This is a genomic window from Rhizobium sp. LjRoot254, from assembly GCF_964254105.1.
In the GTDB taxonomy this organism is placed as follows: domain Bacteria; phylum Pseudomonadota; class Alphaproteobacteria; order Rhizobiales; family Rhizobiaceae; genus Rhizobium_E.
Genome location: NZ_CAXUSM020000001.1, coordinates 1,238,767 through 1,293,633, shown reverse-complemented (window position 1 = coordinate 1,293,633; position 54,867 = coordinate 1,238,767). Strand labels below are relative to the sequence as shown.

Annotated in this window: 60 protein-coding genes and 1 tRNA gene (2 of these 61 cut by a window edge); 26 read left to right on the top strand and 35 right to left on the bottom strand. The window is 60.8% G+C overall.

What is annotated here, in order from left to right; genetic code table 11:
• The 3 genes from ACSQ26_RS06395 to ACSQ26_RS06385 form a co-directional block, all read left to right on the top strand.
• Positions 1-1,591: the 3' portion of a SulP family inorganic anion transporter gene (locus tag ACSQ26_RS06395; RefSeq protein WP_436007368.1), read on the top strand. 98 nt of this gene lie to the left of the window's left edge; only the last 1,591 of its 1,689 coding nucleotides appear in the window; its start codon lies beyond the left edge, outside the window; its stop codon occupies positions 1,589-1,591.
• Positions 1,592-2,619: 1,028 nt separating this feature from the next.
• Positions 2,620-4,002 (top strand): DUF3300 domain-containing protein, encoded by a 1,383-nt coding sequence (locus tag ACSQ26_RS06390; RefSeq protein ID WP_436015127.1) that lies wholly within the window; start codon positions 2,620-2,622, stop codon positions 4,000-4,002.
• A gap of 26 nt (positions 4,003-4,028) precedes the next feature.
• Positions 4,029-4,988, top strand: coding sequence for a DUF2950 family protein (locus ACSQ26_RS06385; protein WP_436007366.1), 960 nt, complete (start codon positions 4,029-4,031; stop codon positions 4,986-4,988).
• Positions 4,989-5,078: 90 nt separating this feature from the next.
• Here the strand turns inward: ACSQ26_RS06385 and arsK are convergent, their stop codons facing one another.
• Genes arsK through ACSQ26_RS06360 form a run of 5 tightly spaced genes read right to left on the bottom strand, consistent with a single transcriptional unit; the run spans position 5,079 to position 7,923 of the window.
• Positions 5,079-6,314 carry an arsenite efflux MFS transporter ArsK gene (gene arsK, locus ACSQ26_RS06380; protein WP_436007364.1) on the bottom strand — a complete coding sequence of 412 codons (1,236 nt, stop codon included), beginning with the start codon at positions 6,312-6,314 and terminating at the stop codon, positions 5,079-5,081.
• The gene (gene arsC, locus ACSQ26_RS06375; protein ID WP_436007362.1) at positions 6,286-6,720 is read right to left on the bottom strand and encodes an arsenate reductase (glutaredoxin); all 435 of its coding nucleotides are present in this window, start codon (positions 6,718-6,720) and stop codon (positions 6,286-6,288) included. Before arsC ends, arsK begins: the two co-directional genes overlap by 29 nt.
• Entirely contained in the window at positions 6,717-7,406 is a 690-nt protein-coding gene (locus ACSQ26_RS06370; protein ID WP_436007360.1) for an aquaporin, read from the bottom strand. The genes arsC and ACSQ26_RS06370 overlap by 4 nt, the downstream gene beginning before the upstream one ends.
• Complete coding sequence (locus ACSQ26_RS06365) at positions 7,403-7,570, bottom strand: hypothetical protein (protein ID WP_436007358.1); 168 nt, start codon at positions 7,568-7,570, stop codon at positions 7,403-7,405. Before ACSQ26_RS06365 ends, ACSQ26_RS06370 begins: the two co-directional genes overlap by 4 nt.
• Complete coding sequence (locus ACSQ26_RS06360) at positions 7,567-7,923, bottom strand: ArsR/SmtB family transcription factor (protein ID WP_436007356.1); 357 nt, start codon at positions 7,921-7,923, stop codon at positions 7,567-7,569. Before ACSQ26_RS06360 ends, ACSQ26_RS06365 begins: the two co-directional genes overlap by 4 nt.
• A gap of 42 nt (positions 7,924-7,965) precedes the next feature.
• Here ACSQ26_RS06360 and ACSQ26_RS06355 point away from each other — a divergent pair, with 42 nt between their 5' ends.
• Together ACSQ26_RS06355 and ACSQ26_RS06350 are read left to right on the top strand one after the other, a co-directional pair.
• Positions 7,966-8,499 (top strand): DUF6428 family protein, encoded by a 534-nt coding sequence (locus tag ACSQ26_RS06355; RefSeq protein ID WP_436007354.1) that lies wholly within the window; start codon positions 7,966-7,968, stop codon positions 8,497-8,499.
• Positions 8,500-8,508: 9 nt separating this feature from the next.
• A complete protein-coding gene (locus ACSQ26_RS06350; RefSeq protein ID WP_436007352.1) occupies positions 8,509-9,060 on the top strand; it encodes an N-acetyltransferase family protein in 552 nt (183 codons plus the stop codon).
• A gap of 179 nt (positions 9,061-9,239) precedes the next feature.
• Here the strand turns inward: ACSQ26_RS06350 and ACSQ26_RS06345 are convergent.
• The 4 genes from ACSQ26_RS06345 to ACSQ26_RS06330 all read right to left on the bottom strand — a co-directional run bounded on the left by ACSQ26_RS06345 (position 9,240) and on the right by ACSQ26_RS06330 (position 12,187).
• Positions 9,240-9,315 (bottom strand) — tRNA-Lys (locus tag ACSQ26_RS06345).
• A gap of 126 nt (positions 9,316-9,441) precedes the next feature.
• The gene (locus ACSQ26_RS06340) at positions 9,442-10,341 is read right to left on the bottom strand and encodes a PhzF family phenazine biosynthesis protein (RefSeq protein ID WP_436007350.1); all 900 of its coding nucleotides are present in this window, start codon (positions 10,339-10,341) and stop codon (positions 9,442-9,444) included.
• Complete coding sequence (locus ACSQ26_RS06335; RefSeq protein WP_436007348.1) at positions 10,341-11,081, bottom strand: NUDIX hydrolase; 741 nt, start codon at positions 11,079-11,081, stop codon at positions 10,341-10,343. The genes ACSQ26_RS06340 and ACSQ26_RS06335 overlap by 1 nt, the downstream gene beginning before the upstream one ends.
• Positions 11,078-12,187, bottom strand: a complete 1,110-nt coding sequence (locus tag ACSQ26_RS06330; RefSeq protein ID WP_436007346.1) for an endonuclease/exonuclease/phosphatase family protein — start codon at positions 12,185-12,187, stop codon at positions 11,078-11,080. Before ACSQ26_RS06330 ends, ACSQ26_RS06335 begins: the two co-directional genes overlap by 4 nt.
• Positions 12,188-12,511: 324 nt before the next feature.
• On the opposite strand from ACSQ26_RS06330, the gene ACSQ26_RS06325 reads away from it, so the two are divergent.
• The 3 genes from ACSQ26_RS06325 (at position 12,512) to ACSQ26_RS06315 (ending at position 15,309) form a co-directional block, all read left to right on the top strand.
• Positions 12,512-12,898 carry a DUF4189 domain-containing protein gene (locus ACSQ26_RS06325; protein WP_436007344.1) on the top strand — a complete coding sequence of 129 codons (387 nt, stop codon included), beginning with the start codon at positions 12,512-12,514 and terminating at the stop codon, positions 12,896-12,898.
• Positions 12,899-13,154: 256 nt separating this feature from the next.
• Complete coding sequence (locus ACSQ26_RS06320; protein ID WP_436007342.1) at positions 13,155-14,180, top strand: NAD-dependent epimerase/dehydratase family protein; 1,026 nt, start codon at positions 13,155-13,157, stop codon at positions 14,178-14,180.
• 76 nt (positions 14,181-14,256) lie between these two features.
• Positions 14,257-15,309 carry an aldo/keto reductase gene (locus ACSQ26_RS06315; RefSeq protein WP_436007340.1) on the top strand — a complete coding sequence of 351 codons (1,053 nt, stop codon included), beginning with the start codon at positions 14,257-14,259 and terminating at the stop codon, positions 15,307-15,309.
• 55 nt (positions 15,310-15,364) lie between these two features.
• On the opposite strand, the gene ACSQ26_RS06310 is transcribed toward ACSQ26_RS06315, so the two are convergent.
• Both ACSQ26_RS06310 and betI read right to left on the bottom strand, forming a co-directional pair.
• On the bottom strand, positions 15,365-16,597 hold the full coding sequence (locus ACSQ26_RS06310; RefSeq protein ID WP_436015125.1) for a PLP-dependent aminotransferase family protein: 1,233 nt from the start codon (positions 16,595-16,597) through the stop codon (positions 15,365-15,367).
• A gap of 117 nt (positions 16,598-16,714) precedes the next feature.
• The gene (gene betI, locus ACSQ26_RS06305; RefSeq protein WP_436007338.1) at positions 16,715-17,407 is read right to left on the bottom strand and encodes a transcriptional regulator BetI; all 693 of its coding nucleotides are present in this window, start codon (positions 17,405-17,407) and stop codon (positions 16,715-16,717) included.
• A 53-nt stretch (positions 17,408-17,460) separates the two neighbouring features.
• Between betI and choX the strand changes: the two genes are divergently transcribed.
• Both choX and ACSQ26_RS06295 read left to right on the top strand, forming a co-directional pair.
• A complete protein-coding gene (gene choX / locus ACSQ26_RS06300) occupies positions 17,461-18,405 on the top strand; it encodes a choline ABC transporter substrate-binding protein (RefSeq protein ID WP_436007336.1) in 945 nt (314 codons plus the stop codon).
• Positions 18,402-19,436, top strand: coding sequence for an alcohol dehydrogenase catalytic domain-containing protein (locus tag ACSQ26_RS06295; protein ID WP_436007334.1), 1,035 nt, complete (start codon positions 18,402-18,404; stop codon positions 19,434-19,436). Before choX ends, ACSQ26_RS06295 begins: the two co-directional genes overlap by 4 nt.
• A 17-nt stretch (positions 19,437-19,453) precedes the next feature.
• On the opposite strand, the gene ACSQ26_RS06290 is transcribed toward ACSQ26_RS06295, so the two are convergent.
• Entirely contained in the window at positions 19,454-22,219 is a 2,766-nt protein-coding gene (locus tag ACSQ26_RS06290; RefSeq protein WP_436007332.1) for a hypothetical protein, read from the bottom strand.
• A gap of 342 nt (positions 22,220-22,561) precedes the next feature.
• Between ACSQ26_RS06290 and ACSQ26_RS06285 the strand changes: the two genes are divergently transcribed.
• Positions 22,562-24,445, top strand: coding sequence for a diguanylate cyclase (locus ACSQ26_RS06285; RefSeq protein ID WP_436007330.1), 1,884 nt, complete (start codon positions 22,562-22,564; stop codon positions 24,443-24,445).
• Between the two features lie 63 nt (positions 24,446-24,508).
• On the opposite strand, the gene ilvC is transcribed toward ACSQ26_RS06285, so the two are convergent.
• The 4 genes from ilvC to ACSQ26_RS06265 all read right to left on the bottom strand — a co-directional run bounded on the left by ilvC (position 24,509) and on the right by ACSQ26_RS06265 (position 27,893).
• Entirely contained in the window at positions 24,509-25,528 is a 1,020-nt protein-coding gene (gene ilvC / locus ACSQ26_RS06280) for a ketol-acid reductoisomerase (RefSeq protein ID WP_436007328.1), read from the bottom strand.
• 46 nt (positions 25,529-25,574) lie between these two features.
• On the bottom strand, positions 25,575-26,225 hold the full coding sequence (locus ACSQ26_RS06275) for a TetR/AcrR family transcriptional regulator (protein WP_258157391.1): 651 nt from the start codon (positions 26,223-26,225) through the stop codon (positions 25,575-25,577).
• 78 nt (positions 26,226-26,303) lie between these two features.
• On the bottom strand, positions 26,304-26,870 hold the full coding sequence (locus ACSQ26_RS06270) for a PH domain-containing protein (protein WP_436007326.1): 567 nt from the start codon (positions 26,868-26,870) through the stop codon (positions 26,304-26,306).
• Positions 26,871-27,002: 132 nt separating this feature from the next.
• Positions 27,003-27,893: a LysR substrate-binding domain-containing protein gene (locus tag ACSQ26_RS06265; protein ID WP_436007324.1), complete on the bottom strand. Its 891-nt coding sequence runs from the start codon at positions 27,891-27,893 to the stop codon at positions 27,003-27,005.
• A gap of 106 nt (positions 27,894-27,999) precedes the next feature.
• Here ACSQ26_RS06265 and ACSQ26_RS06260 point away from each other — a divergent pair, with 106 nt between their 5' ends.
• Positions 28,000-28,995 carry an aldo/keto reductase gene (locus ACSQ26_RS06260; protein WP_436007322.1) on the top strand — a complete coding sequence of 332 codons (996 nt, stop codon included), beginning with the start codon at positions 28,000-28,002 and terminating at the stop codon, positions 28,993-28,995.
• A gap of 12 nt (positions 28,996-29,007) precedes the next feature.
• On the opposite strand, the gene ACSQ26_RS06255 is transcribed toward ACSQ26_RS06260, so the two are convergent.
• Positions 29,008-29,472: an Lrp/AsnC family transcriptional regulator gene (locus tag ACSQ26_RS06255; protein WP_258157395.1), complete on the bottom strand. Its 465-nt coding sequence runs from the start codon at positions 29,470-29,472 to the stop codon at positions 29,008-29,010.
• Between the two features lie 151 nt (positions 29,473-29,623).
• Here ACSQ26_RS06255 and ACSQ26_RS06250 point away from each other — a divergent pair, with 151 nt between their 5' ends.
• Positions 29,624-30,349 (top strand): aspartate/glutamate racemase family protein, encoded by a 726-nt coding sequence (locus ACSQ26_RS06250; RefSeq protein ID WP_436007320.1) that lies wholly within the window; start codon positions 29,624-29,626, stop codon positions 30,347-30,349.
• A 23-nt stretch (positions 30,350-30,372) separates the two neighbouring features.
• Positions 30,373-30,732, top strand: coding sequence for a DUF4087 domain-containing protein (locus tag ACSQ26_RS06245; RefSeq protein WP_436007318.1), 360 nt, complete (start codon positions 30,373-30,375; stop codon positions 30,730-30,732).
• Here the strand turns inward: ACSQ26_RS06245 and ACSQ26_RS06240 are convergent.
• The 3 genes from ACSQ26_RS06240 to ACSQ26_RS06230 all read right to left on the bottom strand — a co-directional run bounded on the left by ACSQ26_RS06240 (position 30,678) and on the right by ACSQ26_RS06230 (position 33,404).
• Positions 30,678-31,259 (bottom strand): hypothetical protein, encoded by a 582-nt coding sequence (locus ACSQ26_RS06240; RefSeq protein WP_436007316.1) that lies wholly within the window; start codon positions 31,257-31,259, stop codon positions 30,678-30,680. The genes ACSQ26_RS06245 and ACSQ26_RS06240 overlap by 55 nt on opposite strands.
• A gap of 126 nt (positions 31,260-31,385) precedes the next feature.
• Complete coding sequence (locus tag ACSQ26_RS06235) at positions 31,386-32,609, bottom strand: FAD-dependent oxidoreductase (RefSeq protein WP_436007314.1); 1,224 nt, start codon at positions 32,607-32,609, stop codon at positions 31,386-31,388.
• 42 nt (positions 32,610-32,651) lie between these two features.
• Positions 32,652-33,404: a pyridoxine 5'-phosphate synthase gene (locus ACSQ26_RS06230; RefSeq protein ID WP_436007312.1), complete on the bottom strand. Its 753-nt coding sequence runs from the start codon at positions 33,402-33,404 to the stop codon at positions 32,652-32,654.
• 577 nt (positions 33,405-33,981) lie between these two features.
• Here ACSQ26_RS06230 and ACSQ26_RS06225 point away from each other — a divergent pair.
• Positions 33,982-34,548, top strand: coding sequence for a MerR family transcriptional regulator (locus tag ACSQ26_RS06225; RefSeq protein WP_436007310.1), 567 nt, complete (start codon positions 33,982-33,984; stop codon positions 34,546-34,548).
• A 23-nt stretch (positions 34,549-34,571) separates the two neighbouring features.
• On the opposite strand, the gene ACSQ26_RS06220 is transcribed toward ACSQ26_RS06225, so the two are convergent.
• The 3 genes from ACSQ26_RS06220 to ACSQ26_RS06210 all read right to left on the bottom strand — a co-directional run bounded on the left by ACSQ26_RS06220 (position 34,572) and on the right by ACSQ26_RS06210 (position 36,819).
• Positions 34,572-35,699 (bottom strand): ATP-dependent DNA helicase, encoded by a 1,128-nt coding sequence (locus ACSQ26_RS06220; protein ID WP_436007308.1) that lies wholly within the window; start codon positions 35,697-35,699, stop codon positions 34,572-34,574.
• 57 nt (positions 35,700-35,756) lie between these two features.
• Positions 35,757-36,158: a VOC family protein gene (locus ACSQ26_RS06215; RefSeq protein ID WP_436007306.1), complete on the bottom strand. Its 402-nt coding sequence runs from the start codon at positions 36,156-36,158 to the stop codon at positions 35,757-35,759.
• A gap of 67 nt (positions 36,159-36,225) precedes the next feature.
• Positions 36,226-36,819: a LysE family translocator gene (locus ACSQ26_RS06210; protein WP_436007304.1), complete on the bottom strand. Its 594-nt coding sequence runs from the start codon at positions 36,817-36,819 to the stop codon at positions 36,226-36,228.
• A 224-nt stretch (positions 36,820-37,043) separates the two neighbouring features.
• On the opposite strand from ACSQ26_RS06210, the gene ACSQ26_RS06205 reads away from it, so the two are divergent.
• The 4 genes from ACSQ26_RS06205 to ACSQ26_RS06190 all read left to right on the top strand — a co-directional run bounded on the left by ACSQ26_RS06205 (position 37,044) and on the right by ACSQ26_RS06190 (position 39,658).
• Positions 37,044-37,418 carry a COG4315 family predicted lipoprotein gene (locus ACSQ26_RS06205; protein WP_436007302.1) on the top strand — a complete coding sequence of 125 codons (375 nt, stop codon included), beginning with the start codon at positions 37,044-37,046 and terminating at the stop codon, positions 37,416-37,418.
• A complete protein-coding gene (locus tag ACSQ26_RS06200) occupies positions 37,402-37,956 on the top strand; it encodes an RNA polymerase sigma factor (RefSeq protein ID WP_436007300.1) in 555 nt (184 codons plus the stop codon). The genes ACSQ26_RS06205 and ACSQ26_RS06200 overlap by 17 nt, the downstream gene beginning before the upstream one ends.
• A complete protein-coding gene (locus ACSQ26_RS06195) occupies positions 37,953-38,741 on the top strand; it encodes an anti-sigma factor family protein (protein WP_436007298.1) in 789 nt (262 codons plus the stop codon). The genes ACSQ26_RS06200 and ACSQ26_RS06195 overlap by 4 nt, the downstream gene beginning before the upstream one ends.
• Positions 38,742-38,815: 74 nt before the next feature.
• Complete coding sequence (locus ACSQ26_RS06190; protein ID WP_436007296.1) at positions 38,816-39,658, top strand: aldo/keto reductase; 843 nt, start codon at positions 38,816-38,818, stop codon at positions 39,656-39,658.
• A 40-nt stretch (positions 39,659-39,698) separates the two neighbouring features.
• Here the strand turns inward: ACSQ26_RS06190 and ilvN are convergent, their stop codons facing one another.
• From ilvN to ACSQ26_RS06170, 4 genes are read right to left on the bottom strand one after another with little or no spacing between them, the layout of a single operon-like run.
• A complete protein-coding gene (ilvN, locus tag ACSQ26_RS06185; RefSeq protein ID WP_436007294.1) occupies positions 39,699-40,271 on the bottom strand; it encodes an acetolactate synthase small subunit in 573 nt (190 codons plus the stop codon).
• A gap of 22 nt (positions 40,272-40,293) precedes the next feature.
• Positions 40,294-40,695: a type II toxin-antitoxin system VapC family toxin gene (locus tag ACSQ26_RS06180; RefSeq protein WP_436007292.1), complete on the bottom strand. Its 402-nt coding sequence runs from the start codon at positions 40,693-40,695 to the stop codon at positions 40,294-40,296.
• On the bottom strand, positions 40,676-40,966 hold the full coding sequence (locus ACSQ26_RS06175; RefSeq protein WP_436007290.1) for a hypothetical protein: 291 nt from the start codon (positions 40,964-40,966) through the stop codon (positions 40,676-40,678). The genes ACSQ26_RS06180 and ACSQ26_RS06175 overlap by 20 nt, the downstream gene beginning before the upstream one ends.
• Before the next feature lie 58 nt (positions 40,967-41,024).
• Positions 41,025-42,806 carry an acetolactate synthase 3 large subunit gene (locus tag ACSQ26_RS06170; protein ID WP_436007288.1) on the bottom strand — a complete coding sequence of 594 codons (1,782 nt, stop codon included), beginning with the start codon at positions 42,804-42,806 and terminating at the stop codon, positions 41,025-41,027.
• 326 nt (positions 42,807-43,132) lie between these two features.
• Here ACSQ26_RS06170 and ACSQ26_RS06165 point away from each other — a divergent pair, with 326 nt between their 5' ends.
• The 3 genes from ACSQ26_RS06165 (at position 43,133) to ACSQ26_RS06155 (ending at position 45,395) form a co-directional block, all read left to right on the top strand.
• A complete protein-coding gene (locus ACSQ26_RS06165) occupies positions 43,133-44,230 on the top strand; it encodes a helix-turn-helix transcriptional regulator (protein WP_436007286.1) in 1,098 nt (365 codons plus the stop codon).
• A 60-nt stretch (positions 44,231-44,290) separates the two neighbouring features.
• Positions 44,291-44,710, top strand: coding sequence for a winged helix-turn-helix transcriptional regulator (locus ACSQ26_RS06160; RefSeq protein WP_436007284.1), 420 nt, complete (start codon positions 44,291-44,293; stop codon positions 44,708-44,710).
• Positions 44,711-44,795: 85 nt separating this feature from the next.
• A complete protein-coding gene (locus ACSQ26_RS06155; RefSeq protein WP_436007282.1) occupies positions 44,796-45,395 on the top strand; it encodes an NADPH-dependent FMN reductase in 600 nt (199 codons plus the stop codon).
• 56 nt (positions 45,396-45,451) lie between these two features.
• Here the strand turns inward: ACSQ26_RS06155 and ACSQ26_RS06150 are convergent, their stop codons facing one another.
• Positions 45,452-45,922, bottom strand: a complete 471-nt coding sequence (locus ACSQ26_RS06150; RefSeq protein WP_436007281.1) for a VOC family protein — start codon at positions 45,920-45,922, stop codon at positions 45,452-45,454.
• A 194-nt stretch (positions 45,923-46,116) separates the two neighbouring features.
• Here ACSQ26_RS06150 and ACSQ26_RS06145 point away from each other — a divergent pair, with 194 nt between their 5' ends.
• Positions 46,117-48,144 (top strand): ATP-binding protein, encoded by a 2,028-nt coding sequence (locus tag ACSQ26_RS06145; protein WP_436007279.1) that lies wholly within the window; start codon positions 46,117-46,119, stop codon positions 48,142-48,144.
• On the opposite strand, the gene ACSQ26_RS06140 is transcribed toward ACSQ26_RS06145, so the two are convergent.
• From ACSQ26_RS06140 to miaA, 4 genes are all read right to left on the bottom strand, one after another.
• Positions 48,134-48,691 carry a GNAT family N-acetyltransferase gene (locus ACSQ26_RS06140; protein WP_436007277.1) on the bottom strand — a complete coding sequence of 186 codons (558 nt, stop codon included), beginning with the start codon at positions 48,689-48,691 and terminating at the stop codon, positions 48,134-48,136. The genes ACSQ26_RS06145 and ACSQ26_RS06140 overlap by 11 nt on opposite strands.
• Before the next feature lie 7 nt (positions 48,692-48,698).
• Entirely contained in the window at positions 48,699-49,271 is a 573-nt protein-coding gene (locus tag ACSQ26_RS06135) for a helix-turn-helix domain-containing protein (protein WP_436007275.1), read from the bottom strand.
• Between the two features lie 58 nt (positions 49,272-49,329).
• Entirely contained in the window at positions 49,330-50,382 is a 1,053-nt protein-coding gene (locus ACSQ26_RS06130) for a heparin lyase I family protein (RefSeq protein WP_436007273.1), read from the bottom strand.
• 94 nt (positions 50,383-50,476) lie between these two features.
• Positions 50,477-51,376: a tRNA (adenosine(37)-N6)-dimethylallyltransferase MiaA gene (gene miaA / locus ACSQ26_RS06125; RefSeq protein WP_436007271.1), complete on the bottom strand. Its 900-nt coding sequence runs from the start codon at positions 51,374-51,376 to the stop codon at positions 50,477-50,479.
• Here miaA and serB point away from each other — a divergent pair.
• From serB to ACSQ26_RS06110, 3 genes are read left to right on the top strand one after another with little or no spacing between them, the layout of a single operon-like run.
• Entirely contained in the window at positions 51,375-52,262 is an 888-nt protein-coding gene (gene serB, locus ACSQ26_RS06120; protein ID WP_436007269.1) for a phosphoserine phosphatase SerB, read from the top strand. The genes miaA and serB overlap by 2 nt on opposite strands.
• A 47-nt stretch (positions 52,263-52,309) precedes the next feature.
• Positions 52,310-52,606, top strand: coding sequence for a BrnT family toxin (locus ACSQ26_RS06115; protein WP_436007267.1), 297 nt, complete (start codon positions 52,310-52,312; stop codon positions 52,604-52,606).
• Entirely contained in the window at positions 52,563-52,853 is a 291-nt protein-coding gene (locus ACSQ26_RS06110) for a BrnA antitoxin family protein (RefSeq protein ID WP_436015518.1), read from the top strand. Before ACSQ26_RS06115 ends, ACSQ26_RS06110 begins: the two co-directional genes overlap by 44 nt.
• Here ACSQ26_RS06110 and ACSQ26_RS06105 read toward each other — a convergent pair whose 3' ends face one another.
• The 3 genes in view from ACSQ26_RS06105 to hflC are tightly spaced (at most 17 nt apart) and all read right to left on the bottom strand, a layout consistent with a single transcriptional unit that may run on beyond the window.
• Entirely contained in the window at positions 52,854-54,416 is a 1,563-nt protein-coding gene (locus tag ACSQ26_RS06105) for a Do family serine endopeptidase (protein WP_436007265.1), read from the bottom strand.
• Between the two features lie 17 nt (positions 54,417-54,433).
• Entirely contained in the window at positions 54,434-54,622 is a 189-nt protein-coding gene (locus tag ACSQ26_RS06100; protein ID WP_436007263.1) for a DUF2065 domain-containing protein, read from the bottom strand.
• Positions 54,619-54,867, bottom strand: partial view of a protease modulator HflC gene (hflC, locus tag ACSQ26_RS06095; RefSeq protein ID WP_258157424.1) — the 3' portion only. The gene runs 669 nt beyond the window's last position; 249 of the gene's 918 nt are visible here — the last part of the coding sequence; its start codon lies beyond the right edge, outside the window; its stop codon occupies positions 54,619-54,621. Before hflC ends, ACSQ26_RS06100 begins: the two co-directional genes overlap by 4 nt.

Here is a 54,867-nt window from a genome sequence, read left to right as displayed (position 1 = left end):
CCCAAGTGCAATCGCCTATCCGGCCCTCGCCGGCCTGCCGCCGGAAATCGGCATATATGCCAGCATCATAGCGGTTCTCGGCTATGCCCTGCTCGGCTCGTCGCGGCAACTGGTCGTCGGTCCGGATGCGGGAACGATGACCGTGCTTGCTGCGGTTCTGGCTTCATACAGCCTCGCCTCGACGTCCGAAGCCGTCGTAGCCTCGGCGGCGATCGCTGTGATCGTCGGACTTCTATGCTTCCTGGCAAGCTTTCTCCGGCTCGGCTTCATCGCCAACCTCCTTTCCCGTCCGATCCTGACGGGCTTCATGACCGGCATTTCACTGTCGATCCTCATCGGCCAGATCGGCCGCTTCACCGGCGTCAAGATCGAGAGCGACGGCCTGTTCGCCCCGATCGCCGAAATCATTTCCAAGGTGGGCCAAATTCACTGGCCTTCGCTGATCCTCGGTCTCGCACTATTCCTCCTGCTCCGGCTGCTTGGCAGGTGGCGGCCGTCCATTCCGGGTCCTTTGGTCGCTGTGGTGCTGGCAACCGTTTTGTCGTACCTGCTTGATTTCAAGGCAATGGGAATCCGGGTCGTCGGCACCATTCCGTCCGAATTGCCATGGCCGTCGATACCGCTTCCGAATGGCGTGCCTATCACCGATCTCGTCGTTGGCGCAGTCGCCATCCTGATCGTCAGTTTTGGATCCGGCATTGTGACGGCGCGAAGCTTCGGCGCGAAGAACAAATACCTGGTGGATGCAAATCGCGAGCTTCTCGGATTTGGCGGTGCAAATCTCGCCTCGGGCCTGTTTGGCGGCTTTGCCGTGACCGCCTCGGACTCGCGTACGGCGGTCAACGACATGATGGGCGGCAAAACGCAGCTGGCTGCCGTGGCCTCGGCAATAGCGCTTATCCTCACCGTCCTGTTCCTGACCGAGGCACTGGCTATCCTGCCCACGCCGGCGCTGGGCGCCGTTCTCGCCTCCGCCGCGATAAGTCTGATGGATTTCAAGGCCCTGCGGGAACTCTGGAAAGTCAGCAGGACAGAGTTCCTGTTCGCCCTCATCAGCATTGCCGGCGCGGTGGGCTTCGGTGTGCTGAAGGGGGTAATCGTCGCGGTCTGTGCCACGCTGCTCTACATACTCATGAAAGGGATGCAGCCACGCGACGCGCAATTGGGCCGCATTTCGGGACGGGAAGGCTTCTACAAACTTCATCGTTACGAACAGGCCAAACCCGTTCCCGGCATGGTTATCTACCTGCTCCAGGGCAACTTGCTGTTCTTCAACGTCGAACATGTCAGGTCCAGCATCGAGAACATCTTTGCTACGCTGGCACCCGGCACCAGGACTTTCATCTTCGATGCCGGCGCCGTCTCCTATATCGACAGCACCGCATCGGTGATGCTCGATGACATCAGAACTCTCGCCGCCGAGCGCGGCATGGGATTTGCGATCGTGGAACTCCACAGCGAACCTCTCGAGATGCTGGAGCGCACCGGTGTCGTCGCAAGAGTCGGAGAAGCCATGATATTCGACGATCTTGAGGCAGCCGTGAAAGCGCTCTCGTCAGCTCCGCAGCCGCCGGCAAGTGTACCAGCTTGACATAGATTGGCTGAAACAAAGGGGCATCGGCACGCTACGTGCGACAAGCCGCAATTCAGGCATGACTTGATCAACCGAAAACAGGGCAGTGTGGCGCTATGCAGCTTAACATCGCAGATGGTTTCGACGGCCCGAAAAAGGGTAAGAACCACGGTCTCAGGCTGGCGAAGGATGCCCATGTGCTCCGGCCGATGCCCGATCTTCGCCCGCATCAGTGCCACTGGCCGGTCAACGAGGACTGGTCGCAGATCGGCAAGTTTCTGTTTGCTGCCGACCCATTGACGGCGCATCGCCCTATTGCGCCCATCACCACAGCATCGCCGTCAAGCACCCTATTCACGAGAGCCGGCGCCCGACGACTTCGCCATTCGCGTTGAGGCACCTCGCTCGCGCCCGAAGATGAGCTGCGATGCCAATCCCAGCCCAAAACCCCGCATTCCAGCATTTGCGAGGTTCCTTCAACCTGAACCCACCTGTCGGGGATAGAGTGTGAAGTCGAAGCGGCCAGTCACCTGCAGTGGATCTCAGCGACAATTCAATTTGCTGTCGCGTGACGATCGACCCAGAGCATTTTTACCATCTCGACCTTAGACGGTCTTTGCTGCTTCTCCCTTCCAATTTGAACCAGGGTGTAACAGGCATGATACGTCGATGTAACCGTAACGTACTTCCATCCCGCTACTGTTTGCGCAACGTGTGGGCCTTAATGCAGGACGCGATCTGGCGGCCAACCACACGATGCGACGCGAAGGTGGGTCACCCAATCGTCACTCCGTTATGGGTGTAGGCGTTCGCGTCTGCGGGCCGAAGTCTCAGCGATCGCACAGATTGTCCAGGAGCATCAGATGGTGATTGCCCATTGCAACAGCGCCCAGATGGGCCTGCTCACCCTGCAGGCGCGGCCTGATCGCAACCGGCATTGCGCATTCGTGGACGGAATGAACAGTCAATTCTTGGGAGATACCGAAATGTCTTCACGTTGGAACCTCAATCTCGACCCTTGGCGGATTATCGCCTTCATTTTCATGATGGCGCTCATCGTAGCGCCAACGTTTCCGGCCCGGGCGCAGACCGCGACTGACCAACAGGCCACAGCCGAGTCCGAGGCCCCCGTACTGCTCGAAGAGGACGAGCTCGAGGTTCTGGTGGCGCGCATCGCGCTCTATCCGGACGATCTCCTGGCGCTGGTCACTTCGGCATCGCTCTATCCCGTCGATATTATCGATGCCCAGCGATACCTGGAGAAAAAGAAGTCCAAGCCCTCACTGACACCGAAGACGAGCTGGGACGGTAGCGTGATCTCGCTGCTGAACTACCCCGACATCGTCAAGATGATGAGCGACGATCTCGACTGGACCCAGTCGCTCGGTCAGGCAATCGCCAACCAGCAGAAGGACGTGCTCGACGCCATCCAGCAGCTGCGCGACGAGGCGGTGGCGAAGAACATCATCAAGACCGACGACAAGATCAAGGTCGTATATGAAGAGAGCAACGTGGTGATCCAGCCGGCAAGCCCGGAAAAGATCTACGTGCCGCAATACGAACCGCAGATGCTCTACGAGCCGGACTATGTGGCCGCCCCCATCTCCTACTACCCGGAACCCTATCCCTATTACTATTACCCCGATGCCCCCTATTTCACGGGCTTCGTGACCGGTGCGATCTGGGGTGCAGCGGTGAACTGGGGCTACAATGGCGGCATCTGGGGCGGCAATTGGGATGGCAACAAGGTCAAGGTCGATTGCAACAAGTGCTTCAACAACATCAATGGCAAGGTCAACTGGAACGATGTCGACTGGAAGAACGTCGATCGTAACAATATCAAATTCGACCGAAACGAGTTCAACCGGAACAACCACCGGGACTTCAATGACCGTCGTCGCGACAACGCCCGCAACGATGTCGCCAACCGGGCCAATTCGATCCGCAACAATGGCAACCGGGTCAACAATCGTTCCAACCGCGTCTCGACCAACGACATCCGCGCATCGAAGAACAGGGTGAACGTCAACAACAATATCAACGTCAACAACAGCCGCAACGACAACAGGAAAGTCAACGCGAACAACAATAACAATCGTGTCAATGCGAACAACAACCGCAATAGGCAGGATAACATCCGGAACAATACGTCCAATAGAGGCAAGAACAACACCAACATCAATCGCACGAAGAAACAGAACACGGCAGCCAACCGCCAGAACGTCAATCGCAACAAGGCCAATACGAACCGCAACGTCAGCCGCCCGGGCCACTACAAGGACCAGCGTCGCAGGCCCTCGGCCTATGGCGACGTCCGCAGCGGCCGCAAGAGCAATTCGTACTCGAACCGCGGCCGGAATTCCATGAGTTCGCATAGAGGTGGTGGCCGACAGCAGATCCGGCGCGGCGGCGGCGGTCGCCGGCGCTAGGCACGTAGCAAGTTAGGAGAACGAACATGACCTCGAAAATCCTGAAAACAATCCTGCTCGCCACGGCCGTATATGCGTTCGGCGCTGGTGGAGCGATGATCCCACAGGCAATCGCCGCGGAAAAGGCACCGATGATGGAGATGGTTTCGGAGGAGGCACCGCCTTCTTTCGCCACACCGGAGGAAGCCGTTGCCGCGTTCAAGGCGGCGGTCACGGCGAAGGACAAGGACAAGCTGGCCAACCTGCTCGGGCTCGATCCCGCCAGGGCCAAGGCCTCCGACGATGCCGACGAAACGGTCGACCTCATCGCCGAGGGTGTCGCCAAGAGCCTCATTGTACGCGATGTCGACGGCGCCAAGATCCTCGTCATCGGCGAGAAGCTCTGGCCAATGCCATTCCCCCTGTCGAAAGAGGAAAACGGCAAATGGTCCTTCGACACGTTCGAGGGGCTGCACGAGATCGTCGCACGCCGGGTCGGCGAGAACGAACTCAATACCATCGCGACCATGCTCGAATATGTCGATGCGCAAAACACATACGAATCCGAGGATCGCGATGGCGACGCCGTGCGCGAATATGCCCAGAAGCTGATCTCGAGTGATGGCGCACACGATGGCCTCTACTGGGAAACCGAACAGGGCGATATCGATGAAGTCAGCCCCGGTGGCGCGGCCCTTGCCGATGCCGAATTTCAGAAGGCAAAGGCCGGCGACGGCTATTTCGGCTACAGGTTCCGGATTCTGACCGCGCAGGGTGCCAACATCGCCGGCGGCCAGTTCAACTACATCATCAACGGCAACATGATCGCCGGTTTCGGGCTTGTCGCCTGGCCGGTGAAGTATGGCGAGACCGGCATCCATACGTTCGTCGTCAACAAGGAAGGCATCGTCTACCAGGCGGACCTCGGCGCGGACACTGAGAAGCTGGCGAGCAATATCAAGACCTTCAATCCGGGGGATGCCTGGGAAATAGCCGAGGAGGAGTAGCGGCCGTCACCATCTGGCGTCCGATATTTCGAATCTGGCGACAGGCAAGCTGCCCACACCAGGCCATGAACGGCCAATACGTTGCGCCGTTCAAGAACCGCGTCGGCTTGCTGCGCGTTTGCTTACGAGAACAATGGCAAGAAATGCGAGGATTCCAAGTGCACCAAGTCCGGCGTTGATGGCGAGCGTTCCGCCCATCCCAATGCCGGACGCGAGGAACGAGAAGGTAAAGGGCGCCGCCGCGCCGGCGATCAGCCTGACCGCCGCCATCCGGCCCGTCAGCGCGCCATAGCCTTCCGAACCGAACAGCCAAAGCGGCAGAGATCCCAGCGCAATGCTGTTGATGCCCGACCCCAATCCCAGCATCAGCGCGAACGCCACGGCACCCGGGAACCAGGTTCCGGAGAGCTGTAATACAACGACCGCGCCGACGATCAGCACTGCCGACAGCATCGCCAACGCTGGCGGCATAAGGCCGCTGCCGAACAGCATGTTGATGAGGCGGCTGGCGACCTGCGCCGGGCCGAACAACGCCCCGACCATCACGGCGGTAGCTCCGAAGCCAATGGAGGTAAGCATGGGCACCATGTGCACCAGAACCGCCGACAGCGTGAAACCCTGCAGCGCGAAGGCGGCCGCAACGAGATAAAAGCCGCGCCGCCGCTGTGGGGGTGTAAGCGCACCGATAACCGGGGCCGGTGCAAGGGCCGGATCCATGTCCCGCGCGGTGCGGCGATGGCGTGTCATCCAGGCATGCAGCGGCAGGCAGAGGGCGAGGTTCAAGCCGGCATAGATGAGATAGATTTCCCTCCAGTTGAAATAAGCATGCAGGCCCGTGGTAATGGGCCAGAACAGAGTCGAGGCAAACCCCGCAAGCAGCGTCAGGTAGGTGATGCTGCGGGCGGCCGAGCGCGGGCGGATCTCCACCAGGGCCGCAAACGCGGCCTGATATTGCACCATACCCGAGGCGATCTCGAGCAGCACGAGGCCCAGGGTGAAGACGATCATGGACGGCGACCAGGCGCACAAGGCAAGCGTCAGCGCGGCGATCGCCGAGCCGATCGCCATCAGCGTGGCGGCGCCGAAACGGTCCATCCAGCGGCCGAGCCAGGGAGCGGCGATGCCACCCACCAGCAGCGATGCGGAGAATACCGCGAACACATGCTCGAGCGACCAGCCGAGATCGCGCGCGATGTCCGGTGCCAGGATGCTGAAACTGTAATAAAGGGTGCCGTAGCCTATGATCTGGGTCAGGCCCAGCGCCAGGACCACCGCGACCGGAACGCCATCGCGCTGTTCACGCAATACGCCGGCCCTGATCGTCAAGCACCCGCTCGCCGTCTTCCTTCACAAAGCCCCTGGTGAAGGCATCGGCCGGAACGATGTCCAGCACGAGTTCGGAGGGCCGCGCCAGGCGCGTGCCCATCGGTGTCACGACGAAGGGCCGGTTGATCAGGATGGGATGCTTGAGCATCGCATCGAGCAACTGCGCATCCGCCAGGTCCGGATTATCGAGGCCCAGTTCCGCGTAGGGCGTGCCCTTTTCGCGGATTGCCTCTCGCACGGTCAGGCCGGCAGCGGCAATCATCGTCGCCAGTTGCTCGCGGGTGGGCGGCGCCTGCAGGTATTCGATGACGACGGGCTCGAGGCCGGCATGGCGGATCAGCGCCAAGGTGTTGCGGGACGTGCCGCAGTCGGGATTGTGGTAGATGGTGACGGGGAAGTCTCTCATGGTGGGTGTTCCGAAGGTTGAGCCGAAGACGATTCCGCAAGCAGCCAACCGGCCAACACCATCGCCAATAACGCACCGGCGCTTTCGGCGACGATGAAGCCTGGTACGTCGATCGGCCGGATCCCGGCGAAGGTATCGGAAAGCGCGCGCGCAATGGCAACGGCGGGATTGGCGAAAGAGGTGGAGGCAGTGAACCAGTAGGCGGCCGTGATATAGAGCCCCACCAGCCAGGGAATGGCCTCCCCGCGCATCTTGAGACCGAGCAGGATGGTGAGCAGCAGGCCGAAGGTGGCGATCGCTTCCGCGAGCCATTGCCCCAAGCCGGTACGCACCGTCGTGGCGACCTGAAACAGCGGCAGATCGAACATCGCATGCGCGATGAGCGTTCCAGCGACGCCGCCCAGGACCTGCATGGCAATATATGCGCCGGCATCGGCGACGGTCAGCTGGCGCCGCAGCGCGAACACCAGAGACACGACGGGATTGAAATGGGCACCCGAAATCGGCCCAAGCAGCGTGATCAGCACCACGAGCATCGCGCCGGTGGGGATGGTGTTCCCGAGCAGGGAGACGGCTGTGTCGTCGGAGAGCCTGTCGGCCATGATGCCCGATCCCACCACAGTGGCGACAAGCATCGCGGTGCCAAGGCCTTCCGCGACCAGCCGGCGCGACCGATCGTAGGTCATGCAGACAGCTCCCGGTGCAGCAACGCGGCCGAGGCCGGGCGGAGGCAGGCGGCTTGGCGGGTTGCCAGGATCGCGCCATCGGTGGGCAGGCCTTCCTCCATCGGTGCAGCATGGAAATCCGGCCCGGCGCCGGTCATGGGTTCGAGCCAGAGCGTCGTCGTCATTGCATCTGTCCTTTTGCAGAGGGTGAGCAACAGGCGGCGACGTCGCGGGCCGGCGCGCAGATTTCGGGATTTCCGGCGCAGCAATCCTCCATCAGGAAGCGAACCAAGGCGCCCAAGGCTTCGTAGCTGGCGGTGTAGACAATCGAGCGGGATTCCCGCTGTTGGCTGATCAGGCCGGCCCGTTCCAGTTCCTTCAGATGAAAGGAGACATTGGAGGGCGACACCTCCATTTTCTCGGCGATCGCGCCGGCCGCCATGCCGTCCGGTCCCGCGACCACCAACGTGCGGATGATCCGCAGCCGGGTTTCCTGGGAAAGTGCGCCGAAAGACATGAGGGCTTGACGTTCGTCCATATTTCAATAATCCTTGAAGTGTTGAAGCAAGGAGTAGCGCAGATGAACGCGATAGACAATACCCAGTTTGCCGTCACCGACATCACGCTCGGCACCCTGCTGGACGCCCTTGCCGGCCAGGCCCAGCTGCCGCTCATCTTCCACCATGACGGCGAGCCGATACGCGGCGGCTATCACGTCACCGAAGTGAAAGCGGGCGCGTTTTCTGCCCTGGATTGCGGCGCCAACCCCGAGGCCTGGTCGGAAATCTTCATCCAGCTGTGGGACATCGACGAAGACGAACGCACCCACATGAAATCAGGCAAGTTCGCGGCGATCGTGCGCAAGGTCTCCGAGCACGTCGCCCTGGACGGCACCGCCAAACTCACCTTCGAGGTCAGTGACGGCGTCCGGCCGATGCAGCTTTATTGCGCCGGCACCCCTGCCCTCAGCGATGGCGCATTGCATGTCGATCTGACGCCCCGCCCCGCCAGCTGCAAGCCGCGCGACCGTTGGCTCGCCGGCCAGGTTGAAACAGTGCCGGCCGCGTGCTGCGCACCCTTCGCCGAGGGGTCGTCGGGCAAATGCTGCGGTTGACATGATTCCATGGTATCTGCCTTTGAAATCATCGACGGGCCGACCATGGACATAGAGATTTTCGACGCCGAGCGTGCTGCCCGGCATCTGGAGCACTTCGCCGACATCCTGCGGAACGCGGTCCATGGCGGCGCCCTGGTCGGCTACATCCTGCCATTCGAGCTTGATGCTGCCCGCGCCTATTGGCGCGGTGTCATCCAATCCGTTGCCGATGGCGAACGGGTCCTGATTTGCGCGCTGGTCGGCGGTGACCTCGCGGGCACGGTCCAGCTCTATCTGTCGCCCGAGCCGAATGCGCCGCACCGTGCCGAGATCTACAAGCTGCTGGTACATCCAGCGCACCAGCGCAAGGGCCTCGGCGAGGCGCTGATGCGCGCGGCCGAAAAGGAAGCCCTGCGCCACGCCCGCACGGTGCTGCTGCTCGATACCGCGCAGGACAGCGCCAGCGAGCGTATTTATCGCCGCTTGGGCTGGCAGGAGATCGGCGTCGTGCCCCGGCACTTCGTGGATCCACACGGCGAGCCGCGAAGCTCGGTCTACATGATGCGTTTCCTGGATTGAGAGCGCCCGCCAAACGCCGGCTCTGGAAAATCTCTTCAGCGAAGATGGGGCCTGCGATCGATATTTAGACGAGCAAGCGAGGGCGTTGCCAGCGTTAGCCTTCGAAGGGTCGATAACCCTTTGAATTTCCGCCAACTTACTGAGACATGAGAGAATCTGGGCCCGAAGGCCAGACTGTTTGGTGGGTGCTGTAGGGTTCGAACCTACGACCCGCTGATTAAGAGTCAGCTGCTCTACCAACTGAGCTAAGCACCCGCCGGACGGCGATATCTGCCGTCTGACGGGGCGTATAGCCGGGATGGATTGGCTTGGCAACCCCGCTCGTTCAAAAAAATCCGGAAAACACCAGCACCCGGAAAATTCGTGATTTAGGCAAGCAAATCAAAGGAAAAGGCTTCCCGAGGCGATCTTCACCGCGCGACCGCCTATTCGCGCGCGCTGGACCTGTTGGTTCTTGATTTCGAGATGCAGGTCGATATGCGAGGGCCTGCCCATTTCCACGCCTTGCTCGATGACGAGCGCGTGGTGGCCGTCGGCGAGCGCGTCGAAATGCAGGATGGCACCGCTCATGGCCGCCACGGCCCCGCCGGTCGCCGGATCCTCGGCAGTGCCCATGTCGGGTGCGAACATCCTGGCATGAAAGCTCGCCCGGTGGTCCACGCCGCCCCGGCAATAGACATAGGCCGCCGATGTCTTGCCGAGTGCCGCCGTCCAGCGGCCGGGATCGAATGCGATACTGCCGGCGGCGGCCATGTCCCTCACCGGCACCATGACGAAGGGCACGCCGGCGCTCCACACCGAAGAGCGGTGGTTTTCGAAGCCGAGATCCGAGACGCTGAGGCAGAGAGCATCGGCGACCTTCTGCGGATCGATCGTCGATGACAACTGCTCGGATCGTTTCGGCAGGTCGAACTCGGCGAAGCCCGCCTGACCCGACAGAAGCTTCACCGCACAACGCACGGGCCCGACATTTTCCTCGAGCACGCTGACCAGGTCCGCCTCGCCGCCGTTATGGTTCAGTTCCGCGAGCGCTACGGCGGTGCCGACGGTCGGATGGCCGGCGAAGGGCAGTTCGCGGCCGGGCGTAAAGATCCGCAGACGCGCGCTGTGGGCGGGGTTCTCGGGCGGCGTCACGAACACCGTCTCGGACAGGTTGAATTCCCGCGCGATCGCCTGCATCCGGCTGTCGGAAAGCCCCTTGCCGTCGAACACGACGGCGAGCGGATTGCCCACCAGCCTGTCCGATGTGAAGACGTCATAGATGGCATAGGGGCGGGACATCATCGGTTCCTCTCGGTAAACAGCCATTTCAGGATCGGCGGCATGAAGGGCGAATAGTTCTCGGCCGTAGGGTCGGCATTGCGGATTGCGATCGCCGCGGCAATCTCGGGCTCCGGGTCGGCGTCGATATGCGCCTGGATATCGTCAAGTAACTCCATTTCGTTGCGGGCATCGTGGAAAATGCGGAAAACCGCCACGCTGTTGAGGAGATGCACAGCCCAATATTCCGGTTCGGCTCTCATTGCCGCAAGGTCAAGGCCGGTTTCCTCGAGTGTCTCACGCCGCATATTGCCATCCAGATCGCAAAACCCGTCCGCAATATCGTGCTCGTCGATCGAGCCGGCCGGCGCGTAGACCCGACCCGGATTGGCAGTGGTTTCGGCCATGCGGATCGCGATCAGGGCGCCATCGCTCGAAAAGATCATCGGCATGCCGAAAAGATGATGGCCGCCGTCGCTCCGCCCCGCCGCACGCCAGTGCAAGAAAGCCGAATAAGGCACGATGTGGCCGCGGCCATCGACATGGCCGTCGGAGAAGCCGAGTTCGCGCTGAAACACCATTTTTCCATCGAAGAGATTGGGATTGGCGGCAACCTCCTGCTGCCAGTGCCGGGCAATCGCCGGCCCATTGGCGGAGAGCCAGGGATGCGCGCCTTCGAGGACCTCCAGCCTGAGCGACGACACTGGGAAGACAGAGAATTCCGGCGGAAAGCCCGCCGATGTCAAAACCGACGAACTCATGGAATTTCCAGCTCGATGACGACAGGGCAATGGTCGGAGGCCTTCGGCCGGTCCCAGCCGATACGCGGGAAACGTTCCACGTCCTGGCCTGGTGGAAATGGCGTGCGGTAGGGCTGGCCGTTGCGGATGATGTCGGGCACCGCTTTCGGATTGGCCGCCGCCAGACCGCGCGACAGCCAGATGTAATCGAGCTGGCAGAGATGGCGCTCGATCAGCCCGCGCGCATGAAAGAGTGTCCAGCGGTCGTTTTCCGGCCGGCGCGCCACCGCGTTCTCGGCAAATCCATCCGCCGAGAAGACATCGAGCGCCGATTGCTCCCCCCGCATCGGGGTAAAGGTAAAACCCTCGCGCTTCGAGCCGGAGATCACCAGCTTCTCCTGGTAGTCGTTCATGTCGCCGCAGATCACGAAGTTCTTGGCTGCGGCGTGCTCGCCGCCGAACCGCGCCTCGATAATGTGGCGCACCGCGCGCGCCTCCGCCGTCCTGAGCGGCATGGTCGCCACACGTCCGTCGAGACCGTCGCGCGGCGAATTCATCGATTTGAGATGCAGCGCATAGATGGTCAGCGGCCTTCCGCCGATCCGCACATCGATCTCGAGGCAATCGCGACGGAAGATCTTGTCATCCGGCTTTTCCGTGTCCGCGAGACTCGGGTCGAACAGTCCGAACTCCTGGAACGTGGTCGTGGCATGGGTGCGTATGCCGACGAACTCGATCGGCTCGCCGTCGCGAGTCGTCTCGCGCATCATCACGGCCACATCGATTCCGCGCGAATCATTACCTTCAATCAGGTATTTCTGGCGATAGCCCTCGCCCATCATCCGGTAAAGATAGCCGAATTCGAAGGCATTGAGCGCCTCCAGGCTCTCGACTTCCTGCAGGCAGATTATGTCGGCATCGGCTTCCGCGATGGCGAGAGCCGTCAACTGGCGCGTGTCGTCGGTCAGCGAAATCATCCGCGCCTCTTCCATGCGCTGATAGGCTGCCTCATTGCCGATTGCATAGAGCCTGAGCACGCGGTCGCCACGAAGCTGGTTGCGAAAACCGGTGAAATCGAAGCGTGTCAGCAGGTTTTCTATGTTGAACGTCCCGATCCTGACCGCCATGCTGTCTCCCGTATCTGCGATGCGCAGTCTCTATAGCACGACCGCGTGCCGAGGCCAGCGGCGCGGCACCCTGCCCGGCAATTTGACGTCTCGACTGGTGTTTGCACCCAGCGGGCGAGCCCAACAAGTATTGTTCCGCTCATGGGTTGAATAAACGTGCCGGAACGCATGGAATTCGTGACGCAACGCAATAGACAATCGACCGAAAGTCACTTTTCCGCCAGCAACGCCGCAAATTAAAAAAAAGTGCTGGACTCGCGAATATTCCCAAAACATATTCCGTTAGAGTTTGTGAGTTCAGTAGCTCCAACCAGGGGGAATAAGATGAAAACGTTCAGCAAATTCGCAACAGTCACGGCAGCGCTGGCCATGCTTGCCGTACCGGCAATCGCCTCCGCCGCCGACTATTATGGTGCCTTCGCTTTCTCGCAGAAGACAGGCGCTAGTGGCTGGTCGAAGAACTACGGCTCGCAGGGCGAAGCCGAGGGCGCGGCCCTGCAGGTCTGCTTCCAGACTCAGGGCGCTTCGGATTGCAAAGTGTCCTACTCTTTCGTCAACTCCTGCGCCGCTCTTGCGGTGGGCGGCGACAACGGCTGGGGCGCCGATTGGGGCACGAACGTCCAGGCAGCAGAAAACAAGGCTATGCACACCTGCTCGGGCTATTCCTACAATTGCAAGGTCATCACGAGCCAGTGCTCGAACGGCAGCTAAGCATTATTGCCAACGGGCGCGTTGCCGGATAGCAGTAACGCCACCTAGAGTTTTAGAAAATGAAGTGCCCGCAAGCTAATTCTTGCGGGCTTTTTATTTCAACTTCTGGTAAAATGATGTTTTCCGCGTCTTTGCTGTTTCAATGCATGGTGTAAATTCCGCTAGCTACATGACCGTCCAGATTGTTTGACTTGTAATATATTTTACATTTCAATGCCAAAACCGATGGGATGGGACCGGTGCCTGGATATTCACTATGAAAGCTCTTGTTACGGGAGCGAATGGCCACATAGGCTCTAATCTGGTGCGCGCCCTGGCGGAGCGAGGCTATGAGATATGCGCAACCGTCCGGTCCCTTGGCGATAGCCGCAACGCCGTGCTCGGGGCAATCCCTGGTGTAGAGATTGCCGAACTGGATGTCCGCGACGCGGACAGGTTTCGCTCCCTCTGCGAAAACGTTGATACGCTGTTCCATCTCGCCGCCACCTATGCCTATGTGACCGGCGACAGAACCACCGACGAGGACATCGTCGCCGACAGCGTCGCCGGCGCCGAGGCTGCCGTTCGGGCCGCCGCCCGCCAGGTCCGCAAGATGGTCATGACCTCTTCCGTCGTCACCCTGCCGATGGCAAAACCGGGCGATCCCCCAGCAACGGAAGCCGACTGGCGCACGGATCTCACCGTCCCCTATTTCCAGGCGAAGACCATAGCCGAGCGTCGGGCATGGGAGCTCGCCGATCAATATTCCGTCAAATTGGTCACCGTCTTGCCGGGTGGGACTGCCGGCCCGGGCTTCACGCGCCGCACGCCGACAACCGACCTGATCGAAGGCATCATGCTCGGTACGCTCCGCTTCGGAGCGCCAAAGGGCAACTTCCCCTATGTCGATATCCGCGATGTCGTATCGGGCCATATCCTGGCTGCGGAGCGCGACGTGGCGGGGCGGTTCATCATCTGCAACGATACCTTCCCCACGATTCGCGAACTGACCGAGCTGATGCACGGGATTGATCCATCAATACCGAGATCGCTGTGGTACCTGCCGGATTTCCTCTCCCCTATCCTGCCCTATCTGGATCAATTGAACAGCCGGACATTGGGAAGCCCCCGCGCGCTGACCCCGGAATTCGTGGAATCGATCCACGGCAGACTGTTTTCAGCCAGCAACGCCCGCGCCAAGGCAGAACTCGGATGGTCGCCGCAAATTCCCATCAGGCAAAGCCTCGGTGACACGATAGAGGCGATCCGCGCAATGCGCCGAGCCGAGGGCAAGAAAGCGTAATCTCCGCGCGTTCAAGGCTTGGAACTCCCCGGGAATTGTCATACCAATCGCTCCTGGCAAACCCGAGGAGGAAATGATGGAATATCGTCTGCTTGGCCGTTCGGGCCTCAAAATCTCCACCTTGACCATGGGCACCATGACCTTCGGCGGCAAGGGCTGGGCGAAGATGGTCGGCGACCTCGGGGTCAAGGAAGCGACCCGCCTGGTCGACATGTGCCTGGATGCCGGCGTCAATCTGCTCGATACGGCGGATGCCTATTCCAGCGGCGTCTGCGAGGAAATCATCGGCGAGATTCTAGCCGGTCGCGACCGCTCGAACACGCTGATCGCGACCAAGGCGCGCTTTCCCATGGGCAATGGCCCAAACGATGCCGGCCTGTCGCGCCACCACCTGATCCGCGCCTGCGAGGCGAGCCTCAGGCGGCTCCGGACGGATGTCATCGACCTCTACCAGGTCCATGAATGGGACGGGCAGACGCCGCTCGAAGAGACGATGGAGGCGCTGGACACACTCGTGCGCTCAGGCAAGGTCCGCTATATCGGCTGCTCGAACTTCTCGGGCTGGCATATGATGAAAGCGCTCGGCGTCAGTGTTGCGGAGCATCGCCAGCGCTTCGTCAGCCAGCAGATCCACTACACGCTGGAAGCCCGCGAGGCCGAATACGAGCTCATCCCTGTTACCATCGACCAGGGCCTCGGCGTGCTCGTCTGGAGCCCACTCGCGGCCGGACTGCTTTCAGGCAAGCACCGCCGCAACCAGAAGACACCCGAGGGTTCACGGCAGTTCGGCGGCTGGACCGAACCGCCGATCCGTGATGAGAACCGCTTGTGGGACATTATCGATGTGCTGGTCGATATCGCAGATAGCAGAGGCGTCTCGGCAGCACAGGTGGCGCTTGCCTGGACGCTCGGCCGTCCCGGCATCACCTCGCTGATCATCGGTGGCCGTACCGAGGCCCAGTTCGCCGACAATTTGAAGTCGGCCGATCTCAAGCTTTCGGATGAAGAGCGTGCGCGGCTGGACAAAGTCAGCGCATTGCCGATCATCTATCCCTACTGGCATCAGCTCAACACAGCGAAAGACCGGCTGGGACCAGCCGATCTCTCACTGTTAGGGCCGCATCTCTGAGCCGGGATCGGTTTGATGAGCACAAGCCCGGCCGTGTCGGGCTTGGTTCCAACAGTCAGGCCGCGGCCTTGACCAGTTCGGTCTTCAGCAACTGGCCGAGCCGCGACATGCCTTCGTCGATCATCTCGTCGGAGGCGCAGGAGAACGAAAGCCGCAATGTGTTGGCACCGCTGCCATCGGCGTGGAACGCCCTGCCCGGCACGAAGGCGATGCGGTATTTTTCGATCGCCCGCGCGAGAAGTGCCGCCCCATCCATGCCATCGGGCAGCGTCACCCAGACGAACATGCCGCCTTCGGGTTTCGTCCATTCCACGCCGGCGGGCATGTTCTTTTCCAGTGCGGCCAGCATGCGGTCGCGGCGCGCCGAATAGGTTGCCTTGACCTTCTCGACCTGCGGCGCAAATACGGTCGACGCGACCTCGCCGATCACCATCTGGTTGATGGTCGACGAATGCAGGTCAGCCGCCTGCTTGACCAGGACGAGCTTCTTGATGACGTGGTCGGCTGCCACCACCCAGCCCACGCGCAGGCCCGGCGCCAGCGTCTTGGAGAAGCTGCCGCAATAGAGCGTGCGGGTCTTGTTGATGTCGCCGCCATTGCGGGCAAGATCAAGCGACAGCACCGGCGGCACGCTTTCACCATCATAGCGCAGCGCCTGATAGGCGGCGTCCTCGATGATAGCGATGTCGAGTTCGGTGGCGAGATCCAGCAGCCACTCGCGCGCCTGGCGGGTCATCGTCTCGCCGGTCGGGTTGGAGAATTCCGGCACGCAATAGGCGAACTTGACCCTGCCACCGGCGGCACTTGCTGCCTCGGCATAGGTCGAGATGGCGCGGTTGGAGAGCGGCGTCAAACGGTCATAGGTCGGCTCATAGGCATTGAACGCACCGAGCGCACCGAGATAGGTCGGCCAGGTGACGAGAGCGGTGTCCTTCGGCGACAGGAAAAGCTTGCCGAGATAATCGAGCACCTGCTGCGAGCCGGATGTGATCAGCACGTTCTCAGCCGTGCAGACAATGCCGATCTTCTTCATCTCGCCGACGATCCAGTCGCGCAACGGTTTGTAGCCCTCACTCACCGAGTATTGAAGCGCGGCATTGGCCAGGGGGCCGGACAGCACCTTGGCATAGGCCTCGGTCACCGCCTCTTTCGGAAACAGCGCCGCATCTGGAATGCCGCCGGCGAAAGAGATGATATCAGGCTGCTCCAGAAGTTTGAGCAGTTCGCGGATTTCCGACGCCTTCATGCGGCCCGCGCGCGTGGCGAAAACCTGTTCCCAATCCATGATGTTTCCTCAAGTGTTCTGATTTGCCGGCATGACACCATAGAACAAGAAAAACGTCAATATTGCTGACCTATATTTCGGTACGCAAGGATTGCAATTTTTACGTCTTGAGCCAATCCCTCACAGACGTGTCACTCTGCTTGTTTTAAGCGTCGCCACAAGCGCTGGCCCCAGCATCTTTTCGGTGTACTCGGTAAGAAGCAGCTTGGCCTCGTCGAGCCACATGTCCGTTTCCGAATGACCGCGCCGCAACCAAAGACCGTCCAGCAGCGCAGCGAACCCTCGCACGAAGTGATCGATATCGTCACGCGACATCAACGGAACCAGCGCCGAAGCTATGTTCGAATGAAGCCGTTTATAGAATGGCCGCTGAAGCCGGGCGTAACTGGCATTGTGTGCTGCCTCCGCGTAGAGCGAAATCCACGCATTGGCTGTACTGCGATCATAGCGAAGCGCAGGAAAATTGCCGTCTATGATGGCGAGCAGCCGCTCCCACCGCGTATTCGCGTGCCGGAGATTTGCTACGACCTCCTCCATCAGCACACGGTTCGCAACGCGCACCATCTCGAACAGGACCTCTTCCTTGTCCTTGAAATAGTAGGTGAGAATGCCTTGCGACATGCCCGCCTCGTTGCATATTTTCGTTGTCGTCAAGCCCTTCAGTCCCTCCTTCAGGAAGATGCGATGCGCCGCCTCGATCAATTCGACGCGCCTGATATCCTCGATTTTCCGCTTCTTTCTCGCCTGCTTGGTCATGAATTTTCTATACCCGCTGAATTTTTTGTACGCACTAACAAATTTCTGAATTGACAAAAAATGATCTCGTCATATCTTCGACATCGATCATAACAAAAGGGGAATTCGCCATGAAGAGCATGATGCTTTCGACGGTCGCCGCAATCGCTGTCCTCGTCTCCACCACCGCAGTCGCGGCGGACAAGGAAGAGTGCAAGCTCGTCCGCATGTCCGATCTCGGATGGACCGACATCGCACTGACCAATACCACCGCAGAGATCCTGCTCAAGGCCCTGGGCTACGAACCCACCCAGACCTTGCTCGCGCTCAACGTCACCTACGATTCGCTAAAGCGCCACGACATCGATGCTTTCCTCGGCAACTGGCGCCCAGTCCAGGATATCGATTACAAGCCCTATTTCGACGACGGCTCGGTCATTCCGGTCGCGACCAATCTCGAAGGCGCAAAATTTACGCTCGCCGTGCCGAAATATGTCTCCGACGAAGGCGTGAAAAGTTTCGACGACCTCGCCGCCCACGGTGAAAAATTCGGTCACAAGATCTACGGCATCGAGCCCGGATCCAACAAACCGCTGGTCGATATGCTCGCCGCCAAGGCGCATGGCTTCAACGAGGATTGGGAACTCGTCGAGTCGAGCGAAGCGGCGATGCTCGCTCAGGTCCGCCGCGCCGTCGGCAACAAGGAATGGATCATCTTCCTCGGCTGGCAGCCGCATCCGATGAACGTCAACATGGAGATGACCTATCTCTCGGGTGGCGACACAGAGTTCGGCCCAAATTTCGGCGGGGCCACAGTCCGCACCATCGTCCGCAAAGGTTACCCCGAGGATTGCCCCAACGCGACCAGGTTCTTCACCAACCTGAAGTTCGACATCACCTACGAGAACACCGGCATGAACATGATCATGACCGACGGCATGGAAACCGCCGATGTCGCCAAGAAGATGATGCAGGAGCACCCGGAAAAAGTCGCCGAATGGCTCGATGGTGTGACCACCATCGACGGCAAATCGGGGCTTGATGCCGTCAAGGCAGAACTCGGGATCGGCCAGTGAACTCAGAGCATGACATGACGATGCGGGCGGCGGTCCTAAAACTCTTTGGACAGCCGCTCGAAACCACCCGCGTGCCGATACCCCAGCCGGGTCCGGGCCAGATCCTCGTCCGGCTCGCGGCCTGCGGGGTCTGCCATTCCGATGCCCACATCTGGAAGGGTGATATGGCGCACGTCGAGGCGCCCTCGCCTTTCATCCTCGGCCACGAGGGCATCGGTGAAGTCGCGGCGGTCGGCCCCGGCGTGGAAGGCTGGGCGATCGGCGACGCGGCCGGTGTGCCGTGGCTGCACGATACCTGCTGCCATTGCGATGAATGCCGGGATGGCGAGGAACCCTTCTGCCAGCACCAACGCGCCCATGGCCTGAATGTCCCCGGCGCCTTTGCCGAATATGTGATCGCCGACGCACGCTTCGCCGTGGCACTCGCGGCCGGCATGGACCCGGTGAAGACTGCGCCCGTCATGTGCGCCGGCGTCACCGCCTATGGGGCGATCCGACGCGCGGGCCTGAAATCAGGCGAGACGTGCGCGATCTTCGGCTGTGGTGGCCTGGGCCTTTATGCGATCCAGATCGCCAGCCGGCTTGGCATCAAGGTGCTGGCGATCGACCGGGATCCTGCAAAACTCGAACTCGCCCTACGTTATGGCGTCGAGTCGATCGAGGTCGCCGATGCAGGGTTGATTGCAAGGCTGGCAAGCCGCGATCCGAAATTCCATGCCTGCATCAACTTCGCACCCACGGCGGCCACATGGGATGCGATGATCGCCGCCATCCGCCCACGCGGCCGCATCGTCGCTGCGGCACTGGTGTCGAAACCCGTCGCCCTGAGCCAGGAATGGCTGACCTCGACGGGCGTCACGATCACCGGCACCAGTGTGGGAAACCGCGAGGAAATGCGCGCGGTCGTCGCCATGCACCAGGCAAAGCCCTTCGAAACGGAGATCGAGGAGATCAGGCTCGAAGACGCGTCGCTGGCCTTGTCAGCACTCGACGCCGGCACAGCGAAAGGCCGCTTCGTGATCCGTTTCTGAGTGCTTCGAACGAACCTCTATCGCGAAGCCAGCATCGCCTCGATTGCTTGCGCCGCGGCCTTCCGGTTGCGCTCGTCGATGCCGGTCGGGCCTGCCGATTTCGCATGGGCCACAAGCGCTGCGAGCGTCGTGTCGTCACAGCCTTCCTCGCCGAGTCCCTTGATCTTCGCCCGGTTGCCGGCGTCGAGCACCGCTTCGCAGGCGCCTGGCGCGAAGATGAACTGCTTGAGAAGACCGCCCAGCGTCAGCGGGTCCTGCATACGCTTGTCGTCGCGGATGGTGGCGATTACCGCCTGGCCGAACTCCCGGCTCTTGCCGTCCTGATAAATCTGCGTGGTGTTGAAGATGAACTCGAACTCCACCTTCTCCGCCTGCGGCGGCTTGGTCACCATCAGGTCGAGGCCATAGCGGGTGATTTCCGTGGCCGAGACGACCCGGCGCACCATCGCGGATTGATGATAGTTCGGCAGCAGTGCCCAGCGCGCGTCGATATTTCCATATTGCGCCAGGGTATTGACCTTACCGAGCGCCGCCCGCTTCTGCCTGTCGTTCTTGGCGGCGTTGAACTGCGCCCGGATGTTATCCCATGCGCGGCCGACCGTTTCCTTGGAAAGCAGGCCGGCGGTTTCCTGCGCCGGCTGATCCGAGTCGGTTGGTGCTTCCACCGATGCTTCCTGCACGGCCGGCGCCTGGCCCTCGACCCAATCGGCGAGCGCCTTGCGCACGTCGGGACCCCAGAAGCCTTCGGCTTGGCCCTTCAGGAAACCATCCTTCGAAAGCCGCTTCTCGATGGCGACCTTGATTTCCGGCGGGAATGCCTTGCCGAGCCCGACCAGATTGTTTTCATCCAGCCCGGCCGGCGCTTCTCGGAAGGCGTTCATGATTGCCTCGGCCACGGCATCGGTTCCGGCCTCCATCGCCCTGCCCATGAACAGGCCCATGAACTCCATCTCGGCCGCGTTCTCGGACGCGATGCCAAGCCCATCCCACCGGCGGTCGTACCCATCGTTGTAGAGTGCGATGCGCCAGGTAATGCCCTCTTCGAGAGTCATCAGGCGGTCGAACGTATCGAAGGTGAAAGCGTCGGTGATCCGCTTCTTGGCTGCCAGCGAGCCAAGCTTTGCGGCCTTGCGCCAGGTTTCGAGGCGCTGCCGCTTGTCCTTCCTGACACCCTTTCCATCGCCATACGCGTCACCCAGCAACAGCAGCGCCTTGACATTGTCGCGCTCCGCCGCCTGGATCAGCATGTCGGTCGCGCCACGATCGTCCTGCGGATAGAGCGCGCCGGCGCGCAGGAATTTCGACTTGAGCAGGAATGCCTCGGCCTCACCCTTGTTGATGCCGTCCTCGATCAGCGCCATGAGTTCCGCATCGGAAAGCCCATCCTCCCGCCGCATCGGCCGGTAGCTGGTCGAGCCGAGATTCGAATATTGCGTCGAGGCATAGAGCCAGAGCGCCTCGCGGTTGCCCTCGTCCGCAAGCGGCTTCACCAGCGCGCGCGCACCGGGTTCGTCGGAGAATTGCGAATTGTCGGAGAGTTTGAGCTTGGCGAGCGCTATCGCCGCCTCGCCATCGCCCGCACTGATCTGCCTCTCCAGCCCGTCGATGAGTTGTTCCGGCCGGTCGAGCCGCGGATGATAATCGAGCAGAAGCGTCGCGAGACGAACACGATCCTCGGGGAGGTAGGATTTCGTCAGCGCCTGGATGGCCTCTTGCGGCCTGTATCCAACAATCTTGCCTGACAGCAGGATGTTCCCCAGCACGCTCATCGCCGCGCTGTTGTTGTTCATCTCAGGCGCGCGAACCATTTCAAGCGCCCGCTTGCCGTCCTCCGGCCCGCCCTCGCCCTTGGCGAGCATGTCGGCCAGAATGGGAATCATGCGCTTGTCGGTCTTGGCGCTGGCTTCAAGGATTTCGCGCGCCCGCACCGGGTCCTTGCGCGTGCCGCGACCAGCGCGAAGCGATTTGACGACGACCTCGGTAGACCAGCCGGCATCCTCGCCGCCTGACTTCATGTCGGCTTCGACGGTGCGAAACGCCATGCGATTCTCCGTGGCCGTGAAGCCATCCTCCTCCAGCGTCGTCCAGGCGATCATCAAAGGCATGCGCGCCCGTGTCTTGACGTCGTAGCCGGTCATCTCGATGCCTTGTGGCGGGGCGCCTTCCAGCCGACGCGCCCATTTGACCACCTGCTTGAGGTCGCGCCTAGCCATGGTGGAACCGCGATAGGCAATCATCATGTCCTGGATCGCCGCCATGTGGCCCTGCTCGGCCGCCTTGTTCAGCGCTGTCCAGGCCTCATCGCGCGAAATCTCCATCATCGAGCTTTCGGCGCTGCCGGGATTGAGACGGAATAGCTGGTAGAGCAGGTATTGCGCCTCGGCACTGCCATCGTCGGCCATCTTGCGCACCTGCGGCGTCAGCAGTTGCAGATTGGATTCGCCGAGCGCCATCGTCGTCCGGAGCCATTGCAGGTGCAGCCGCTTCTCCTTTGGCGCGCCGACCCAGGCCTCTTGGCATTCTTCCTGTAGCGCCTTGAGCCTGGTCTTGTCGAAATCCGCCGGGAACAGCTCGATATATTGCATCGGCGGCGCCTTGGCGGTGAAGTCGAGCGGTGCTGTGGCGCCCTTGTCACAAGCCTCGACCGCGATGGCGATCTCCCGGCCCTCACGCTCCTTGCGGATGGCATCGTCATTGGCCGTCTGGGCGAAGGCCGATGGCAAGCAGGAAAGCGACACCGCGGAAGCGAGTGAAAGTGCTGCAATGCGAACCAGATGTGACATGACCGTTCCTTCCATGGACGCGGCCGCCACGCCGCCGTCAAAGACTACATGTTCTGCATTCGACCATTCGCCGACCGGACAGCCCGGCCTCTCGATGAAAAGACGACGTATCTTTCGCGCCAATTATTCGGCGGCGATTGTAACACGAGGAAGTCGGCGGGTTGAATCCACGTGCTCGATTCCGGCTCAGGTGTTGCCAACGGAAACTGCCAATCGCCAATCAGTATTATTTATTGCCAGGGAAATTCTTCTTCCGGACGACAAGCGCCGGATTAACAAAGCTAAAACGAGTCTTCGTTATCATTGGTATCCTCGATTATACCGGAAGGCTTATGAACCGCGATGAATGGCGTTTGGGCACAATTTGCCGGCAATCTTGCCTTCGTGGGTCTGGCGATTTCGCTCTGGGCGCATGTGTCCATCTGGTTTCAGCGCGAATTGGGCAACTACAGCAGGATAGCGTTCGGGGTAGCGGCAGGCGCAACTTCGATCGGTTCCATCCTGCTCGCCGTCCAATTCAGTCCCGGCGTCTATATTGACCTGCGTTTTCCGCCCATTGCAATCGCCGGCCTGTTCGGTGGACCGATCACGGCAATCGTCGCTGCCTTGATGGCGGTGACGTTCCGCATCGCCATTGGCGGCGCTGCGATGGCCGAAGGCGTCATGGCGATTGCGATCGTTGCCGGCATCGGTGTGGCGATCAATTTCTACAGCAGGAAAAGATCGCCGGTTTTCTCCGATGTCGCGATCCTGACCGGAGCGATCGGTGTCTCATTGGTCGTGATGCTGATCGTGTTTCCCACCCTCGCCAAGGTGCATGCCCTTCAGCTCATCGGCCAGCCGATGATCGGTTTCAATTGCCTGGCGACCGCTCTTTGTGGTTTCATCATACTGAAAACCGAGCACCTGGAACTCGAGCGGAGCATGCTCGGGACATCCTTTTCGCAAGCCCCCGACTTTCTCTACATCAAGGACCGTGACAGCCGGTTCATCATCGTCAACGAGAACATGGCGAAGCTCTACCGGCACCGAACGTCCTCGGGATTGACGGGACTGACAGATTTCGATCTTCACGCGACGCTGCTCGCCGAGGAACTCTACCATAATGAACAGGAACTGATGCGAACCGGCGTGCCCATGATCGACGCGCTCGAACACATCGGCGATCGGTACATGCTGGCCTCCAAGGTTCCGGTCCGCAACAAGGACGGTCGCGTGATTGGCCTCGCGGGTGTTACCCGCGACATCACCGAACGCACCGCCCTCGAACACGAACTGCGCGAAAGCAGGAACCTGCTGTCGCATGCCATGGCCGGTATGTCCGACGGTTTTGCCATGTTCGACAAGAAGGGCTTCCTGATCTTCTGCAACGAGCAGTATCGCGAGGCCTTCCCGCTTTCGAGAGATGCCCGCGTGGTTGGCGCCCATATCAGCGACATCCTGCGCCGGATCGCCGAGACCCGCGAACGGTTGGACGTACCGACGGAGAACATCGAAGACTGGATCAAGGCCGCCGCCGCCACTCTGCATCGCAACAAGGACGAAGAGATCCAGCTCCACAACGGCGACTGGCGCAGCATCCGCACGCGGCTCGCCGACAATGGCATGGCCATGGTCGCCGTCTCGGATATCACCGCGACGAAGCAGGCCGAGATCGCCCTGAGGATATCGGCCGAACAGTTGAAGAACCTCGCCGAAACGGACGGACTGACAGGTATCGTCAACCGCCGGGCTTTCGACGAAGCATTCATGCGTGAACTGGCGCGGAGCGCCCGCAACCGGAAGCCCCTCAGCCTGCTGATGATCGATATCGACCGCTTCAAGGCCTATAACGACACTTACGGCCATCTCGCGGGCGACCAATGCCTGCGCGTCATCAGCAAATGCCTCCTCCAGTCCGCGCGGCGTCCCGTGGATATCGTCGCGCGCTACGGCGGCGAGGAATTCGTGGTCCTGCTTCCCGAAATCGATGAGGAAGGCGCGATGGTGGTAGCGGAGCTATTCGCGCACTATCTGAGCGAGGAAAACATCGCTCACACCAAGAGCGAATTCGGAAAGGTCACCGCGAGCATCGGCATTTCCTCCGAGACCGGGCTTGTCCTACGAACCGAGCCCAGCCGCCTTCTATCGATCGCAGATGCCGCGCTCTATGATGCCAAGGCACGGGGGCGAAACCGCATCATCTATCGCGCGCGGGAAGAGGCAGAGGACAAGAAGACCGGCTAGGTCAATAAAAAGCCGGGCCAGTTACCCACCCCGGCTTCGAACTATTCGCTAACAGCTACTCGCTCAATTCACAGCCTTGTCGACGAGCTTGTTCTTGCCGATCCAGGGCATCATGCCGCGCAGCTTGGCGCCGACTTCCTCGATCTGGTGGCTGTCGTTGTTGCGGCGGATACCCTTGAAGCGCGATGCGCCGGCGCGGTATTCCTGCATCCATTCCGAGGTGAACTTGCCGGTCTGGATGTCCTTGAGCACGCGCTTCATTTCGGCCTTGGTCTCGGCGGTGATGATGCGCGGACCGGAGACATATTCGCCCCACTCGGCCGTGTTGGAGATCGAGTAGTTCATGTTGGCGATGCCGCCTTCATAGATCAGGTCGACGATCAGCTTCACTTCATGCAGGCATTCGAAATAGGCCATTTCCGGTGCGTAGCCGGCTTCGGTCAGCGTTTCGAAACCGGCGCGGATCAGCTCTACGAGGCCGCCGCAGAGAACCACCTGCTCGCCGAACAGGTCGGTTTCGCACTCCTCGCGGAAATTGGTCTCGATGATGCCGGAACGACCGCCGCCAACGCCACAGGCGTAGGAAAGCGCGAGTTCAAGCGCATTACCCGAAGCGTTCTGGTGAACGGCGACCAGGCACGGCACGCCGCCGCCCTTCTGGTATTCGCCACGCACGGTATGGCCCGGGCCCTTCGGCGCGATCATCACGATGTCGACGGAGCTCTTCGGCTCGATCAGGCCGAAATGGATATTGAGGCCGTGGGCAAATGCGATCGCGGCGCCATCACGCAGGTTAGGAGCAATGTCAGCCTTGTAGATGTCGGCCTGGAGTTCATCCGGGGTCGCCATCATCAAGAGGTCGCCCCACTTGGCGGCATCGGCGACGGTCATGACCTTGAAGCCGTCGGCTTCGGCCTTCTTGATGGTCGGCGAGCCGGCCTTCAGCGCGATGACGACGTTGTTGGCGCCGGAATCCTTCAGGTTCAGCGCGTGCGCGCGACCCTGCGAACCATAGCCGACGATGACGACGTTCTTCGATTTGATGAGGTTGAGATCGGCATCACGATCGTAATAGACGCGCATTTGAATGTCCTTCCCTGTGCTGTCTTTTAAATGAGTTGAGGCGGTGTCAGGCCGCCATCCCCTTGCCCGTTCCGTAGAGCGAAAGGAAGGCATTGACCCCCCTCTCCGCCCGCCGGCCGAATTCCTTCCTGATCCCGGAGACATCCTCCCCGAGCATCATGCGAACGTGCAGGTCCCGCACGATCAGCCCGTATAGCGTCTCGTATGCCTCGTTGGCATCATCGAATGCAACGAGCCCGGCGCGCTTGGCGGATATCAGCAATGCGGTGGCGCGTCTACCGATCTGGCGGCGTCCGCGCTGCAAAAGCATCTCGCCGAGTTGCGAGGAATCCCTACTCGCCTGGCCGATCGCGAGACGGTTGAGCGCCAGCGACACATCGCCCGACAGCACGTCGAGCAGCCCGGTGGCAAAATCGTTGAGCAGCTTCTCCAGGCCCGGCCGCGTGAGGTTGGCCTGGGCGCCGTCGCCGGTCCGCACCTTCGAGGCCTGATAGGCGATCATCGCCTCCATCAGGCCGTCGCGGTCGCCGAACCATTTGTAGAGGCTTTCCTTCGAGCAATTGGCGGCACGCGCCACGCCGGCGGTGGTCAGTGCCTTCTCGCCACCCGATACAAGCAGACGCAAGGCCTCTTCCAGCACCGCGTTCTGGCGCGGCGAAAAGCTTTCAGGTCCTGATGTGTCGGTCGTGTTCAGCATGGCAAATCCATCAGTACCGTACGGTACGGTTCGTGATCGATGTACATCCCGATGGCTGATGTGTCAAGCGACAAAGATTCAGATGCCGACGGTCTTCGATTGTCTTTGGGCTTGCTGAAGCAGCGTGAAAACCGCCCACGCGTTTTCGATCTTCAACAGCCGCGCGCCCTTGGCCAAAGCTGGCGTCCAAGCTCCGAAGTTACGATTGAACGAACTACCGTCAGTGAAATCCAGCGTACCGCTTCCCGCCGGTGAGCCACTGAAATTTGCCGCGGGCAACTGGCTCAACTGAAAGGCTTGCACGCCGCCAAAAACACCCTCCCGCAGGATTAACAGGCGGCCGTCTGTGATAGCATAGAAAATCTTGCTGCGTAAATATGCATCAACGAAAAACCGCCCAACGATCATATAGACGCCGATAAGAATGAACGGGATGCCCCAAAGGACAAAGAAAAACGGTGCCTTTCCCTGTGTCTTGGTCAGCACCTGGTATTCCCAGAAGATTGCGAAGCCGCCCCAGAACAAACTGAACGGAATGAGCATAAGATCCATCTTCGTGAGCAGCAGGCCTGTGCCCGGTTTGCCGGTCCAAAGCAATTTTTCGCCCGGCAGCAGAATACGATTGAACTTTTCGATATGCAGCAAAATGCGCTCCGATGGTTTGCCCGATCCGACGCAATGCTAACGCGTAGCATTGCTTCATTCAACTAATACGCAAATCGATCGGTGAACGAAAATTTCTGGCACAGACCTAAAATGAACGCCATTGGGTTCATGTTAAAGACGCTTCACCCAATCCACGAACGCCCTGAGCGGCGCCGGCATGTGACGCCGGCTCGGGTAGTAGAGATACGGCCCCGAAAACGGCTGCTGCCAATCCGGCAACACCTCCACCAGCGCACCGCTTTCGAGATGCGGCCGGATGAAATCCTCGAATGTGGCGATAATGCCGAGCCCGCCCCGGGCCGCCGCGAGTTCGAGTTCAATCGTATTGGCAATCAGCGTCTCGGGCGGACTGACCCGGATCACGGCCCCGTCGCGCTCGAACTCCCAGCTATTCAGCCGGCCACTTTCGAAGCGGTGCCGTATGCAAGTATGTTCGGCTAGGTCGCGCGGGTGGCTCGGCTTGCCCCGCCGCGCGAGATAATCCGGTGATGCCGCCACGCAGAAGCGCTGTATTCTCGGTCCGATCGGGATCGCGATCATGTCGAGATCGAGGCTCTCGTCATAACGGATGCCCGCATCGAAGCCCGCCGCGAAGACATCGATGAATGTATCCCGTGCTTCGATCTCCAGGATGATGCCCGGATACACCTTGAGGAACGGGATGACGATATCAGGCAGCATCTGCTTGGCGACTACCGTCGGAACATTGAGCCTGAGACGCCCGGCGGGGCTTGAATCCGAGCTCCGGACCTCCTCCAGCGCACCGGATATATCCAAGAGCATCGGCGTGAGACGCTCCAGCAGCCGCCGTCCCGCTTCGGTCAGCGTCACGCTCCGCGTCGTGCGGTTCAGCAGTCGCGTGTCGAGCTTGGCCTCCAGTCGCCGCACAGCTTCACTTAATGCGGACGCCGAAACGCCGCGCAAGCTCGCAGCCTTGCGGAAATTGCGCTGCTCCGCAACACCAGCGAACGCCTCCAGGTCGGCGAGCGGCAAGTTCTTCATTGTACTAAATTCCGCACAGGCTGTTCAATCTGAAACGGATTATCGCACAAACAACAGAGGAGTAGAAGACGTTCATCCAGCAGCCAGTGAGCAAGGAGAACTACCCATGAAATACGTTCAACTCGGAAAGACCGGCCCGCAAACCTCCGCCTTCGGTCTCGGCTGCATGGGCATGTCGGGCATGTATGGCCCGTCCGATCGCACTGAGAGCCTGGCCACCCTGCATGCAGCCGTGGATGCCGGCATCACGATGCTCGATACCGGCGATTTCTATGGCATGGGCCACAACGAGATGCTGATCGGCGAGGCATTGCGCGACATCCCCCGCGAAAAAGTTCAGCTCAGCGTCAAGTTCGGTGCCCAGCGAGACCCGGCCGCCGGATGGATCGGTTTCGACGCCCGCCCGGCGGCGGTCAAGACGGCGCTGGCCTATACGCTGACCCGCCTCGGCGTGGATTACATCGACATCTACCGCCCCGCCCGCCTCGATCCCAGCGTCCCGGTCGAGGACACGATCGGCGCGATCGCCGATATGGTGAAGGCCGGTTATGTCCGCTACGTCGGGCTCTCGGAAGTTGGTTCCGAGACGATCCGGCGCGCGGCGGCCGTCCATCCCATCGTCGATCTCCAGATCGAATACTCGTTGATGTCGCGCGGTATCGAGGAGGACATCCTGCCGACAGTTCGCGAACTCGGCATCAGCGTCACCGCCTATGGCGTACTGTCGCGTGGCCTGCTCAGCGGCAGCGCCTTGATGGGTGCCGGCGATTTTCGAGCCCACTCCCCACGCTTCCAGGGCGACAACGCCGAGCGCAACGCCGCCCTCGCCGCAGCCCTGCAGAAAGTCGCAGAGTCCAAGGGCATGACGGCCTCGCAAGCGGCAATCGCTTGGGTGGCGGCGCAGGGATCGGATATCGTGCCGGTCGTCGGGGCCAGAAAGCGTCACCAACTCGAGGAATCGCTGAAGGCGCTGGATTTCTCGCTGACACGAGAAGACATCGCAACGCTCGAAGCAGCAATCCCCAAGGGTGCCGCGGCCGGCGGCCGTTATGCCGAAGCGCAGCTCGCCCATCTCGACAGTGAAAAGCGCAAGGCCGGCTGATCCGTCAAACGATCACTTGGCATAATCCACCGGTATGCCCTGGTCGGCCTTCATCACCTCCATGGAGATGGAGGCCGACACATCGAACAGCTCCACCTTGCGGATGATCCGTTTATAGACCCGGTCATATTCCTCGACCCGTGGCAGCAGGATCTTCAGCAGATAGTCGAAATTGCCCGTCAGGCGGTGCGCTTCCACCACCTCGGGAATATCGGCGATCGATTGCCGGAATGTCTCAACCCAATCATCCGAATGCCGCGTCGTCTTGATCAGTGCGAAGACCGTCGTCGGCACGCCCATCTTCTCGCGATCGAGCAGTGCCACGCGCTTGACGACATAGCCCTCGTCTTCGAGCCGTGAGATGCGCCGCGAACAGGCGGAAATCGAAAGCGACACCTTGGCCGCGATCTCCGTGACCGGCAAAGCCGCGTCGCGCTGCAGCAGTTGAAGAATCTTCCGGTCCCGTTCGTCGAGCATGGCTCCTCCATGGACATCAAAAACTCAGCGTCATTCATCAATATGGCGCGCTTCAATTGCTTAATTTATGCATCGTAAGCAATTATTGCAAACAAATGCGATGTTTTTCATGCGAGATTGGAACCATCAAATTCGCACCGGGAAAACACATATGAAAACGATCGGCTTGATCGGCGGCATGAGCTTCGAGAGCACCGCTGTCTATTACGACCTCATCAACAACATGGCGCGCGACCGCTTCGGTGGCCTGGCCTCGGCGGAGATCCTGCTGCATTCGGTGAACTTCGCCGACATCGTCGCGCTCCAGCAGTCCGGCCGATGGGACGAAGCCGGCAAGCGCCTGGCATCGATCGCAGCGAACCTTGAGAAGGCCGGCGCCGATTGCGTCCTGACCTGTACCAACACCATGCACAAGATCGCCGATCAGGTGCAAGACGCCATATCGGTGCCGCTGGTCGACATTATCGACGAGACAGCGATGTCGCTGAAGGCGCGCGGCTGCAAGCGGCCGCTCCTGCTTGCCACCCGCTATACGATGGAAGACGGCTTCTATCACGCGCAGATGGCCAGCTATGGCATCGAGGTCATGACATCGGAGAAGGCGGGCCGCGACCGCATCCATTCGATCATCTTCGACGAACTCTGCAAGGGCAAGGTGCTCGACAGCTCGCGTGTAGAGATGCTCGCGATCATCGACGCGGCAAGATCGACGGGCGCCGATAGCATCATCCTCGGCTGCACCGAGATCTGCCTGCTGCTTGATCCCGATCACCTGCCGCTCCCCGGCGTGGATTCGACGCTCGTCCATTGCCAGGCCGCCAGCGAGTTTGCGTTCAGTGCTGACACGGCATTGGACGGCGTCAGGAAATATGCATAATCCCCGCAAACGGGGAGAAATGCATGAAACGAGTTGGGCTGATTTCCGCCTGCGCGCTGATCGCGCTGGCGCCGCTCGCCGCTACGGCTGCCGAGAACCGCTGCGGCTGGATCCAGAACCCGACGCCCGGCAACTGGTGGCTGACCGATGGTGACGGTCAATGGACGATCATGACGCAGGGAAGCTACGAGGCTCCGGGCATGGAGCATATCGGCGACATCTCTGCCGGAGACTATATCGCCACCAATGGCAATTACGGCTATGCCTGCGGCTGCATGCAGGTCGATACCGACGGACAGGGCACGATCGCGCAGATCTATTCGTTCCGTCAGTTGTCCATCGGCAAATGCGAGAACGACGAGGCGCTGCCGGCCCCGAACTGAGCCGGCTCGTCGGCGGCATGTTGCTCCGCTACGGATCGTACCATGATGGCGACCTCGGTACGGAACTGTTCGGGACTGGACACATGCCGCGGAGTCACATGATAGATCTCGATCCGGCAACCATAGCCCACGCCATCAGGCGTCTCGACCGTATCCCACTCGACGCCGTTGTGGTCGGCCCAGCCGTTGAGCATCGCATTGACCTCCCTAAGCTTTTCGAAGGGACCGGTCCATTCCATCGACATGAAGGTGCCGGAGGGCAGCATGCTCGCGCGCACAGGGCCACCGCCGGTATGGAGACGATCGGTGAAATAGCCGAACTCCATGTCCAACCCACCATTACGATCGACCGCCATGTATCGCATGAAGCCGGGGCCCACGCCGGTGATCCCCCGCGCTGCAACGAAATCCCTGAGTTCGCCATAGAACAGGATTGCCTGCTTGGCTAGGTTCCGGCGCGAAAGCCGGGACCGGATGTAAAGATACGGTTGTTTCTTGCGACGCACTTTCGCAGGCAAAGTCAGCATAACGGCGCCCCATTCGCGATCTAATCAGTCTATGGTAATCAGAAAATTGTGATCTTTGATCATATTTATGTACTATCGCACTCAAGAAAAGAAAAGACCCAAAGATGGACTTATCCAAGGGCTAATTTATCGCTTGATCCAATCGCGTTCCTTAAGGCCGGTGGCCGAGAAAGGATCGAGCATCGTACCTGAAACAAGTGATGCAAGAAAGCGCGGCGCCGGCGGTATCCGGGCGACAGTGGAGACCACCTGGTCGCGGATAAATGACAGCGCGCGTGAATCGCCCTGGTAGAACGGCGTGAACATGCGCGAGAAAAGCTGGAACAGCCGCACATGGTTACGCCGGCCACGGCAATAGCGGTCGATGGCCTGGTCGATATTGGCCGTCGTTGCCAGCCCATGTGCAAGCGCCGCGGCATCGAGCAGGGCCATATTGGCGCCTTGCCCCAATTGCGGGCTGGTGCAATGGGCCGCATCGCCGATGAAGACCACTCTGCCCCGCGCCGGTCGGGCGAGTGTGCGGTGCTGGTAGCGCGCGAGCGTCAGTTGTTCCCAACCGGTAATCTCCTCCAGCATGACGGACGCCTCCGGCCAGTAGCCGCGAAGCCGGGCCTTCCATGCGTCAATCCCGTCGGCCTTGGTCCGATCCGCCTCGGCGATCTTCTGGCTCCAGAAGAAAGCGACCTTCTCGCGGCCGTCAGGCGTCAGCCTTCCCACGGGCAGCACGCCGATCATGACGCTTGCATGCTCATAGCGCTGGACAAGCGCGTTCGGTTCGCAGGGCATGTCAGCCGCATCGAGCGTCGCCCAGAAGGCTCCATAGGCAAGATCGACCGAGACGTCATCGGGACAACGCGCATTCATCAGCTGCGAACGGGAGCCAGTGGCGTCGATCGCCAGCCGATAAGGCCCGAGCGCGCTACCATCCGAGAGCACCAGCACCGGCTCGCTCTCGATGTCGCGAACACCGACGACCTGCCGGCCGGTCAGGATTGGGATGCCTTCGCGGACAAACGCGTCATGCAGGGTCTCGAACAGGGCCGCGCGCTGTACGGCAAGCCCAAACCGCCCGAAAGGTCCGGCTCCATAGTGAACGTCGAGCACCGGCCGGCCGGTTTTCGCATCCGTGCCCCAGAGTCGGTCGATCCGGTGCCCCAGCGACATGATGCGGTCATAGAGGCCGAGGTGATGGAGGACAGTCAGGCCAGTCGGCTGCAGGATGAGCCCCGAACCGACGGGCGCCGGCTCCGAAAACCGCTCGATGACCTCCACCTCATGGCCGGCGCGTGTCAGCATCAGTGCCATGGCGAGACCGGCCGGTCCCGCACCGCATATCGCAATCTTGTTCATGTTGCCCGCACAATCCTTTAGCCGGGCAACGCGACAGCCCGGCTAGATATTCTCCCCCAATGCGCGGCGATAGCGGCGCACCGTCTCGGCCATGCCATATTCCAGCGCGTCCGCTGTCAAGCCGTGGCCGATGGAAACTTCGGCGAGCGCGGGGATGTGCCGGCAAAGCAGCGGCAGATTGGCGACGGTGAGATCATGGCCCGCATTGACCGCGAGCCCGAGCGAAATGGCATGTGCGGCTGTCTTGCCGAGCGTGTCGGCCCAGAGCGCGGCGCCTGCCGGATCATCGTAATGGCTGCCATAGGGGCCGGTATAGAGTTCGATCCGGTCCGCACCCACCGCCTTGGCGGTATCGATCTGCTCGGCACTGCTGTCGCCGTCGGCAAACAACGAAACGCGCATGCCGGCCTTCTTGAGCCGCGCCGAGATGACGGTGAGATGCTCGCGATTGGCGATGAAATCCCAGCCGTGATCGGACGTCGCCTGCGCCGGGTCGTCGGGCACCAAGGTCACCTGATCGGGCTTGTGGGTCTCGACCAGTTCAAGGAAATCCTCGGACGGATAACCCTCGATATTGAATTCGCGGCCGGGGAAATCCTCGGAGATCAACGCCCGCAACTCAGGCACGTCGGTGAAGCGCACATGCCGCTCGTCCGGCCTCGGATGCACCGTCAGTCCCGCCGCCCCCGCTTCGAGCGCGATACGCCCGAAACCCACCACACTTGGCCATGGCAATTCACGGCGGTTTCTGAGCATCGCGATGGCATTGAGGTTCACGGAGAGATGGGCAGTCATGGGCGGGTCCGGTCCTGAAGTGTGGTACGATCAGTACCGCATCGAATTCATGGCCGCCACCGACATTTCGTGAAGCATCGATTGAATTGATTGATGGTTTCCGTAAACAATGCCGCAACCGCCGCATGAAACTGATGTCAGGCTTTCCCTGACCCTGACTTAATCGGCTCAAGCCGGACAAGAATTAAGGATTTCGCGATTTCTGAATTCGCGTATAAGGTTCACTATGCCCGAAGCCGGGAGGCCCGCCGCATTCCTCAGGGATTGCAGGTGGTTCGGATCGGGCAGCCGAAAATGCCGGTCAACGGCTTAGGGATATCTCAACGAGCGTCGGCAATACGGCGCCAAAGTCAACAGCAGCAGTGTCACTCGGGTTCTCCGAGAACCCTCTTGCATGTCCCTGGGTGCGCGGCGTTAGGCGGAGACTGCAGGTTGGAGCGATTTGAGGGGCGCGACTGGCATGCAAGCACACTACAGGCCTTATAGTAACGAAGGCGAAAAACCGGGAAGCATGCAATTCTTCCCCGCTATTCCATTACCGCAAAAACTTCCCAGCAAGCCAGTTGCGATCGCCGATATGGCGAACATATTCGGAGTTACGCACCGTACGTTGCATTTCTACGAGGAAAAGAAGCTGCTGCAGGCCGATCGTATCGGGGCGATGCGCATCTACGGCCCGCATCAGATCATGGTCATGGCGCTGATCAACCTCTGCCGCGAAACCGGCATGGCGATCGTCCAGATCCAGGAACTGCTGTCCGAACTGGCCGAGACGACCTCACAGCACGAAGCCGACAAACTGTTCCGCGACGCGATGCTGGCCCAGAGGCGCGAACTGATCAGCAGTGAATCCCTGATCCGCCGGCAGATGCAGCAGATCAGCGAAATCCTCGATCACGAAACCCCCGATAACGACGATGGCAGCGACAACCTCGCCTCGCGGACGCCCTTCCTCACAGAGTTCGAACTGCATTGTCTCCGCCTGATGTCCGAGGGCTACACGCCGCTCAGGATCAGCAGCGCCACCGGCCGTGGCATCGACGACATCCTCACCGTCGAAAACGCCATCATCCGCAAATTCGGTTCCACCAACCGCTTCCAGGCGGTGGCAAAGGCCGTGCTGCTGGGGCTGATCGGGGATTGATCGCGGCGTCACCTTGGTGATCGTCACTTCACGATCGTGATCGTCTCCGCCGCCCGCGTGATCGCGGTGTAAAGCCAGCGCTCGCGCGTCTCACGAAAAGCCCAGCCCTCGTCGAACAGTACGACATTGTTCCACTGCGAACCCTGCGCCTTGTGCACGGTCAGCGCATAGCCGTAGTCGAACTCGTCGTAGCGCTTGCGCATGTTCCACGGGATCTCGCCGTCGATCTCCTCGAAGGCCGCCTTGAGCAGCTTGATCTTGGCGGCCCCGCGATCCATGTCGTCGTCCTCCGGCCGAACCAGCAGGTTGATGCCAGGCTTGGTCGTTTCTCTCGAAGCGGACATCACCTGCCAGAGCGAGCCATTGAGCAGGCCCTTGACCTGGTCGTTCCTGAGGCAGACCAGCTTGTCGCCGGCGGCCGGATAGCTGTTGGGGAAACCCTTGAGCTCGCGGAGCCGCTGATTGTAGCGCTTGCGCGTCTTGTTGGTGCCGACGAGAACCTGGTCGGCACCGAGCACCAGTTCCTGGCTCACGCCGTCGCGGCCGATGATCTGCGCCGTGCCATAGTCGCCATGCATGATCTCCTTGCCCTCACGGACCTGCATCGCAAGCTGAATGATCGGGTTGTCGCGCGCCTGGCGGTGGATTTCGGTCAGGAGATAGTCGGGCTCATGCTCGGTGAAGAAACCGCCGCCCGACACCGGCGGCAACTGGCCGGGATCGCCGAGCACCAGCACCTTGGTGCCGAAGCTCAGCAGGTCCTTGCCGAGCGCTTCATCGACCATCGAGCATTCGTCGATGACGATCAGCTTGGCCTTGGCGACCGGGCTCTGCCGGTTGATCGAGAACATCGGCGAGATCGAGGTCTTGCCGGTCACCTCGTCCTCCACCTCTTCCTCGCCCTTCGGCCGGTAGATCAGAGAGTGGATGGTCCTCGCATTGGATGCGCCCCGCGAGCGCAGAACCTGCGCCGCCTTGCCAGTGAAGGCCGCGAACAGCACATCGCCATCGACCTCGTCGGCAAAGTGTTTCGCGAGCGTCGTCTTGCCGGTGCCCGCATAGCCGAACAGCCTGAAGACCTGGCTGCGCGGCTCCTTGAGCCATCGCGAGACAGCTTTCAGCGCCTCATCCTGCTGGGTGGAAAATTGCATGGCGGGACTTGGCAGGATTCGGGTTCAAAAGGCAATGCGAAATCGGGCGCCTGTTCCTCATGGTTTTTCCAGCACCGTGAACACCGCCACCTTGTTTCCCACTGGATCGCGGAGATAGGCGACGTAGAACGTGTCGCTGTAGTAACTGCGCGTGCCCGGCCCACCCTCATCGGTTCCTCCTGCCGCGATGCCAGCCGCATATAGTGCCTGGACCGCCTCCGGTCCCGCCGCCCGAAAGGCTGGCATCATGCCGTTACCAGCCGTCGCGACGCCACCGTCGAATGGCTTCATGACGTAGACTGTCCCCGGCCCATTGTCTGGGTCCGCCACAGCTTCCAGTGAATACCGGAGGTAGGTACCGTTGGTCTCCTTCTGATAGCCCAAGGGCAACAGCAGGGCGTCGTAGAAGGAGCCGGATGTTTCCAGGTCGTTCGCGCCGATCGTCACGTAGCCGAGCATTTCATTCTCCTTTCGGAGAACAAATTAAGAACATTTCTGCGCGAATTGCAAGAGGCGGTAAATACACTCACTTCAGCATCGGCCACAGGCTCACCACCAGCAACACCGCCATGCTGACATTGAACCATTTCAGCCGCACGGGATGCGATAGCCAATCCCGCAGCAGCGCACCGAACGCCGCCCAACCGCCCTGGCAAGGCAGTGCCAGCGCGACGAAGGTGAACGACACGACGAGCACGCTGAACAAGGGATCGGTGGGATTGGCGAAGGCTGCCATGGAAGACACCGCCATGACCCATGCCTTCGGATTGACCCACTGGAAGGCCGCCGCCGCCCACAGGGTCATCGGCGCACCGCTCGTCTTGCCGTCGCCGAGCGCACGCGACATCCCGATCGACCACGCGATCCAGAGCAGATACAGACCGCCTGCGACCTTCAGCACGAGATAAAGCGCCGGCAAGGACTGGAACAGCGCACCAAGCCCGAGGCCGACCGCGATCAAGAGACTCGCGAACCCCAGTTCGATGCCGATCATGTGCGGAATCGTCCGCCGCATGCCGAAATTCACGCCCGAGGCCAGCAGCATCATGTTGTTCGGCCCCGGCGTAATGGAGGTCGTGAAAGCGAACAGGATCAGCGACAGCAAGACTTCGGGCGACATGGTTTCCTCCATTAGGTCAACATAGCTGACCCAACCTCCGCCGGTCCAATGAATAGGGGTGAAACCTCCACCACCGACTTTGATAGGATGCCGCTGACACCAGTAAATCGAGGCAGGAAATTTCATTTTTGGCCCGGTTCTTGGGAATAAACCGCCGCCTTCATGTTTCTCATCGTGAGGCCGGACGAGAATCCCTCGCCGCCGCCGAACATCGGGAGATCATCATGCGCATCAGAACAATCCTGCCGCTCATCTTCCTGGCCAGCGCCAGTTTCGCATTCGCGGCTCCGGCCGTTACCACGGTCAAATCGGAGAAGGGCGACGTGCTTGCCGGCGAAAACGGCATGACGCTCTACACGTTCAAGAAGGACGAGAAGGGCGAGTCCTACTGCAACGACGACTGCGCCAAGGCCTGGCCGCCCTTCATGGCCAAATCCGACGACAAACCGGATGGCGCCTACACGATCATCAAACGCGAGGATGGTTCCATGCAGTGGGCCAAAGATGGTATGCCGCTCTACTACTGGGTGAAGGACACCAAGAGCGGCGACGTGACAGGTGACGGTTTCAAGGGCGTTTGGGATGCCGCAAGGCCATAGACCTGACGATGGCAACGGGGTTGGCGGACCGCCGGCCCCGCAGAGTTTCGAAGGCAGGATCATGGCGCTCCTGCCCGATCTCAGGCGCTATTCGCGCAGCCTGACCCGCACCGATGCCGATGGCGAGGATCTGCTCCACGACAGTGTCGAGCGGATACTCTTGGCGCGCGCGACGTGGTCGGGGACCAATCTGCGCGCATGGGTGCTGACCATCATGACCAATCTCTACCGCAACGGCACGCGCCGCGAGCGGCGCTTCCCCTCGGTGGACATCGAAAATGCCGAGGCGCTGCAGGCAGCCGATGCGTTCGGCGACCCACAGGAGCGCAACCGGCTCGCCCGCGCGCTTGATGCGCTGTCGCCCGAATTCCGGGCCGTCCTGATGCTGGTGGTCATTGAGGGCTATTCCTACACCGAGGTCGCCGACATCATGAACACGCCTGTTGGTACCGTCATGTCGCGCCTTTCGCGCGCCCGCGCCGAGCTTTCCCGGCTCCTCACCGCCGACAATATCATTCCGCTCCGGAGGTCCGAATGACTGACGCTGCCACCCCCGTTACCGAAGGCGACCTCCATGCCTATGCCGACGCGCAATTGTCGAACGGAGAGCTGGCCCGCGTCGAAACCTGGCTGAAGGATCACCCGGACGACGCAGAAAAGGTCCGGCAGTGGCAGGCGCAGAATTGCATGATCCAGACCATGTTCGAACCCTATCGCGCGGCAAGACCCGGCGACGCCGAGCTTTTTGCATCAGCCGCCGATAGTGGCGCTACCCCGGGTTCTAGCCCATGGCGCACCCGCGGACTGCAGGTCGGCGCCGGCATCTGCCTTTTTGCGCTCGGGGCAGTCGCGGGGCATTATGCGCCCTTCGGTACGCCCACCGGAACAGACGAAGCCGGCCTGCACCAGGAGGCAAGCTCGGCCTTCCTCATCTATGCAAGCGAGGTCCGCCACCCGGTCGAGGTCAAGGCCGATGAGAAGGATCATCTCGTCAAGTGGCTGAGCAAGAAACTCGGCCATCAGCTCGCCGCACCCGATCTTTCGGCGCGCGGCTTCAGCCTCGTCGGCGGCCGGCTGGTGCCGGTCAATGGCAAGGCCGGCGCGCTCATGATGTATGAGGATGCCGCCGGCAAGCGGCTGACCATCCTCGTCGGCCAGAGCGAGGCCGATGCGATCACCAGCTTCCGCTTTGCCTCGGAGGGACCCGTCGAAACGTTCTACTGGATCGACGAGAAGCTGTCCTATGCCGTTACCGGAGAGATCCCGCGCGACGTGCTTCGCCGCGTGGCGGATGATTGCTACCGGCAGTTCGAGACGCTGTGACGCATCACTACTCTTGCGCCCCATGACAACCTGGCCCTATCCTGATGCATCACTTTCGCATCAGGACACATGCCATGACCGCCCTTCCCACCGTCACCTTCCCCAATGGCGTCAAAGTGCCGGCACTCGGTCAGGGCACATGGATGATGGGCGAGAAACCGTCGGAGGCACAACACGAGATCGACAGCCTGAAAGCCGGCATCGACCTCGGCATGACGCTGATCGATACAGCCGAAATGTATGCCGAGGGCGGCGCGGAGCGCATCGTCGGACAGGCGATCAAGGGCCGGCGGGATGAAGTCTTCCTGGTCTCGAAGGTCTATCCGTGGAACGCCAGCCGGCAGGGCACGATCGACGCCTGCGAACGCAGCCTGAAGCGCATGGGCGTGGACAGGATCGATCTCTATCTCCTGCACTGGCGTGGCGAGCATCCGCTTGCAGCGACTGTCGAAGCGTTCGAAACTCTCAAGGCATCTGGCAAGATCGGCGCCTGGGGCGTCTCCAATTTCGATACATCCGATATGGAAGAGCTTGCCGCCGTGCCGGGCGGCGGGAACGTCGCGACCAACCAGATCCTCTACAATCTCGCCCGGCGCGGCCCCGAATTCGACCTCCTGCCCTGGTGCCGGAGCCGCAACATCCCTGTCATGGCCTATTCGCCGATCGAACAGGGTGCACTGGCCCGCAACCATGATCTGATCCGCATCGCCAAGGCCTATCAGGCGACGCCCGCGCAACTGGCGCTCGCCTTCCTCATCCGCCAAGGCAACGTCATCGCCATTCCGAAAACGTCGAGTGTCCATCGTGCGACGGAGAATCGCGAGGCCATCGCCCTTCAAGTAACGGATGAGGATTGGGCCGCACTCGATGCCGCTTTCCCGCCGCCGAACAGAAAAAAGCCGCTGGAGATGATCTAGAATCCCCAGCGGCCTCAAAGGCTTGCAAGCCCGACTTGAATCACATTCCCTGCGGACCGCGGTTCATCGCGGCGATGCCGGTGCGGCAGACTTCATTCAGGCCGAGCGGCTGCATGATGGCGATGAACTGGTCGATCTTGGTGGACTTACCGGTGATCTCGAACACGAAGTGACCCACCGTGGCGTCGATCACCTTGGCATGGAACGCCTCCGCCAACCGCAGTGCCTCCACGCGCTGTTCGCCATTGCCCGCAACCTTGATCAGCGCCAGCTCGCGCTCGATTGGCCGCTCCTGGCCGAATTCGCGCGCGCGGACGGTGAGGTCCACGACGCGGTGTACCGGCACGATGCGTTCGAGCTGCGACTTGATCTGCTCGAGCACATGCGGCGTGCCACGCGTCACGATCGTGATGCGCGACAGATGCGACGAGTGCTCGGTCTCGGAAACCGTCAGGCTCTCGATATTGTAGCCGCGGCCCGAGAAAAGCCCGATCACGCGGGCGAGTACGCCGGGCTCGTTGTCGACGAGCACCGAGAGCGTGTGGCCCTCGGCAGTCTCCGTTTCCTTTGCGATAAAGTAGGCCGAACCGCTCGGCTGTAGGTGCTTGTTCATTTCGTTTCCTGCCCCGTATTTTCTATTGCGCCAGTTCGACGCTGATTTCATTCATATGGCGATTGGCGAGTTTCACGAGATCACGGTCGAAGGTAACGAAGTGGTCGGCATCGCTTGCGCTCGCGACATGAAGCGCGTCTCCGAAATCCATGCCCCGCCGAAAAGCCTCGATCGCTACAGCCACTTGTGCAACGCATTCGAGGTCGATCCTGTCGATCTCCAGCATCGACGACAGCATTCGTACCACGTCCTCCCGTTTGATCTTCAGCACCGCCCTGAGAACCCATTCCGTCTCAAGCAAGACACTTTTGCTGACATAAATCCGGCCGGACGACAGCAAAGCCTCCGCGTAGCGTGACTCCGCACCGGGTTCCTCCGCGAGAAGACGCGCAAGAATATTGGTATCAACGGCTGTTTTTCTCATTCCACCGCCGCACAGCTTCTCTTGAAATCGCCTCGTTTATCATTTCGTCCGTAAGCGGTGGACCGTCATATTTAGGTCGCCGAGCCAGAAACTCTTCCACGGTGAGCGTCTTCTTCGGCTCAGCCGCCTTCTGGGCATCCACCAGCTTCAGCACGATCTGCTTTTGCCCGCCAGAAACTTCAAGTTCCGCCTCGCCGGTAATGCCGTGTGCCTCGAGCAGTTCCTTCGACAGAACCAGTTCGCCTTTTGCTGTTGCCTTGATCGTAGTCATCTGGATCTCCTGAAGCCGGGCGGCCATGAAGTGATCATACCCGCCCGCCCAGTCTTTATCAAACCAACTGCCTGCCCTTGGCGTCGATCGCGTTGGCGACTGCTTCGTCGGTGGCTTCATCCGGCAGCAGCATCTCGTTATGTGCCTTGCCCGATGGAATCATCGGGAAGCAATTGGCGAGGTTGGCGACGCGGCAATCGAACAGCACCGGCTTCTTGACGTCGATCATCTCCATGATGGCGTCATCGAGATCATCAGGCTTTTCGCAACGGATGCCATGACCGCCATAGGCCTCGGCGAGCTTGACGAAATCGGGCATCGCCTCGGTATAGGAGTTCGACAACCGGTTGCCGTGCAACAGCTGCTGCCATTGGCGCACCATGCCCATATACTGGTTGTTGAGGATGAAGATCTTGATCGGCGCATTGTACTGCACCGCGCAGCTCATCTCCTGCATCGTCATCTGCACCGAGGCATCGCCCGCGATGTCGATGACGAGGCTGTCGGGATGGGCGATCTGCACGCCCAGCGCCGCCGGCAGGCCGTAACCCATCGTGCCAAGGCCGCCCGAGGTCATCCAGCGGTTCGGCTCGTCGAAATGATAGAGCTGTGCGGCCCACATCTGGTGCTGGCCGACTTCGGTCGTGATGTAGGTGTCGCGATCCTTGGTGAGCTCGTATAGCCGCTCGACCGCGTATTGCGGCATGATAACGTCCTTGCTGTGCTTATAGGCAAAGGAGTTGCGCGCGCGCCACTTGTTGATCTGCGTCCACCAGTCGCCGAGACGCGATTTGTCCGCCGTCCGGGCGTTGGCACGCCAGACCCGCAGCATGTCCTCGAGCACGGAAGCGCTGTCGCCGACGATTTTGACATCGACGCGGACCGTCTTGTTGATCGAGGACGGATCGATATCGATATGGATTTTTCGTGAGTTCGGCGAAAACGCATTGATACGGCCGGTGATGCGGTCGTCGAAGCGCGCCCCGACACAGAGCATGACGTCGCAATCATGCATCGCCATATTGGCTTCATAGGAACCGTGCATGCCGAGCATGCCCAGCCAGGCCGGCCCGGATGCCGGATAGGCACCCAAGCCCATCAGCGTCGAGGTGATCGGAAAGCCGGTGAGTTCGACCAGTTCGCGCAGCAGCTTGGCCGCAACCGGGCCGGAATTGACGACGCCGCCGCCGGAATAGATGATGCCGCGTTTGGCGCCGGCCATCATCGCGATGGCCTTCTCGATCTCGCCGGGATCGCCCTGGATCCTGGGCTGGTAATGCGCTTCCATCGGCACGTTGTCGGGCGCCTGATAGGTGCCGGTCGCGAACTGCACGTCCTTCGGGATATCGATGAGCACGGGGCCTGGCCGGCCGGATTGGGCAATCCGGAAGGCTTCATGGATGATCTTGGCAAGCTGGTTGACGTCCTTCACCAGCCAATTGTGCTTGGTGCAGGGCCGGGTGATGCCGACGGTATCGCATTCCTGGAAGGCGTCGGAACCGATCAGCGACGACGGAACCTGGCCGGTGATGCAGACGAGCGGGATCGAATCCATCAGCGCGTCCTGCAGCGGCGTCACCGCATTGGTCGCACCGGGGCCTGACGTGACGAGCATGACACCCACTTTGCCAGTCGATCTCGCATAGCCTTCGGCCGCGTGGCCGGCGCCCTGCTCATGGCGGACAAGGATGTGCTCGATATCGTCCTGCTGGAAAATCTCGTCGTAGATCGGCAGAACCGCTCCACCCGGATAGCCGAACAGATGCTTGACGCCATTGTCCCTGAGCGCCCTGAGAACGATCTCCGCTCCCGTCATCTGGTTATCGTCTTTGCCCGTCATGTCTGTATTCCTTCCCGTTGGCCGTCGCGATATCAAGTTTCAAGGCATAAAAAAAGGCCCCCGGAGGAGCCTCGTCTAGCGCATGGGAGCTTTCGCCGGATGGTTACACCATCCTGCCCATGCGCCTACCCACTACAAGAATCTTTGCAAAAGTTTTCATGGCGCGCAGAATTAGTCAGAAACCCGTGATCCGTCAATCGAAAAATGCGCGCAGGCAAGCCTTTGGAAAAACTGTCTTCCAAGTTTGACAATTATCATGGAACCCTAGGATGTAGTATTGACTTTATTAGTACATGGATGAATTACCGGCTGGGAACGGAGCCAGCATGAACGCAAGCGACAGTATTATCGACCAGATATACGAAGCAGCACTGGTTCCGGAAATGTGGAGTTCAGTCCTTGAGAGTCTGTCCGAGGTGGCAGGTTGCACAGGCGGACTTCTTCTGTCGGCGCGCGACCACAAGGCGAACCGGACTATTCTTACCGACTCGTTGAGGGAATTCTATGACCGCGCCACCAATGAGGGCTGGTGGGCGCGCAACACACGCGGCAAGCTCCTCCTCACACTGCCCGCCAATGAATTCCATTCCGACGCGGACTACTACTCACTCGAAGATATGAAGCGCGAACCGCTCTACGCCGACCTGCTCTGGCCGATGGGATTGGGCTATGCCACCGCCACGCATATCCAGGTGCCGAATGGCGATACGCTGATCCTTTCGCTCGAACGCCCGCTTGAGCGCGGACCGGTCGAGCGCCAGGCCGTGGAAAGCCTCACGGCACTCCGGCCGCATATCGCCCGCTCCGCGCTGCTCGCGTCGCGCCTCGCTTTCGAACGCATCCAGAGCGCCAATGAAGCATTCGGCATGACCGGGCTTCCCTCCGCCGCGATCGATGCCCAGGGCAAGCTTATCGACTGCAACAAGCTCTTCGAAGGCCGTCGCGACCAGGCACTGATCGACGCCGGCAACAAAGTGCGGCTGGCCAATGACGATGCCAACCGGGTGCTCGAGCAATGTCTTGCCGCCATCCGCGCCGGCGGCCCCGGCCTGCCCTTCGCCAGCCGCTCGATCGCGCTTCCGCGCACGGAGGGCGGCGACGCGTCGGTGCTTCACCTCGTGCCGGTGCGCGGCTATGCGCGCGACATCTTCACGGCAGCAGCCTATTTCATCATCCTGACACCGCTTGACGGCGACCGGCTTGCCCCGATCGAACTCATCCAGGGACTGTTCGATCTGACGACGATGGAAGCCAGGGTGGCCCGCGCGCTTGCCACGGGAAAGGACATCGACAACACCGCCCAAAGCTTCGGCATTTCGCGCGAAACCGTGCGCGCCCACCTGAAAAACATCTTTTCGAAGACCGGTTTCTCCCGCCAGACCGATCTTGCCGCTGCAATATCGCTTGTCAGGACGATCGAGTGACACCATCTATGGCTGACGGCTGAACTTGCACGCTGCGTCGCGTGCGCTCGAAGAGATTGAATGGCGAAGATCAACGAACACCTGCCCGGCGACTGCCGCCCGATCGCGCATATCCTCTCGCGCGTCGGCGACAAGTGGACGATCCTGCTCCTCAACGTCCTTGGTGACAACACCATGCGATTCAAGGATCTGCATCGAGCGGTGCCGGGTATTTCCCAACGCATGCTGACGGTGACACTGCGCAACCTCGAACGCGACGGCCTTGTGCGCCGCACGATCTATCCGACGATTCCGCCGAAGGTCGAGTATGCACTGTCCGATCGCGGCCGGTCCCTGCGTTGCGCCCTCGTTCCCATTGCCGATTGGGTCACGCAGAACCGGGACGGCATCGAAGAGTCCCAGCAACTGTTCGACAATTCCCTCAATGGAAATTCTCAAAGCCCTGAACCCGCACGATATTCGATGCTTACCTCAAAGTAAGTCACATCTGAAAAAGTGCCGTCTTGTCCCGGATTGCAGTTACACATAGTTCTTTGCTTACCATTCGTAAGCAAAGGAAAATGCAATGGGACAGAAGCCTAAAATCGGTATCATCGTCGGAACCACCCGCCAGGGGCGCTTCGCGGACGGCCCAACCAATTGGATCGCCGCGATCGCCGCCAGGCGCACCGACGCCGAGTTCGAAGTGGTGGACCTGCGCGACTACCCGATGCCCTTCTTCGAGGAAATGGGCTCGCCGTTCTACGTTCCGCCGCAGAACGACGTCGCCCTGAAGTGGGCCGCCAAGATGGACAGCCTCGATGGCTACATCTTCATCACCGCAGAATATAATCATTCAGTCAGCGGCGTACTCAAGAATGCGCTCGACTATGCCTACAAGGAATTCAATCGCAAACCGGCAACCTTCGTCGCCTATGGCGGCACCGGTGGCGCGCGCGCCGTCGAGCATCTGCGCCATATTCTCGCGGAACTCCAGGTAGCCTCGCTGAAATTCCCCGTCCATATCGGCATGAACGAAATGCTCGGCATCATGCGTGAGGGCAAAACGATGGCCGACTATCCCTATCTCGACGACACCGCCGAAAAGATGCTCGACGAGCTTCTCTGGTGGACCAGCGCGCTCAAGACCGCGCGCGAATCCGCCGAAGTCCGCGCAGCGGCATAACAAAACGGCCAGGGCGCGATGGCGGATCGCGTCCCGGCCGCGTCACGATGCGGAAGTCAGGCCGGCATCATTTTCTTCATGTTCTCTCGAATTTCCTCCGGGCTAAGCTGCCTTTTGCTTGGCGTGGCAAGCGACCAGCTATGGCCGAACGGATCCTCGAGCACGCCGTAGCGATCCCCCCAGAACTGGTCGGCGACCGGCATGATTTCCTTGGCACCGGCCGTGATCGCCTGGGCGAAGGCCGCATCGACGTCATCGACGATCATATGAATGGTGACCGGCGTGCCGCCAATCAGCTTCGGCCCCTTGGCGCCCCATTCGGGTGCCTCGTCCATCAGCATCAGCACGGAATCGCCGAATTTCATGGACGCGTGCATGATCTTGCCGCTTTCACCATCCATCCGCATGCCTTCCTCGGCGCCGAAAGCTTTCTTGTAGAACGCGATCGCGTCAGCGCAATTGGCGCAGACAAGGTGTGGGGTAAGCGTATGCATGTCCTGCGGTAGGGACTTTGTCGAGATAGTCATGGCTCTCCTCCTTTTGAGCTATCAAAACATACCAACTGGTTGGTATAGGTGCAATCGCTTTTTTGGATTATGCTTATGACCACGGACAAAAGATGGCAGCACCCCTTTGCGCCATTCCGGCACACTTGTCCCGAAACAGCTTGTTAACTCGCGATTGTTAAATTGCACTTTGCCTGCGCCCACGGAGTACCGCGTTGTTCAGCAGAGATTTGCAAAACTCCCCGTCCGCGGGGATTCAGGAGAGGCGCGACGCAGTCCAGCAGACACACCGCTTCATCGGCAATGTGATCGCCTGCGATGGGGCGCATGCGACCGTCGCGGCCTCGATCGGCTCGATCGAGGAAGCCGAAGCGGATCTCTGGTCGGTCGGTCGCCTCGTCACCATTCTGGTCGGAAAGAACCGCGTGATCGCGCTGACGCGCGCCATGCAGACATCCGCCGCGCAATGGACGGAAGACTCTTCCAACGCCTTCAAGGTCGAACTCGAACTGCTCGGCGAAGTCCGGGCGCTCCCCGATGGACGCGAACAGTTCTCCACCGGCATCACGACCTATCCCTATCTCGGCGCCCGCGCGCATCAGATCCGTTCGTCCGACCTTGTGAAAATCTATGATCGCGGCGCGCTCGAAACCAGCGTCATCGGCAGGCTCAGCCAGGACGACAGCATCGACGCCGCCGTACACGTTCCTTCCATGCTCTCGAAGCATTTCGCGCTGGTCGGCTCGACCGGCTCCGGCAAATCCACCGCCGTCTCGCTTCTCATGAACAAGGCGATTGAAAGCGACCCCAAGCTTCGAATCCTTATCCTCGATCCACACAACGAGTTCGCGGCGGCCTTTCCCGGCAAGGCCATGGTCATAGACACCGACAGCCTCGACCTGCCGTTCTGGCTCTTTCGGCTCGAGGAACTCGCCGAAGTCCTCTATCGCGGCCGGCCGCCGATCGTCGATGAACTCGACGTGCTGCGTGATCTCATTCCGGAAGCCAAGCGCGCCTTCCGCGGCACCGAAGGCATGTCCAGCCGCCGGCTCAGCGAGCGCAACGGTGTCACGGCCGACACGCCCGTACCCTATCGTTTCGCCGACCTCATGGCCTTGATCGACGAGCGCATCGGCAAGCTCGATGGCCGCTCGGAAAAGCCCTATCTGCGCGCGCTGAAGCTGCGTCTTGCCGCCGCGATCAACGACCCGCGCTATCGCTTCATGTTCTCCTCGAACACGATAAGCGACACGATCAACGAGACGATCTCCCAGGTTTTCCGGATTCCCGGCGACGGCAAGCCGATCGCGACGCTGCAACTCGCCGGCATTCCGTCCGAAGTCGTCAATTCGGTCGCCTCCGTCCTCTGCCGCATGGCCTTCGAAATCTCGCTCTGGTCCAACGGTGCCGTCCACATCCTCGTGGTCTGCGAGGAAGCCCATCGCTACGTGCCCTCCGACCCCACGCTCGGCTTCTTCCCGACTCGCCAGGCCATTGCCCGTATCGCCAAGGAAGGCCGCAAATACGGCTGCTCGCTGGGCATCATCACCCAGCGCCCCGGAGAACTCGACCAGACCATCCTGTCGCAGTGCTCGACCATCTTCTCGATGCGGCTCTCCAACGAGATCGACCAGGACATCATCCGCAAGGCCATTCCCGGCTCGTCGATATCGGCGATGAATTTCATCTCGTCGCTCGCCAATGGCGAAGCCATCGCATTCGGCGAAGCGCTTCCCGTGCCGATGCGGCTGAAGTTCGAGCGCGTCAAGGAAAGCGTCCTCCCCCGCGCCCATGGCGCCGAGGTGAAGGAAGTGATCGACGATCCCTCGACCATCAATCTCGGCAATGTCATCGAGCGGATGCGCCAGAGTGCCGGTCCCGATATCTCGGATTTCCAGTCGCGCGTCTCCGCAGCCGAGGCAACCGTGCAGGAAGCAGTAATGGGCAGCATGCAATTCGGCACGCCGATAGATGACGCACCGCCACTTCAACCACAGGCCGAATTCTCCGCTGACCTCGAACCCTATAATCCCGGCATGCTTCCAGGCTCGGCGCGCACCGCGCCTCTAGGCGAAAGCATGCGGCAGGACACCCGTATCGATCGCTACAGCGCGCTTTTCAAGAACTCGTCGGCAGACAACGGTGCCCGTTCAGCGAGCGAGGATGCCGCGCTCTACCAGCCAAGCCAGACCCTGCGCGAGCGCCTTCTCTCCAAGTCGGGCAGCAGCCTCCTCAAGAAGTGACACTCGAGGCTTGCAGGTGCTTGTACATGAAGGTCGCGCCGTCCATCCGCTCTGACACAGTGTCGCGGCAATAGGCCGGTATCACGCCTGCAGTGAGATAGCCGAGCGAGGCATAAAGCGGTTCGGCCTTGTCGCCCGTGCGGGTGTCGAGCGTGATCAGGCTGCGTCCCAGCGCTTCGGCAATCGTCTCGATCTCCGCCATCAATGCGCGGGCGATGCCGCGATTGCGGAAATCCGGATGCACCATCAGCTTGCGCAACTCGGCGCGATGCCGCTGGTTCGGCGGCATGTCATGATCAAGCTGAACCGTCCCCGCGATCCGGCCGTCAAGCCAGGCGACGAGCATGACCAGCTTGCCGCCTTCGAGCGCAGGCAAAACTTTCCGCGCCCAGAAATCCTCGGCGTCGTTCATGTCGTAGGGCAGGATGAAGTTGATGCTGGCACCGGCCTCGACGCTGGCATGCAGAATGCCGGCGAGGCCGGCGAGATTGTTCTTTAGATCCTCCGCCCCGAACCGCACGATTTCGATGGATGGTTTGGTATCCATGTGTTCCTCACACCATAAAGAGAAGGTATTTCGCGCCGCTGTCATCGGGGGTCGCGAATTCCGTTGCGCCGTAAAGCTGGTAGCGCAGGCAATCCCCTGCCCTGAGCTCATAGGCGCGGTCGGCGATCGTAAGCGTGAGCTTCCCATCAAGCAGGACGAGATGATGTTCGAGCCCCGGCTTCGACGCTTCCGGATAGATGATGCTGGCGCCCGGCGGCAGGGTGCCTTGGATCACCTCGCCCGCAAGCGCCGCGTTGGGCGGCGACACGGAGCGGCGCTCGAAGCCATTCTGCGGATCGCTCCAGACCCATTGCTCATCGTGCCGTACGATGGGCGCGAACGCATCCTCCACCATCCGCATCAGCCGCGACATCGTCATGCCATAGGCCGCGCACAGACGGCCAAGAACGGCCGCCGTCGGGCTCACTTCGGCGTTTTCGAGACGCGATAAAGTCGCCCGGCTGACGCCGCTGAGACGCGCCAGTTCGTCGAGCGACCAGTTGCGCTCCGCGCGAAGGCTTCTCAGCCGCGTGGCAATCTGGTTGTCAAAAGTGCTGTCATCGCTTGAAGAAAATCCCATATGCGGAATATATTTCCAAATATGAGAAATACAAGTGCGATGTGAAATTTCGTGGGAATTATTTCGCCGGGCAAAGCACCGGCAGCCCATCACGTGACGTCGCCTGGGAAAACTCATCGAATCGGAAGCGTAGCGTCCCCGGCACGCTCGAACGATAGATACCGAATTTGAAGTAAGGCCCTATGAGTTTTTCGTCGCCGCCCTGCTTTAGCGTTGCGCCGATATTGCCGCGCACGGACACGATCTTCTTGCCATTCGCCCAGATATCGATCTCGCCCCGGCCCCGGGGTCCGCGTTCGTTGTCGGTACGACCCGGCTTGATGCGATAGACCATATCGACCCAACCCTTCCGGGGATCCGGTAGGACGGCGTCCTTCTCGGGAATGACCTCGATTTGTGAGAAGAACTTGGGGTCGACCACACCGGGAGACTTGGCGATCTCTGAACTTTGCGCAAAGGATCCCTTGTCCACCGGCGCACCAGCGACATCGTCGGAGCGCGTTTTACCCGCGATATCCGGCACGCTCCCATCGGCGAGTTCCGATTGAAGGCCCAGGACCACGCTAATGTCCTTTTCGTGTTTGTCGCCCGGCTTGGCGGCACTCGCTTCGACGGTCTGGACGTCATCGTAATTGCCTTCGGCCGACGCGACCACGCGCCGGTTGTCGTTGTCCTGCACGGTGATATGGAACACGCCATTGTCGAAGCGCTGCGCCAGCATCGGACTTCCGTCGCCCGGCCCCTTCCATTGGCCGATGACAGTGCGGGCGCTGCCGATGGTGGGTATGTCGCCATCGATCCGGAAGCTGAACCGATACCACACCTCCTGCCCGAATGACGGCCAGGACGACTTGGCGGTTCTGAGTTCGGCGCGCTCGCACGCATTGCCACATTGCTGGCCGCCATCGCCTTCGCGCGCCGTGATCTCAATCGCCGAGAGCCCGCACCGGCTGTCCGGCACAAACGATATCTGGGCATCCGTGATCTGCTTCTTCGTCCACTTCGTCGGATCGAGCGAGCCCTTATCGAAATCATCCTTCAGCGATTGCGCGCCGGCACTGTCCGCGCACAAGACTGCAATCGCGACTGCCGCGAGCGCAAGAATACGCATTTCTCCTCCCCCGATCCGATGCACGAGGATGCTGGCAATTCTCCCGTGCGCAGTATACCCGATCGGCGGCCTTGGGATAGTCATTCATCGCCGATCAGGCGGATCCGATCCGCTTCCAGCTCTCATCCATCTGGTTGCGGAACCATGTCATCTGCCGCTTGGCATATTGTCGTGTCGCGGCCGACGCCTGGGATATGACCTCAACGCGGGTCATCTCGCCGCGCAACATGGCTGATATCTGCGGCACGCCGATGGCCTTCATGACGGGCAGCGCCTTGGGCAGATCGAGGGCCACCAACGCGCGAACTTCCTCGATCGCGCCACGATCCAGCATGGTCTCGAACCGCCGGTTGATCCTGTCATGCAGCACCGGCCGCTCAGGCTCGACAATGATCTTCATCGCCCCGCCCGGATCGATGATTGCCGCACCGGGTTTCTCCTGGAAAGCGGAAATCGAACGGCCGGTCGCCTCCTTCACCTCGAGCGCCCTGAGGATCCGCTGACCGTCCGAAGGGTTCAACTGGTCGGCCATATCAGGATCGCACGCGCCGAGTTCGGCATGCAATGCCCATGGCCCATCCTCGGCAAGCCGCGCCCGCCATTTGGCACGGATGGCCGCCGGGATTTCCGGCATGTCGGAGAGCCCGCCTGTCAGCGCCTTGAAATAGAGTCCCGTGCCGCCGACGAAGACCGGAACCTTGCCCCGCGCCCGGAAATCCTCGATCAGTGGCGTAACGGCCCGCATCCACTCGCCTGTGGAATATGCAGTTGCCGCTGGGACCACGCCATAGAGATGATGCGAAATACCACCCATGTCGTCGGCGTCGGGCCGGGCCGTCAGGACATGCAGTGTATCGTAGACCTGCATCGAGTCAGCATTGATCACCTCGCCGCCATGCTCTCGCGCCAGTTCCACGGCCAGAGCGGACTTGCCGCTGGCGGTTGGCCCGGTTATCAGGATCGCGTCCATTCCAGTCGAAGGAATCTTGTTCATGGCCTTGGTTGCCACGCTTATCGCCAATCCGTCAAATCCCCTGCTCACGCCGGCGCTCGCCGACAAGGCGGCCGCGTCCGTCAATGCCTCGGGCGTCTACTGGCTGGCGGACGGTGTCGCCTGCGACCTGCCTCTCCGGGACGAACCCGCCGCGGCAGAACAATTGGCACTCCTGCGCGAGACAATCCATGGTGAACCGATCGATGTCGTGGTTCAGGACGCCGAAACCCGCCGCAAGAAAATGCTGATCGCCGATATGGATTCCACCATGATCGGCCAGGAATGCATCGACGAACTCGCCGCCGAAGTCGGCCTCAAGGATCTGGTCTCGGCAATCACCGCCCGCGCGATGAACGGCGAAATCGCCTTCGAGCCGGCGCTGCGCGAGCGCGTCGCGCTGCTCAAGGGCCTCCATGTGTCGGTGATCGCAAGCGTCATCGAAAAGCGCATCACGCTCACCCCGGGCGGTATCGAGCTCGTCCGCACGATGAAATCGAAGGGCTATTATACCGCTCTCGTCTCGGGCGGCTTCACCAGTTTCACCCACCGCATCGCCGCCATGATCGGCTTCGACGAGAACCGCGCCAATGTGCTGATCGAGAAGGAGGGCAAGCTCATTGGTAAAGTCACCGAGCCCATCCTCGGCAAGCAGGCCAAGGTCGATGCGCTGAACGAAATCACCGCTCGCCTCGGCATCACTCCTGATGAGGCAATCGCGGTCGGCGACGGCGCCAACGATCTCGGCATGCTGCATCTCGCCGGCTCTGGCGTCGCCATCCACGCCAAGCCATCGGTTGCAGCGGAAGCGAAGATCCGCATCGACCATGGCGACCTGACGGCGCTGCTTTATTTGCAGGGCTACCGGAAGAGTGATTTCGTCAGCTAAGCGCGTGCTTTTCGACTGCGGAAATTCTCGCAATGTGATAGGTTGACATGCGTTTTGAATGGGATGAGACAAAAAACCGGAGCAATACAGCCAAGCATGGCATCAGCTTTGAATATGCCAAGCGCATATGGGACGATGTTAATCTTGTAACGGTTCTCGACATCCACAGCATCGAAGAAGAACGATGGCTAGCGATAGGAATGATTGGCATCTCATCACTGCTTGTCGCGGTTCATACCGACAGGCACAGGGATGGCGAGGACATAATACGGATCATAAGCGCGCGAAAGGCGACGAGACATGAGCGATCGCTCTACGAAAAGGCTGTCGGCCGAAGAACTTGATGCCGAGCTCGCGCGGCTCGAGGCAATGCGCGACGAGGACATCGACACGAGCGACATCCCGGAGATCACCGACGCGCAATGGAAGACCGCCATTCGCGGACGCGATCGGACGATCGAAGTGACGCTGCCCGTCTATGCCACCACGATTGAGTGGTTCAAGAACAATTCGGAAAACGCCGATTTCAAATCAGAAATCAATCGGGTCCTTCGTCAATACGTAATTGATGCCGTCCGAAAGGCCGGTTGACTACTCTATCGGCACCGCTACCAGCCTCAACTCGCCCTTCTGGTTCGCCACCATGAGATAGGCATTGCGCCGGTCGTCGGCCTTCAGTTCGGTGATCTTCCCGGCCACGTCCTCGGGCGACTCCATGAAATCCTGGGCGATCTCGACGATCACGTCGCCCTTGCGGATGCCCTTTTCGTGCGCCGCGGTATTGGCGGGCACGTCGAGTACCAGCACGCCCTCGACGCTTTCCGGAATGGAGAACTCCTTGCGGTTCTCCGCCGTCAGCGGCGACAGCGTCAGGCCAAGGGTCTCGGCCGGGGTAATCGGCGCGGATTTCGGCTTGGCATCGTTTGGATCGACGGGATCGGCACCTTCGGGCTTGGCAAGCCCGTTATTGTCTAATTGCTCGGCGAGCTTCTCGGCATCGCTCTTCTTGTCCTCGGCCGGCTGGCGCGACAGCGTCACCTTCAGCGTCACCTGCTCGCCGTTGCGGATCACCACCACGTCGAGCGGCTGGTCGAGCGGACTGTCGGCCACGACGCGCGGCAGGTCGCGCATCTCGAGAATATCCTGGCCGTTGAATTTCACGATCACGTCGCCGGCAACGATCGGCCCCTTCTCCACCGGCCCGCCCTTGACGATGCCCGAGATCAGCGCGCCGCGCGGCGTCTCGATCTTGAGGCCGGCAAGCATCTCGTCGGTGACCGGCTGGATACGCACGCCGAGCCAGCCGCGATGGACATCGCCGAACTCCCTGAGCTGGGCGACGACATGCGTGGCGATCTCGGTCGGCACGGCAAAGCCGATGCCCACGGAACCGCCGCCGGATGGCGAATAGATCGCCGTGTTGATGCCGATCACATCACCGAACATGTTGAACAGCGGCCCGCCGGAATTGCCGCGATTGATCGCCGCATCCGTCTGCAGGAAGTTGTCATATGGCCCGGCGTTGAGATTGCGGTTGCGGGCCGACACGATGCCGACCGACACCGATCCGCCGAGGCCGAAGGGATTGCCGATCGCCATCACCCAGTCGCCGATCCGCATCTTGCGGGAATCGCCGAACTTGACTGATTTCAGCGGCTTCTTCGGCTCCACCTTGAGCAGTGCGATATCGGTCTTGGTATCGGTGCCGACCAGCTTTGCGGTGAGCTTGCCGCCATTGGCGAAATTCACCACGATCTCGGACGCGCCCTCGATGACGTGATTGTTGGTGACGATGAAGCCGGTCGGATCGATGACGAAGCCGGAGCCCAGCGACGTTACCTTGCGCGCCGTATTGGAGCCCTCGTCGTTGCGCTTCTTGAAGTAGTCGTCGAACAGATCCTGGAACGGCGCGTCCTTGGGCAGGTTGGGCGTCGGCACGCCCTCGTCGCCTTCAGCCTTGGTGTTCTGCGTGATCGATATGTTGACCACCGCATCCATCAGGGATTCCGCGAGATTGGCCACCGATTCCGGCCCATGTTGGGTCTGGTGCGCCGCCGCCGGAGGCGTCTCCTGCGCAATGGCGTGTGACAGAGCCCCTGAAACCAGGGCCACGCCAAGCGCGATCGCTCCAAAACGGCTAGTCACCTTCGTCATATCTGTGCCTTTCAGCTTCAGAATCCACGGATCAGCCATATACCGAACACACCGATTCCCACGGCGATGATACCGCCAATCCTCAACTGGCTCTCAGCAAATTCAGGCAGCACCGCGGCGAGGCTCTTCACAAAACCGGGAGCGGCTGCATAGAGCAGCCCCTCGATGATGAGAAAGAAGGCGAGCCCCGCCAGCAGGTCATTCATTGCGCCTGCGCTGCCGGAACATCCGTCGCCGTCTTCGGCACTTCACTGTTGAAGTACTGGAAGAACTCCGAGGTCGGCGAAAGCACCAGCGTCGCGTCACCTTTGCCGAGTGCTGCGGCATAGGCCGTCATCGAGCGATAGAACGCATAGAATTCCGGATCACTGGCGAAGGCTTCGCCGAAAATGCGGTTGCGTTCGGCTTCGCCCTGACCACGCAGGATCTGCCCTTCCTTGCTGGCCGCGGC

Coding starts and splice junctions, on each gene's coding strand:
- ACSQ26_RS06390 (WP_436015127.1), top strand. CDS start 2,620: ATGGCGCTCATCGTAGCGCCAACGTTTCCGGCCCGGGCGCAGACCGCG.
- ACSQ26_RS06385 (WP_436007366.1), top strand. CDS start 4,029: ATGACCTCGAAAATCCTGAAAACAATCCTGCTCGCCACGGCCGTATAT.
- arsC (WP_436007362.1), bottom strand. CDS start 6,720: ATGAGAGACTTCCCCGTCACCATCTACCACAATCCCGACTGCGGCACG.
- ACSQ26_RS06370 (WP_436007360.1), bottom strand. CDS start 7,406: ATGACCTACGATCGGTCGCGCCGGCTGGTCGCGGAAGGCCTTGGCACC.
- ACSQ26_RS06365 (WP_436007358.1), bottom strand. CDS start 7,570: ATGACGACGACGCTCTGGCTCGAACCCATGACCGGCGCCGGGCCGGAT.
- ACSQ26_RS06360 (WP_436007356.1), bottom strand. CDS start 7,923: ATGGACGAACGTCAAGCCCTCATGTCTTTCGGCGCACTTTCCCAGGAA.
- ACSQ26_RS06355 (WP_436007354.1), top strand. CDS start 7,966: ATGAACGCGATAGACAATACCCAGTTTGCCGTCACCGACATCACGCTC.
- ACSQ26_RS06350 (WP_436007352.1), top strand. CDS start 8,509: ATGGTATCTGCCTTTGAAATCATCGACGGGCCGACCATGGACATAGAG.
- ACSQ26_RS06340 (WP_436007350.1), bottom strand. CDS start 10,341: ATGTCCCGCCCCTATGCCATCTATGACGTCTTCACATCGGACAGGCTG.
- ACSQ26_RS06335 (WP_436007348.1), bottom strand. CDS start 11,081: ATGAGTTCGTCGGTTTTGACATCGGCGGGCTTTCCGCCGGAATTCTCT.
- ACSQ26_RS06330 (WP_436007346.1), bottom strand. CDS start 12,187: ATGGCGGTCAGGATCGGGACGTTCAACATAGAAAACCTGCTGACACGC.
- ACSQ26_RS06325 (WP_436007344.1), top strand. CDS start 12,512: ATGAAAACGTTCAGCAAATTCGCAACAGTCACGGCAGCGCTGGCCATG.
- ACSQ26_RS06320 (WP_436007342.1), top strand. CDS start 13,155: ATGAAAGCTCTTGTTACGGGAGCGAATGGCCACATAGGCTCTAATCTG.
- ACSQ26_RS06315 (WP_436007340.1), top strand. CDS start 14,257: ATGGAATATCGTCTGCTTGGCCGTTCGGGCCTCAAAATCTCCACCTTG.
- choX (WP_436007336.1), top strand. CDS start 17,461: ATGAAGAGCATGATGCTTTCGACGGTCGCCGCAATCGCTGTCCTCGTC.
- ACSQ26_RS06290 (WP_436007332.1), bottom strand. CDS start 22,219: ATGTCACATCTGGTTCGCATTGCAGCACTTTCACTCGCTTCCGCGGTG.
- ACSQ26_RS06285 (WP_436007330.1), top strand. CDS start 22,562: ATGAATGGCGTTTGGGCACAATTTGCCGGCAATCTTGCCTTCGTGGGT.
- ilvC (WP_436007328.1), bottom strand. CDS start 25,528: ATGCGCGTCTATTACGATCGTGATGCCGATCTCAACCTCATCAAATCG.
- ACSQ26_RS06275 (WP_258157391.1), bottom strand. CDS start 26,225: ATGCTGAACACGACCGACACATCAGGACCTGAAAGCTTTTCGCCGCGC.
- ACSQ26_RS06265 (WP_436007324.1), bottom strand. CDS start 27,893: ATGAAGAACTTGCCGCTCGCCGACCTGGAGGCGTTCGCTGGTGTTGCG.
- ACSQ26_RS06260 (WP_436007322.1), top strand. CDS start 28,000: ATGAAATACGTTCAACTCGGAAAGACCGGCCCGCAAACCTCCGCCTTC.
- ACSQ26_RS06255 (WP_258157395.1), bottom strand. CDS start 29,472: ATGCTCGACGAACGGGACCGGAAGATTCTTCAACTGCTGCAGCGCGAC.
- ACSQ26_RS06250 (WP_436007320.1), top strand. CDS start 29,624: ATGAAAACGATCGGCTTGATCGGCGGCATGAGCTTCGAGAGCACCGCT.
- ACSQ26_RS06245 (WP_436007318.1), top strand. CDS start 30,373: ATGAAACGAGTTGGGCTGATTTCCGCCTGCGCGCTGATCGCGCTGGCG.
- ACSQ26_RS06240 (WP_436007316.1), bottom strand. CDS start 31,259: ATGCTGACTTTGCCTGCGAAAGTGCGTCGCAAGAAACAACCGTATCTT.
- ACSQ26_RS06235 (WP_436007314.1), bottom strand. CDS start 32,609: ATGAACAAGATTGCGATATGCGGTGCGGGACCGGCCGGTCTCGCCATG.
- ACSQ26_RS06230 (WP_436007312.1), bottom strand. CDS start 33,404: ATGACTGCCCATCTCTCCGTGAACCTCAATGCCATCGCGATGCTCAGA.
- ACSQ26_RS06225 (WP_436007310.1), top strand. CDS start 33,982: ATGGCGAACATATTCGGAGTTACGCACCGTACGTTGCATTTCTACGAG.
- ACSQ26_RS06220 (WP_436007308.1), bottom strand. CDS start 35,699: ATGCAATTTTCCACCCAGCAGGATGAGGCGCTGAAAGCTGTCTCGCGA.
- ACSQ26_RS06215 (WP_436007306.1), bottom strand. CDS start 36,158: ATGCTCGGCTACGTGACGATCGGCGCGAACGACCTGGAAACATCCGGC.
- ACSQ26_RS06210 (WP_436007304.1), bottom strand. CDS start 36,819: ATGTCGCCCGAAGTCTTGCTGTCGCTGATCCTGTTCGCTTTCACGACC.
- ACSQ26_RS06205 (WP_436007302.1), top strand. CDS start 37,044: ATGCGCATCAGAACAATCCTGCCGCTCATCTTCCTGGCCAGCGCCAGT.
- ACSQ26_RS06200 (WP_436007300.1), top strand. CDS start 37,402: ATGCCGCAAGGCCATAGACCTGACGATGGCAACGGGGTTGGCGGACCG.
- ACSQ26_RS06195 (WP_436007298.1), top strand. CDS start 37,953: ATGACTGACGCTGCCACCCCCGTTACCGAAGGCGACCTCCATGCCTAT.
- ACSQ26_RS06190 (WP_436007296.1), top strand. CDS start 38,816: ATGACCGCCCTTCCCACCGTCACCTTCCCCAATGGCGTCAAAGTGCCG.
- ilvN (WP_436007294.1), bottom strand. CDS start 40,271: ATGAACAAGCACCTACAGCCGAGCGGTTCGGCCTACTTTATCGCAAAG.
- ACSQ26_RS06180 (WP_436007292.1), bottom strand. CDS start 40,695: ATGAGAAAAACAGCCGTTGATACCAATATTCTTGCGCGTCTTCTCGCG.
- ACSQ26_RS06175 (WP_436007290.1), bottom strand. CDS start 40,966: ATGACTACGATCAAGGCAACAGCAAAAGGCGAACTGGTTCTGTCGAAG.
- ACSQ26_RS06170 (WP_436007288.1), bottom strand. CDS start 42,806: ATGACGGGCAAAGACGATAACCAGATGACGGGAGCGGAGATCGTTCTC.
- ACSQ26_RS06165 (WP_436007286.1), top strand. CDS start 43,133: ATGAACGCAAGCGACAGTATTATCGACCAGATATACGAAGCAGCACTG.
- ACSQ26_RS06160 (WP_436007284.1), top strand. CDS start 44,291: ATGGCGAAGATCAACGAACACCTGCCCGGCGACTGCCGCCCGATCGCG.
- ACSQ26_RS06155 (WP_436007282.1), top strand. CDS start 44,796: ATGGGACAGAAGCCTAAAATCGGTATCATCGTCGGAACCACCCGCCAG.
- ACSQ26_RS06150 (WP_436007281.1), bottom strand. CDS start 45,922: ATGACTATCTCGACAAAGTCCCTACCGCAGGACATGCATACGCTTACC.
- ACSQ26_RS06140 (WP_436007277.1), bottom strand. CDS start 48,691: ATGGATACCAAACCATCCATCGAAATCGTGCGGTTCGGGGCGGAGGAT.
- ACSQ26_RS06135 (WP_436007275.1), bottom strand. CDS start 49,271: ATGGGATTTTCTTCAAGCGATGACAGCACTTTTGACAACCAGATTGCC.
- ACSQ26_RS06130 (WP_436007273.1), bottom strand. CDS start 50,382: ATGCGTATTCTTGCGCTCGCGGCAGTCGCGATTGCAGTCTTGTGCGCG.
- serB (WP_436007269.1), top strand. CDS start 51,375: ATGGCCTTGGTTGCCACGCTTATCGCCAATCCGTCAAATCCCCTGCTC.
- miaA (WP_436007271.1), bottom strand. CDS start 51,376: ATGAACAAGATTCCTTCGACTGGAATGGACGCGATCCTGATAACCGGG.
- ACSQ26_RS06115 (WP_436007267.1), top strand. CDS start 52,310: ATGCGTTTTGAATGGGATGAGACAAAAAACCGGAGCAATACAGCCAAG.
- ACSQ26_RS06110 (WP_436015518.1), top strand. CDS start 52,563: ATGAGCGATCGCTCTACGAAAAGGCTGTCGGCCGAAGAACTTGATGCC.
- ACSQ26_RS06105 (WP_436007265.1), bottom strand. CDS start 54,416: ATGACGAAGGTGACTAGCCGTTTTGGAGCGATCGCGCTTGGCGTGGCC.
- ACSQ26_RS06100 (WP_436007263.1), bottom strand. CDS start 54,622: ATGAATGACCTGCTGGCGGGGCTCGCCTTCTTTCTCATCATCGAGGGG.